Annotated in this window: 23 protein-coding genes (1 of these 23 running past the window's edge); 10 read left to right on the forward strand and 13 right to left on the reverse strand. The window is 70.8% G+C overall.

Features of this window, described 5'->3' with window-relative positions:
- Positions 1–226: 226 nt before the first annotated feature.
- Both L324_RS10590 and L324_RS10595 read right to left on the reverse strand, forming a co-directional pair.
- Entirely contained in the window at positions 227–2,923 is a 2,697-nt protein-coding gene (locus L324_RS10590; RefSeq protein ID WP_037306093.1) for a tetratricopeptide repeat protein, read from the reverse strand.
- A 234-nt stretch (positions 2,924–3,157) separates the two neighbouring features.
- Positions 3,158–3,595, reverse strand: a complete 438-nt coding sequence (locus tag L324_RS10595) for a hypothetical protein (RefSeq protein WP_235783486.1) — start codon at positions 3,593–3,595, stop codon at positions 3,158–3,160.
- Between the two features lie 136 nt (positions 3,596–3,731).
- On the opposite strand from L324_RS10595, the gene L324_RS10600 reads away from it, so the two are divergent.
- Positions 3,732–3,971, forward strand: a complete 240-nt coding sequence (locus L324_RS10600; protein WP_235783487.1) for a VOC family protein — start codon at positions 3,732–3,734, stop codon at positions 3,969–3,971.
- 56 nt (positions 3,972–4,027) lie between these two features.
- On the opposite strand, the gene L324_RS10605 is transcribed toward L324_RS10600, so the two are convergent.
- On the reverse strand, positions 4,028–4,594 hold the full coding sequence (locus L324_RS10605; RefSeq protein WP_152546789.1) for a hypothetical protein: 567 nt from the start codon (positions 4,592–4,594) through the stop codon (positions 4,028–4,030).
- Between the two features lie 783 nt (positions 4,595–5,377).
- Positions 5,378–7,432 carry an AfsR/SARP family transcriptional regulator gene (locus L324_RS10610; protein ID WP_235783488.1) on the reverse strand — a complete coding sequence of 685 codons (2,055 nt, stop codon included), beginning with the start codon at positions 7,430–7,432 and terminating at the stop codon, positions 5,378–5,380.
- A 165-nt stretch (positions 7,433–7,597) separates the two neighbouring features.
- On the opposite strand from L324_RS10610, the gene L324_RS10615 reads away from it, so the two are divergent.
- Entirely contained in the window at positions 7,598–10,894 is a 3,297-nt protein-coding gene (locus tag L324_RS10615; RefSeq protein ID WP_051173832.1) for an NACHT domain-containing protein, read from the forward strand.
- A 20-nt stretch (positions 10,895–10,914) separates the two neighbouring features.
- Here the strand turns inward: L324_RS10615 and L324_RS40900 are convergent, their stop codons facing one another.
- The gene (locus tag L324_RS40900) at positions 10,915–11,340 is read right to left on the reverse strand and encodes an FHA domain-containing protein (RefSeq protein ID WP_051173833.1); all 426 of its coding nucleotides are present in this window, start codon (positions 11,338–11,340) and stop codon (positions 10,915–10,917) included.
- A 91-nt stretch (positions 11,341–11,431) separates the two neighbouring features.
- Entirely contained in the window at positions 11,432–11,614 is a 183-nt protein-coding gene (locus tag L324_RS42250) for a hypothetical protein (protein ID WP_152546790.1), read from the reverse strand.
- An 89-nt stretch (positions 11,615–11,703) separates the two neighbouring features.
- Between L324_RS42250 and L324_RS10625 the strand changes: the two genes are divergently transcribed.
- The 5 genes from L324_RS10625 to L324_RS10645 all read left to right on the forward strand — a co-directional run bounded on the left by L324_RS10625 (position 11,704) and on the right by L324_RS10645 (position 18,688).
- Positions 11,704–13,080 (forward strand): glycoside hydrolase family 10 protein, encoded by a 1,377-nt coding sequence (locus L324_RS10625; RefSeq protein WP_037306095.1) that lies wholly within the window; start codon positions 11,704–11,706, stop codon positions 13,078–13,080.
- A 226-nt stretch (positions 13,081–13,306) separates the two neighbouring features.
- Positions 13,307–13,531, forward strand: a complete 225-nt coding sequence (locus L324_RS10630) for an MbtH family protein (RefSeq protein WP_037306096.1) — start codon at positions 13,307–13,309, stop codon at positions 13,529–13,531.
- Positions 13,528–15,300 carry a fatty acyl-AMP ligase gene (locus L324_RS10635; RefSeq protein ID WP_051173834.1) on the forward strand — a complete coding sequence of 591 codons (1,773 nt, stop codon included), beginning with the start codon at positions 13,528–13,530 and terminating at the stop codon, positions 15,298–15,300. The genes L324_RS10630 and L324_RS10635 overlap by 4 nt, the downstream gene beginning before the upstream one ends.
- Positions 15,297–17,027 carry an acyl-CoA dehydrogenase family protein gene (locus L324_RS10640; RefSeq protein ID WP_051173835.1) on the forward strand — a complete coding sequence of 577 codons (1,731 nt, stop codon included), beginning with the start codon at positions 15,297–15,299 and terminating at the stop codon, positions 17,025–17,027. Before L324_RS10635 ends, L324_RS10640 begins: the two co-directional genes overlap by 4 nt.
- On the forward strand, positions 17,024–18,688 hold the full coding sequence (locus tag L324_RS10645; protein ID WP_051173836.1) for an acyl-CoA dehydrogenase family protein: 1,665 nt from the start codon (positions 17,024–17,026) through the stop codon (positions 18,686–18,688). Before L324_RS10640 ends, L324_RS10645 begins: the two co-directional genes overlap by 4 nt.
- A 415-nt stretch (positions 18,689–19,103) precedes the next feature.
- On the opposite strand, the gene L324_RS10650 is transcribed toward L324_RS10645, so the two are convergent.
- Positions 19,104–21,167, reverse strand: a complete 2,064-nt coding sequence (locus L324_RS10650) for an ArnT family glycosyltransferase (protein ID WP_063624587.1) — start codon at positions 21,165–21,167, stop codon at positions 19,104–19,106.
- Between the two features lie 166 nt (positions 21,168–21,333).
- Between L324_RS10650 and L324_RS10655 the strand changes: the two genes are divergently transcribed.
- From L324_RS10655 to L324_RS10665, 3 genes are all read left to right on the forward strand, one after another.
- Complete coding sequence (locus L324_RS10655; RefSeq protein ID WP_235783489.1) at positions 21,334–21,870, forward strand: metal transporter; 537 nt, start codon at positions 21,334–21,336, stop codon at positions 21,868–21,870.
- A gap of 130 nt (positions 21,871–22,000) precedes the next feature.
- Positions 22,001–23,137 (forward strand): sensor histidine kinase, encoded by a 1,137-nt coding sequence (locus L324_RS10660; protein WP_037306388.1) that lies wholly within the window; start codon positions 22,001–22,003, stop codon positions 23,135–23,137.
- Positions 23,134–23,799, forward strand: coding sequence for a response regulator (locus tag L324_RS10665; protein WP_037306097.1), 666 nt, complete (start codon positions 23,134–23,136; stop codon positions 23,797–23,799). Before L324_RS10660 ends, L324_RS10665 begins: the two co-directional genes overlap by 4 nt.
- 23 nt (positions 23,800–23,822) lie before the next feature.
- Here L324_RS10665 and L324_RS42255 read toward each other — a convergent pair whose 3' ends face one another.
- From L324_RS42255 to L324_RS10690, 6 genes are all read right to left on the reverse strand, one after another.
- Positions 23,823–24,152, reverse strand: coding sequence for a hypothetical protein (locus tag L324_RS42255; protein ID WP_152546792.1), 330 nt, complete (start codon positions 24,150–24,152; stop codon positions 23,823–23,825).
- A 102-nt stretch (positions 24,153–24,254) separates the two neighbouring features.
- Positions 24,255–26,834 carry an amino acid adenylation domain-containing protein gene (locus L324_RS10670; protein WP_081736301.1) on the reverse strand — a complete coding sequence of 860 codons (2,580 nt, stop codon included), beginning with the start codon at positions 26,832–26,834 and terminating at the stop codon, positions 24,255–24,257.
- A gap of 32 nt (positions 26,835–26,866) precedes the next feature.
- Entirely contained in the window at positions 26,867–27,691 is an 825-nt protein-coding gene (locus tag L324_RS10675) for an SDR family oxidoreductase (protein WP_037306099.1), read from the reverse strand.
- A gap of 3 nt (positions 27,692–27,694) precedes the next feature.
- Complete coding sequence (locus L324_RS10680) at positions 27,695–28,405, reverse strand: thioesterase II family protein (protein WP_037306100.1); 711 nt, start codon at positions 28,403–28,405, stop codon at positions 27,695–27,697.
- A 97-nt stretch (positions 28,406–28,502) separates the two neighbouring features.
- Positions 28,503–54,665: a non-ribosomal peptide synthetase gene (locus tag L324_RS10685; protein ID WP_051173837.1), complete on the reverse strand. Its 26,163-nt coding sequence runs from the start codon at positions 54,663–54,665 to the stop codon at positions 28,503–28,505.
- Positions 54,665–57,671, reverse strand: partial view of a non-ribosomal peptide synthetase gene (locus L324_RS10690; protein WP_051173838.1) — the 3' portion only. Its footprint extends 18,011 nt past the window's final position; 3,007 of the gene's 21,018 nt are visible here — the last part of the coding sequence; the start codon falls outside the window, past its right edge; it ends in the stop codon at positions 54,665–54,667. Before L324_RS10690 ends, L324_RS10685 begins: the two co-directional genes overlap by 1 nt.

A 57,671-nucleotide genomic window follows, 5' to 3' on the forward strand; every position in this document is an offset into this window, starting at 1 on the left:
GAGCAGCGCTACGACGTCCCACCGAAGATCCTGATCACACCACGCTTAACTTAGCGGCATTGCCTTGTGGCCTGGGATGGACCTTTCTCGAACCCAACGCCCAAGTTCGCTGATGATCGCCCACTGATTTCTTGACCACTCGAAGAGCGCTGATCGATCCGATCTGCGCTCTTCGCTATTTCGGCGCAATCCAGAACCAGGCCCCCGAGCCGCACCACTCGGATCATCAGGGCTTCGCTTGAACGTCGCTGAGACGCCGACGGACCTCGGCGGCTTTGTGAGAATAGCCGGCGTTGTCATAGACGGCGGCGGCTTCCTGCCAGCAACTGATGGCTTCGTCGGTGCGGCCGAGCCGGCGGAGGCAGGTCGCCAGGACATCCAGCGGGCCAGCGATGGTTTCGTAGCGGTTGAGCGGTGTGCTGTGGCCGAGGGCTATCGCGTCCCGGCACAATGCGATCGCCTTCTCGGGGGCGCCGAGTTGACGCCAAGCACGCGCTAAGTGTGTCAAAGCCGTCGCCTCACCGGTGAGATCTCCGGCTTGGCGGCGCAGGCGCAGACCTCGTTCGGCGTATTCGAGCGCGACCTGGCTGTGACCGAGGCCGAGATGGGCGGTGCTGAGATTGCCTTCCACCACCGCCTCCCAGCGTACGGAGCCGATCTCCTTGCTCAACGGCAACGCCAGTTTGAGCAGCCTTACCGCCTCCTGAAACCGGCCCTGTCGAAGCAATAGCAGGCCGCGACCGTTGAAGTCGGACACCCGAAGACGGGGGTCGTCGAGTTGCCGGACCAATGTGGCCGCATGGTCGAGGTCGGTTTGAGCCTGATCCCACCAGCCCAGATCACTAGCCGTTTCCCCTCGGTCAATCAGGAGAATTGCTTCCTGAGTGCGGTTGCCGACACGTTTGGCGGCGGTGATCCCGGCGTCGTGGGCTCGGATCCATTCTTGCGGGCTGCCCAGGGAACAGAGGAAGCGGCACGCATGAGCGAGAGGGATCGTGTGGTGATCGAGCCGCCGTTCGGCGGCGTGTTGGAGGGCGGCCAAGATGTTGGCACGTTCGGTGCCGAGCCAAGCCCATGCCTCGTCTGGGGTATCGATAAGGTGCGGGTGGCGGGGTACGGCCACGGCCGCCGGCATCTGCACGAACAGGTGATAGATGTAATGGTCGGCAGTGCAGACGGTGTAGGTGTAGAAGGTCAGTAAGGCTTCCAACGCCCGCTCCCGATCTTCGTCGGTGTCCTGGTGACGGGCTTGGTCGGCGGCGTAAGCGCGCAGTAGGTCGTGGAACCGGTACCGACCACCGGCCGTGGGCTCGATCAGATGCGCGCCGGCAAGCGCGGCCAGCAGGGGACGAGTGTCCATCGGCGCCAGTTCGGCGAGCACGGCGGCCGCGGGAAGGGACAGGTCGGGGCCGGGGTGTAGGCCGAGTCGCCGGAACAGCCGAGCCTGCTCGGGCGGGAGCCGGCGATAGGACCAGTCGAAGACCGCTCGGACGGCGGCTCGCTCGTCGGCGAACTCGCTGAGGACGTCCAGCCGGGTGTGGTCGTCGGCCAGTTCGATCACGACGTCGGCGACCGTCAGATGCGGGTGGGCGGCTGCGCGGCTGGCCGCGACCCGCAGTGCCAACGGCAACCGCGCGCACTGCCGGATCAGCGCGGCGACCGCGTCCGGCTCGGCGGCGGCACGCTCGGCGCCGAGGATGCCGGTTACCAGGTCGAGCGCTTCGGGCGGAGTGAGCAAATCAAGGGTGAGGCGGTGAGCGGCGTCGGTGACGACGAGACCGGTGAGACTGTCGCGACTGGTGACCAGCACCATGCAGCCCGCCGTACCGGGCAGGAGGGGCCGGACCTGTTCGGCACTGTGCGCGTTGTCCAGCACGAGGAGCGTGCGCTTGCCCGCGAGCAGGGAGCGCAGCAGGGCCGCTTGGGCGTCGACGTCGGTAGGGATCGCGCGCGCCGCGACCCCCAAGGCCCGCAGGAACCCGCTGAGGGCTTCGCCGGAGGTGACCGGGGTTCCAGGACCGTATCCGCGCAGATTCACATGCAGTGTGCCGTCCGGGAAGCGGTCCTGTATCCGGTGGGCCCAGTGCAACGCGAGGGTGGTCTTACCCATCCCGCCCGCGCCGTCGACCGCGGTGATCACCACCGAACGTGGTCGCTCGTCGTACTGGCCGGGCTCGGGCGGGATCAAGGCGTCGAGCGCGGCCAGATGCTCCGCCCGCCCGGTGAAATCCCGCACCGATCCCGGAAGTTGCCGGGGAACCACTCGTCCCGAAATCACATTCGGATGTCCGGGGTGCGATGCTCGGGTGAGCGCCGTCGTCGGATCCGGCGCGGCGGGGTAGGGATGATCGGGCAGGGTGATCCAGCCGGTTGTGGTGACCTCCTTGACCTCGACCGAAACGGTGCGCCAGGTCGCGGGCGCGGCGCCGGGGGTGTGACGGATGACGTCGTCGAACAGCCAGTCCGACGCGATCACCGCCAGCACGCCGGGTGAGGCGGCGAGCGCGGTCTTCAGCGGAGGCGCGTCGCACAACCGGAACGCCAGAGTCAACGAAGACGACGTCACACCGTGCTCGTCGTAGCCGACTTCCCCGGCGTGGAGCGCGATCCGCAACCGGATCCGCTGCGCTTCCGGATGGGCGTCGTTGTGCACCCGCAAGCGCGTCACCAACGTCGGCAGCGCGGCCTCCACGAACACGGCTTTGTCGACCTCGCCGGGCACTAGGACGAATACCGCGTCTCCGCGGTCCTCGTGGTAGCAGTCTCGCCATACCACTCCGGTTGCGGTGAACGCCGCCTCGATGGCTTCGTAAAGCCCGTCGCGCACCGCCCGTTGGTGTGGCCCTGTCCGGCGCCGGTCCCCGAATCCCTCCACGTCGGCCACCACGATCAAGTGGTGCCGCGAACCGCGTCTCGCCACCATCGCCGCTCCCTCCTCGGCCCCTGGGCCAAGGGTCTCAGGGAAAGCGATGCGGGGATACAGCGCACGTTTCCACAAGAGGCCGTGAGCAGTAAGAAGCGTTCTCTTGAGAAGCCAGCCACCAGTGGTGGACTTGCCTGCCTTGAGGCTTCCGGTGGTTTCGACGGGTCCTCGAAGGTGAAGGTCGAGTTTCCTCGGCTGAACCGAGGGAAGGGGCCTTCACGCCCTGAGTGCGGGCTAGCGCGGAGTTGTCAGCAACGTCGGCGTCGGCGGTATCGAGGCACGGTCGACGGAGAAGACGGCGAGGAAGTAGTTCGCCTGCACACAGTTGACGTTCTCCCCGCCGGTGAGGTCCGCGGTCAGCGTTCCGTGCTCGACGATCAGCTCGGCGCCGTCCTCGGCGCAGCCGGGCACGACGAAGGCGAAGCCGCGCCGATCGGGCGGCGGCGCGAACGACAGAGCGGCACGCACTTTGTCCGGTTTCGAGTTCCCGGCGCGCTCCAGGGTTCGCTGGAACTCCCGAGCTTCGGCCGTGCCCAGTTCCGTGGGCGCCACATTCACCAGCCCGGCGGACGAGCCGAGTGCTGTGAAGGCTTCCAGCCTCGCCTGTCCCGCACCCGCACCGGCCCCACATCCCGCCACCAGCAGCAGAAGACACCCCGCGATCCATCTCATGTGCACAGGACGGAGCAGACCGGTCCTCCGGTTGCACCGCGCGGTGGTCGACGCTACCGCACCCGTCCGGCGGACCGATCTGTCACCATTCCCGTCGTGCTGGCGTGTTCTCGGATTATCACCCGCGACCTCGGTATTGAACATCGAGCCGTATTTCGACCAGCCCTTCTACGTCGGTTACTCGGTCGCGGGTTACGAACTCGCCCTCGATCCCGCCCTCGACCCCGAAATCGGCCCGATCACCTGTTGGGGCGTCGAGGCCGATGAAGAGGCGCTGCTCGCCGCCGGGGCGACTTCACATTCCGGGGTCGAAGAGGTCGGCGGGGACATCAAGGTCGCCGTCGTCCGCACTCCCGACGGAAATCTGGTCGCCTGATTCACAACCCGCATTTCAAGGTCGAATAAGGACGTTCCGCGCCGAGAACCCCGGCCTCAGCACGGCTGCACGTTGGCGACGAAGCTGAAGGTGGTCAGGGCCACGCCCGTCCGGGTGCCCGCTTCCGAGCTGTTGGTGTCCCCGACGAAGGACCATTCACTGACGAAGCTGTCCGTGACCTGACCCGCGAACACGTCGACCGCGTGGTCGGTGTCGCGGTAGCGGATTTCCTCATAGCCTCCCCGGCTGACACTCTGGACACACTGGCCCGCCGGCGCCACGTAGATCAGGAAGTCGGGTGAGGTTCCACGCACGTGCGTGAAGTCCGCCCTCGTTTCGATCGCGTCCATGAAGATCCTGACCCGCAACCGATTCGTCCCCACTCCTTCCAGGGTCGAGTTGGCGAAGACGTCCGGGCCATGCCCGTTGAATTCGTCGTCTCCTCCGACCCGCGGCGGGATGAAGCGGTTGTCCACCGGGATCCGCTTGGCCGGGATGACCACCGACGCGAATGTGCCGGCTTTCCCTTGTCCCACCGAGCCGGGTGACGCACTGGCCGACGGCGCGACGGACAACCCGGCGACGGCCGCCACCGCACCGATACTGATCACTGACTTTCGCATGACATTCTCCCCTGGTCGCTCTTGCCGGGCTTCGTTTTCGTGACCCGCTTCGAGAGGCAGATCGCGCGGGTGACGGTGGTATCGATGTCCGAATCCGGTCACAGCGCGAACTGCCCTGCGCTCACTGTGGCAAGGGCCGTCGACAAGCCGTCGACATCCGGTCGACAGCGCTTCACCGAGGAAGGAAGTCGTGATGACCGTTCCCGCTGCTGGCCGCCGCCGGGGGCCAGGTCGCGCACCGGACGATCCCGTGGCGGTCTTCGCCCCCGGCCCGGACCGCGCCCACCTCTCCGAGGTGACCTGGCCCGCGCCTGCCATGGAGCCTTTCCATCCTGGGGTTCCGAGGTGGGGAGTCGTGAGTGGTAAGTGTCGTTAGAACGACACTTACCACTCACGACCAGGTCCTCAATCCTCCACGCTCGCGCATGCCACGTCGCAGGTCAGAGCCGTTGCCCCCACGACCCCGCTCCCTCGCAACCTGGCGCCGGGTGGGAGGGGCTGAAGGGGCCCTTCGTCTCATCTCACGCGGCGAAGGGCGCTTTCCCCGCATGCGATGCGGGGAAAGCGCCCTTCAGCCCCAAGCCACTGTTCGGCGAGACCCTCTCGGCCGAGGCCGAAGCACTGTCCGCCCGAATGCGCGCGCCTGGACGGCGTTGAGGTCACCACCTACCCGGAAGAAGCCTCCCGGCTGATCTGGCACGACCACACCTTCCCCGCACTGCCGCTGATCGGCCATCGGTGACTGCGGAGACCACGATTCTTTCTCGCCGCGAGCGCAACTCCTCAGCGCCCTGAGCGCAGCAGAGCCGTGGCCTCCGCATAACGCTCTTCGCAGACGGCGACAGCGGGCCAGTGCGCCAAGGCGAGGTTGTGCTGGATCGCGGTGTGCAGATGCCGCACGGCCCGTTCCGGGGCGCCCATGGCCATCGCGGCGACACCCAGGGGATAGTGGGCCGATCCGAAGCAGGCGACGGCGAGGCTGGCCATCACCGGCAGGTCCGCGAACGGACTGAGCAGTTCGTAGACCCGTGCCGCCGTTTCGGCGTCACCCAGCCGGTAGGCGGCTTCCGCGACGCCGTTCATCGAGACCATCCAGGTGCTCGACCGGGGCAGTTCCGCCAGATCGGAGCCGACCAGGCCGGCGAGTGAGCTCGCCGCCTTCCGCCGGTCCCCTGCCACCGCGGCGGCCGCGGCCCGCGCCGCGAAGTACGAATTGTCGACAGTGGACAGCGTCGACGAATGCACGAGCCGGTCGAGCAGTGGCAGCACCTCCTCGAGCCTGCCCTGAAACCACCGGATCGCGACCAGATGCGCGCCGTACCAGCCCATGGCGTCGGCGTCGCCCACGGTCTCCCCGAGTTCCGCACAGACCTGCGCTTGTCTCTCGGCCTCGTCGAACCGGCCCGCCCGGATCGTCAGCATCACCTCGAGGGCGTCCGCCACGAAACGCGCCGCGAGGAAATCGTCCTCGGCGAGGGCTTGACGCAGTTCCCCCAGCCGTCGTTCGGCGTGCGGATGGCCGGCGAGGAACAGGTCGACGGTGTGCCACACCAGGCCCATCAGACGGTCACCGCGACGGCCGGTGCGGGCGCTTTCGCCGATCAGCTCCCTGGCCAGCGTCTGCCTCAGCCGTCCGTGGTCCGGGCCGAGCAGGCAGTGGTGGGCGAGGCTCAGCGCCTCCGCGTGTGCCACCGGATCGTCGGCGAGCCGGGTTTCCTCAAGTACTGCCAGGATTTCCGAATGCCGGGACGCCCGGTAGTCGATCTCTCCCGCGAGCCGGACCCGCAGCCGTAGTGCCAGCGGAGACTCCTTGCCGACCGCGGAAAGCGCGGTTCTCAACCGGGTCTGCATCTGCTGGGTGCCGGTGGCCGTGCGATGTTCGTGCACCCACAGGCCGGACAGTCCCAGCATCGCGCGCGCCAGGCTCTCTCCGTCGCCCGCCTGCTCCGCCAGGTTGTAGGCGGTTTCGAAATGCCGCCTGCTGGTGCGCAGATCGCCTTTGCCGAGAAGGGCGGCTTCACCGTCGGTGAGCGGACCGGAGTCGCCGGTTTCCGGAGCCAGCAATTTCTTGTCTTGAGAGAGGATTCGCCGTTGAATCACGGACAGCTCGGGCGAAGGTTCGACTCCGGACTCCTCGAGCAGCAGCAGCCGCGCCCGCTGGAACGTCCGGAGCGCGTCGGCCTGTCTTCCCGCGCGGTACAGGGCCAGCATCAGATGTCCCCATAACCGTTCGTGCCCAGGATGGGCGAAGGTCAACGCCTCCAGTTCCGCGACCAGTTCCCTTCCTCCCCCGGCGGCGAGATTCGCGGCGATCCGATCTTCCACGGCGTTCTGACGCAGTCGTGCCAATCGGATCGACTCGGCGTCGAGAGCGGCGACGTCGGAGAATTCACCGTAGGCGGGGCCACGCCACAGATTCAGTGCCGCGACAAGCCGCTCGGCCGCGAGGACGGGCTGCCCGGCGTCGAGCGCCCGGCGCCCCGCGGCCGCCAAACCTTCGAACCGCACCGCGTCGATCACTTCGGGATCCAGGCGCAGAAGGTACCCGGGCGCCCGGGTCACGATCGGATCGCCGCCGAGTGCCTCCGCCGCGGGCTGAAGGTATTTGCGCAGCCGGGAAACGTAGGTGCGCACGGTCCGGTCGGCGTCGTGCGGGGCACGCGGACCCCACAATTGCCCGACCAGAGCGGCGACGCTCACCGCGCGGCCGTCCGCGATCCCGAGCAGGACGAGCAGGGCCCGCAGGCGCGGTCCGCCGAGGTCGAGCACCGTGCCGCCGACCGCGACCTCGAACGGACCGAGCACCCGGAAGTCGACGCCGTGCGAAATGCCGCTCACACAGGCCCCCTAGACCAGGACGAATCCTTCATCCGATCTGACAGGAGCGGCGATCCGGGCCTCAGATACGCGATACTCCGCCGGTTCCCCGTGACATCGGCTTCGACCGTTTCGCGGTGAGCAGTCCGCTGGCAGAATCGGCGGCCTGCCGAGGGAGGGTATGGGGTGGCGACGAAGCTGACCTATCGGGACGCCGTCAGGATTCTGGGTACCGGGCACAGTTCGCTGGTTCAGCGGCTTGACAAGCTGTTCGGCGGCTTGCTGCTCGCCGCGACACCGTTCTTGCCGGAACTGCTTTCGATCTTCGACGCGAAGGCCGAGTTGGTGCGGCTGACCGACGAACTGGTCGCGCGAGGCATAGACAAGCGCCGGAAAATGAGTCAGTTCGATCGGATCCAGCGGCTCCACGCGGCACGCGGGGTGCTGATGGTCACCGCCTATTTCGACGCGCTGGAGCGCGAGAAACTTCCCTTCAGGTTCGACGCCTTGAAAGTCTCACGCGCCGATTCACTGGCCCTGGCGGGCGCCGGAACCCCGGCGAACTCACTGGCCGAGGCCGCGGAGGCCCTGGTCCAGACCGAACTTCCCCTGCTGGGACTGACTTCGGACAGCGTCGGTCTCCGGTCGGACCTGGACCGGTTCTATCGCGCCCTGAGCCATCGTCTCGACAATTTCCTGCGAGGGCTGGCCGTCTGGGATTCCTTGAACGAAGCCCAGAAGTCCCACACCAGTGGCGTACTGCAGCTGGCGATCCCCTCGGCGATCTCGAACTTCGACGCTTCGATGCAGCGCCTGGCGGTGGAATCGCCCGAATTCGCCGTCTGGTTGACCCTTTCCGGCCATCGGTCGAGCCGGGACCGCCTGGAGGACGTGCATCGCGCCGTACAGGACCTGCTCACGCGGGCGGAGCCGGTCGACCAGGTCACCCCCGCGCTCCAGGCGATCGTGCGCTGCAATCGCGCCGTTCTGGGCCGCAAGCTCCTCGCTTCGGCGGAACTCCCCCGGGGCCTCGACGCGCCCGAAATCGATCGCGCGTACGTCAACCCGAACTTCCGGATGGCGGACACCGTGTCCGGCACCCCGATCAACGACGAGGATTTCTGGGCAGGGCAACGAGTATGTGAGGACTTCGAAAGATTCCTGCTCGGCTACCTCTCCACTCCGTGGGCTTGGCTCAAACCCATGGTCATCCTGGGACATCCCGGTGCCGGGAAGTCCTTGCTGACCGTGGTGCAGGCCGCCAGGCTTCCTTCGCCGGACTTCATCTCGGTGAGGGTCGCCCTGCGCGATGTACCGGCGGACGTTTCGATTCACGAACAGATCGAACGCGCCATCCGGCTGTCCACCCACGAAACGACGACGTGGCCGGATTTCGCCAGATCGGCGGGCAGCTCACTGCTGGTGCTGTTCCTGGACGGTTTCGACGAGCTGCTTCAGGCGACAGGCGTGAGCAGATCCGACTATCTGCTCCAGGTCAAGCATTTCCAGGAGATCGAAGAAACCCAGGGCAGGCACGTGGCGGTGATCATCACCAGCCGTGTCACGGTCGCGGACCGCATGCGGCTCCCGGCGAGCGTGCTGACGGTGCGCCTGGAACCGTTCGATCTCGCTCAGGTGGGTCAGTGGCTGGAGGTGTGGAACGAAGTCAACCGGGAACACCTGTCGAACGGAGGACACGGCCCGCTCGGTGTGCAGGTCGTCGAACCGTATTTCGACCTGGCCTCCCAGCCCCTGCTGCTGCTCATGCTGGCGGTGTACGACGCCGAGAGCGGCGCGTTGCGCCATACGCGGAGGAAGCTGAGCCAGACCGAACTCTACGAACGCCTGCTGGGTCAGTTCGCCCGGCGCCAGGTCGCCAAGACCGATCGTCACGTCTCCGTCGAGGACGCCACCGTCCGGCAGGAGCTGATGGTGCTGTCGATCGTCGCGCTGGGGATGTTCAACCGGGGCGCGCAGTGGATCACCGACTCACAACTGGCCGAAGACCTGGCAGCGTTGCAGATCGTCGCCCCCGCGGAGAAGACGGTCACCGACGAGCACCAGCTCCTGGCCAGTGAGGCCAAGAACGCACTCGGCCGCTTCTATTTCGTCCATCGGGCACGCACTTCCCTGGACGACCGGGAGCTGGGCACCTACGAGTTCATGCACGCGACGTTCGGCGAGTTTCTCGTCGTACGGCTGGTCTGGCGCTGTCTCTTGGACATGGTGGAAAGACTGAGACACGAGAATTCCCGGCTTTTCACCACCGGGCAGCGTGCCGACGATGTCGAACTCCGGGCCTTTCTCTCGTGGTCGCTGCTGTCGACGCGTTCGACCACGATCGACTATCTGCGGGAACTCGCCGCCGGTGTGTCGGAGAACCAGCGTCCGGCCCTGCGAGCCGCCCTGCTCACCGCCTTCCACGGGCTGCACCGGCCGGAGGTCAACACCGTCTACCGCGGTTACGTGCCCGCCACCATGACGGCCACCGCCCGCTTGGCCACCTACGGCGCCAACCTGCTGCTGTTGCTGATGACGATCGGCGCCAAAGTGACCTCGAAGGAGTTGTATCCCGATTCGCGGGACCACGTCGACGAATGGACGCGCACGCTGTACTTCTGGCGGTCCCAGCTGCGCCCTGGCGAGTGGGACAGCCTGCTGGAACGTTACCGCGCGCTTCGCCTCGGAGAGGCCGAAACATCCGCTGTGCTCCTGGTCTCCCGGTCCGACCGGACCGAAGCGGAACGGTCACCCGGACTCTCGTGGGCGCCCGAGGCCGCACGCGCCGTTCTGCGGATTCCGACCGACATCCTGCGGTCGGCCGAGATCATCTGCGACCGGAATCTGGACCTCGCCGTCAACGCGCTCGGCGATCCGGCCGGTCTGCCCAGCCGGATGATCTCCGTGTACTTCGCGGATTCAGGGAACGTCTGGTCTGTTTCCGGCGAGCTCGCGAGGGCCGCTTCGTTTCATTCTTCGCTGACACCCCGAAAAGAACGGATGGCGGTCTTCGAACGGCTGGCCACCGTCGGCAGACTCGCACTGGCGACGAACGAGGACTGGGGACAGCAGTTCGCGTCCCAGGTGTCACAGCTGCTGGTCAACGATGACGTGGTGCCCGTTTCGTTCATTCTGCGCCACCTCGAAGTGTTGCGTGAACACGCGGGGCCGGTCTACCGGGACCACAATCTCAAGCTGATCCTGCGCCTGTTCCCGAGGATCTCGGACATCCACGCCTTCGTGCCCATGCTGGACGAGCTGCTGCGCGGACATCGCCTCGGGGCCGACCTGGCGGCCGAGTTCTGGTGCGCGCTCGCCGAAAAGGGCGTTCCCGCGGGCCGGTTCCCGTACGAGGTCCGCGAACACGCCGCCGCGTTCCGGTCACGAAACCGGGACGTGCTGCTGGCCCGTCGCCCCGACCTGTCGAAGCGCCTGTCCGCGCTCGGTGTCCCGATCCAGGACGACGACTCGGCCGAGTCATGACTCATCCGGTGGCGCCACCGTCAACCGGATTCCCGCTCGCCGGACCGGAACAGCAACCGGTACCGGCCGACCCACACCATGTCCCCGTCGGCGAGGACACGACGATCCATCGGGATCCGGTTGACATAGGTGCCGTTGAGCGAGCCGAGATCGGCGATGACGACCTCGCCACCGGACCTGCGTAGTTCGATGTGGTGGCGGGAAACGGTCGGATCGTTCAGCACGACGTCGCTGGAAGGATGCCGGCCGACGACCGTGGTGTCCTTCGTGAGTTCGATCGTGACCGGTTCCTGGATCCCCGGGCCGCGGACGATGTTCAGGGTCGCGCCGGAACGCGGGATCACCGGCGCGGCCCGAGTTTCCTCGGACGGCCGGGGAACCGGTGCCGAGACGGTGCGGCTGGTGTGGGCGAGCGGGTCCGGGTCGCTCCGGCCTTCGTCGCTCATGGTGACACCTCCCCTTTCCTGTCCGGCCAGGGTGCTCCGGAAAGAGCCGTCTCCGGGTCGACGCCCGCTTTCGACTACCCCGTGAAGAATCCTATGAACCGATCGTGGGCCGGGCAAGAAGCGGATCTCGAGATCGTCCATTGTGGATCATGACATCCGGCTCGACCCCGAGGCGGACGAGCACCGAAAGTTCCTCGAAACTCTTTGCCCGGTGACGCCGCGCCGTGTTCTGCTGCTCGCGGTAGGTGAACATCATCGATTTCGTCCAGGTCACCGAAGACTTGGTTCCCGGAGCCGGCCTCGCCGGCGGGGACATGTCCCGAGGTGGGCATCCCCTGGGCGGCGCCCGGGAGGAGACCACGGATGGCAAGAAGTTCGTCGGACCTGCACGGCAGGCGGTGGTGGCGGTCATCGGCCGCACGGATACTGGCGGGAGTGGCCAGCGTGGCCGCCACGGCCGCCGTGCTGGTGACTGCTCCGGGCGCTGACGCCGCGGCCGGTACCTTGGGGGCCGCGGCCGCGCAATCCGGCCGGTACTTCGGCACCGCGATCGCCGGCGGGAGGCTCGGCGACTCCGCCTACACCACGATCGCGGCACGCGAGTTCAACATGGTGACGGCCGAGAACGAGATGAAACCCGACGCAACCGAGCCCAACCAGAACCAGTTCAACTTCTCGGCGGGCGACCAGATCTACAACTGGGCGGTCAGCCGGGGGCTGCGGGTCCGCGGTCACACGCTCGCCTGGCACGCGCAGCAGCCAGGGTGGATGCAGAACATGAACGGCAGCGCCCTCCGCAGTGCGATGATCAACCACATCCAGAAGGTCATGGCGCATTACCAGGGCAAACTCGCGCACTGGGACGTGGTCAACGAAGCCTTCAACGAAGACGGCAGCCGCCGTTCGTCGAACCTGCAGGGCACGGGCAACGACTGGATCGAGGTCGCGTTCCGGACGGCGCGCGCGGCCGACCCGTCGGTCAAGCTCTGCTACAACGACTACAACATCGACAACTGGAACTACGGCAAGACGCAGGGCGTGTACAACATGGTGCGGGACTTCAAGGCCCGCGGCGTGCCGATCGACTGTGTGGGCCTGCAGGCGCATTTCACCGGCGGCAGTTCGGTCCCGAGCAACTTCCAGACCACGATCTCCAGCTTCGCGGCGCTCGGCGTCGACGTGGCGCTCACCGAGGTCGACGTCACGAACGCTTCCACCTCGCAGTACACGGCGCTGACTCAGGCTTGCCTGAACGTCGCGCGCTGCGTCGGCATCACGGTGTGGGGCGTGCGTGACAGCGACTCCTGGCGTTCCAGCGAGAGTCCCCTCCTGTTCGACGGCAACGGCAACAAGAAGGCCGCGTACAACTCGGTACTGAACGCCCTCAACGCCGGAAGCCCGACCACGACACCCACCACCCCGACGAATCCCACCACACCCACCACTCCGACCACACCCACGACTCCGGGCGGGGGTGGTTGCACCGCCACGCTTTCGGCGGGGCAGGCCTGGAGCGACCGGTACAACCTGAACGTTTCGGTCAGCGGCTCCTCGACCTGGACGGTCACCATGACCGTTCCGAGTCCGGCGAGGATCAGTGCCACCTGGAACATCAACGGCACTTGGCCCAGCAGTCAGGTCCTCGTCGCCAAACCCAACGGCAACGGCTCCAACTGGGGTGTCACCATCCAGCACAACGGAAACTGGAACTGGCCCAGCGTCAGCTGCAGCACTTCCTGATCCCACTGAGCCTTGAGTAGCAGTCGTGAGTGGTAATGACGGTTAGAACCGTCATTACCACTCACGAGGGTCTCGGGGCTCGGGTGCGGTGTGACGTCGTCCAACTGAGGGCCGGGCAGCGGTTGGACGTCTCCGGCGCCGGACGGCATTGCCGGTCAGCCGATCGCGGAGGCATAGTGAGCCGCCTGCCGGACTCACCGCACTTCGCCGAGAGAGGGGCAATTCCGTGCCAAATCCTTTCGAGGACCCGGACGCCAAGTATCTCGTCCTGGTCAATGACGAGGGTCAGCATTCCCTTTGGCCCGTTTTCGCCGATGTCCCCGCCGGATGGAAATCCGTTTTCGGGGAATCCGGACGACAGGAATGCCTCGACTACATCGAAAAGAATTGGACCGACATGCGTCCGAAGAGCCTCATCGAGGCGATGGAGAAAACCGCACCGGCGTCATGACGGCCGACCTCACCGGATACCGGAGCCTGGGTGAGGCCTTCGCCGCGCGTGCCGCCGAGTTCCCCGATCGCACCGCGCTGACCCTTTACCGGGGCTCGGCCGAACCGGACCACGAGAGCGTCGGCTACCGGGAACTGATGCGGCGGGCCCAGGTGCGCGCGACGGAGCTGGCCCGGCGGCTGGAACCCGGCGAACGGGTGCTCATCGCCCTGCCGACGGGCCTGGAGTTCGTGGAGATCTACCTCGCCTGTCTCTTCGCCGGGCTGATCGCCGTGCCTTCACCGGTGCCGGGTCCCTCGTCGAGCGCCAACGAACGGGTCGCCGCCATCACCGCCGACTGCGCGCCGGGGCTGACCATCACCACCGACGCCGCGCTCGCGGAGATCACCGCGCGCCGGCGCGAGCACGGTTTCGCGGGACTGCCCGTCGAAGCGGTGCGCCCCGCGAGCGCGGAGCCGGTGTCCTGGCAAGCGGCCGGGCGCCCGGTCGGCCGCGACACGGACGCGGTGCTGCAGTACAGCTCCGGCTCCACCGGCTCGCCGAACGGCGTGATCCTCACCCACGGCACCGTACTCACCAACCTCGCGGCGCTGTGCACGCATCTGCGCCTCGGCCCGGGGGACCGATTCGGCGGCTGGTTGCCGCTGCACCACGACATGGGCCTGTTCGCCCAGCTCACCGCGGCGCTGCTGTGCGGCGCCCCCGTCGTCCTGATGCCGCCGACAACGTTCGTCCGGCGGCCGATCGAGTGGCTCCGCATGCTCGACCGGTTCAAGGTCACCTACACCGGCGGCCCCAACTTCGCCTACGACCTCTGCGTACGCGCGATCACCGACGAGATGACGGACGGTCTCGACCTCTCGGCGGTGCGCTACTGCCTGAACGGATCCGAGCCCATCCACGTGCCCACGATCCAGGCGTTCACGGAACGGTTCGCCCGGATCGGGCTCGACCCCCTCACCCACTCCCCCGGCTACGGCCTGGCCGAGACCACGGCGTACGTGGCCTGCATCCCCGACGACGTCCGGCCGACCTTGCTCACGGTGGACACCCGGCGCCTGGAAACGGCCGAGCGGCCCGAGCTGCGCCCGGTGCCCGGTGGCACCGGCAGGCAGGTGACCGGGGTGGGGCGGCCGCACGCCTTCGACGCGCTGATCGTCGACCCGCGGACCCGCGAGCCGGTGCCCGCGAGCCGGGTCGGCGAGATCTGGTTGCGCGGGGCCAGTATCGGCCGCGGCTACTGGGGCAAGCCGGAGCTGTCCGCACGCGTCTTCGACGCCACCCTGGCCGGCGTCGAGGACGACGGTGGCTGGCTGCGCACCGGCGACCTGGGTGCCTTCGCCGACGGCGAGCTTTTCGTCACCGGCCGCCTCAAGGAGATGCTGATCGTCCACGGCCGCAACCTGTACCCGCAGGACGTGGAACACGAGGCCCGTGCCGCGCATCAGGCCCTCGGCGGTCAGCTCGGGGCCGCGTTCGGTGTCGGGGCGCCGGACGAGCGCGTCGTGCTGGTCCACGAGGTCCGTCCCAACACCCCGAGAACCGAGCTGCCCGCGGTGATCACGGCCGTCACCCGCAGGCTCAACCGGTCGTTCGGCTTCCCCGTCCGCAACGTCGTGCTCGTCCGGCACGGCACCGTCCGCCGCACCACCAGCGGGAAGATCAGGCGCACCGCCATGCGGGACCGGTTCCTCGCCGGCGAGATGAAGGTGCTGCACGCCGAACTGGAGCCGGGCCTGCGTCCCGCGCCATCGGGAGCGGAGCCGTGACGTCCACCCGTTCCGGCGTCGAGATCGAGGTCGCGCTGGACACGGCTCTGGCGGACGACCCCGCCACCGGCCGCCGGACCGCCGAACTGGACGCCGCCGAAGCCTTCCCAGAGCCCTTCGTCGACCGGCTGGACGCCTTCGGCCTGCCCGCGTACTACGTCCCCACCGGTTGGGGCGGCGCCGTCGAGGACCACGAACTGCTGCTGCGGCTCTGGCGCACCGTGGCCCGGCGCGATCTGAGCGCCGTGGTGGCGCACGGCAAGACCTACCTCGGGGCCGCCTCCGTATGGATCGCGGGCGACGCCGGGCAGGCCGCCACCACCGCGGCCCGGATACTGGAGGGCGGCCGGATCGCCTGGGCACTGTCCGAACCGGACCACGGCGCCGATCTGCTCAACGGCGAGTCGACGGCGACCGCCTACCGCGACGGATATCGGCTCGAGGGTGTGAAATGGCCGGTCAACAACGCCACCCGCGCCCGGTACCTGACCGTCCTCGCCCGCACCGGCAAGGCGGGCACCGGGCGCGGTCAGAGCCTTTTCCTCGTCGACAAGGCCGCGCTCGCTCCCGGCACCTGGCGAACGCTGCCCAAGGAGCCGACGCACGGGATCCGCGGTGTCGACATCTCCGGTATCGCGTTCCAGGACGCGCAGCTGCCCGCCAACGCGCTCCTCGGCGCCGAAGGCACCGGTGTCGAGACCGTCTTGCGTGCACTGCAGCTCACCCGGACCCTGTGCGCGGCCTTGTCCCTCGGCTCGGGCGAGCACGCGCTCCGGCTCGCCGCGGCCTTCGCCGCCGGACGGATCATCCAGCGCCGTCCGCTGCTGGGCCGCGCCTATCCGCGCGCCATCGTCGGCCGCTGCGCGGCGCTGCTGGCCGCCGTCGAGGCCACGGCCTTGGTGAGCGCTCGGTCGATCCACTCCCTCACCGGGGAGATGAGCGTGATCTCTGCCGTGGTCAAGGCTTTGGCGCCCACACTGACCGACGCGATGCTCGGTGAGCTCGCCGAACTGCTCGGTGCGCGCTCGTTTCTCACGGACGTGTACGCGCACGGCGCGTTCCAGAAGATCGGGCGGGATCACCAGATCGTCGCCGTCTTCGACGGCAGCACCCCGGTGAACCGCAGCGCGCTGGTCCAGCAGTTTCCCCGCCTGGTCAAGGAATTCGCCGCCGGCACGGTGGACGTCGGCGGACTCGCGAAGGCGGTGTCGCCCGGGAGCCCGCCGGGTCCGGTGGACCGCGGCGCTCTCGCGCTGCTGTCGCGGCGGGGATGCTCACTGGTGCAATCCCTTCCCGCGCTGGCCGCGTCGATCACCGCCGGGGCGGCACCGGACGGGCTCGCGGCGCACGCGACCGCCCTGGCCGTCACCACTGGGAAGGTCCACGAACTGATGGCAGGTGTCGCTCCGGCCGCCCGCCCGGCGATGGCCGCCTACGAACTCGCCGCCGCCTACGAACTCTGTTACGCGGGCGCGGCGTGCCTGCATACGTGGTCGGCCGAGCGGCATCGGGACGAACCGTTGTGGGACAACGGTCTCTGGGTCCGGGCCGCGCTCCGCGCGCTGCGGGCCAGGCTCGCCGCCACGCTGCGGCTCCCCGCGCCCGGCCCCGAGGCGGGAGACGACCGGATCGACGACGCGCTCGCGGCCCACGTGGCCGAGGCCGCCCGCACCGGCGCCGCGGTCACGCCGTTCGGCACCCCGATGCTCCCGGCGGACCGGTCATGAGCGCCGCCGAACTGGACGCGCTCCTCGGCGATGCCTGGGACGACCGGAACCCGGTGGGATATCAGGCGATCCTCGCCGCCGACGAACGGCGGGAGATGCTCGCCGCGGGTGAACGGGTGCTGGACGAGTACGGTCTGAACGCCGAGTTCGTCCCCGTGGCCTACGGCGGCCGCTGGGACCGCGCCGACCGGCTCGCCGAGGTGCTGCGCACGGTGTGGCGGCGGGACCCGTGTCTCGGTCTCGGTTACGGCTTCAGCTCTCTCATCGCCTCCGTGAACATCTGGACCACCGGCGACGAGGAGCAGCGCCGCCGCACGGCCGGGCTGCTGCTGGACAACCGCCGGATCGCCGCCGCCTTCCACGAATTGGCGCACGGCAACGATTTCGCGAACGCCGAATGCGTCGCCCGGCCGGACGGCGGGGGCTGGCTGCTGTCCGGTCGCAAGGAGATCGTGACGAACCTCCGGCGGGCCGAGGCCATGGTGCTGTTCGCCCGGACCGGCGCGGCGGGCAGCCGCGGCCACAGCCAGTTCCTCGTCCAGCGGGACGACCTGCCCGCCGCGGGAATGCGGGATCTGCCGCGATTCCACAGTTCCGGTATGCGGGGGGTGCAGCTGGGCGGCGTCGAGTTCGACGGCTGTCCCATTCCCGGCACCGCCCTGATCGGCGACCCCGGTCAGGGCGTCGAAGTGGCGCTCCGCTCCTACCAGGTCACGCGGTCGGTGGGTGCCGCGATGTTCGCCGGTCCGCTGGAAACCGCGCTGCGGCTGGCGATCCGCTGCTCGCTCGACCGGCGGCTCTACGGTGGCGCGGCGGCCGACCTGCCGTACGTGCGCGCGATGATCGCCCGCGCCTACGCCGATCTGCTGGCCATCGAGGCGTTCTCGGCGGTGGTCCTGCGCGCGCTGCATCTGGCGCCGGAGTCGATGGCCGTCTACGCCCCGGCGGCGAAGTACCTGACCGCGCGGATCCTGCTCGACGCGTTCGGGGACCTGCGCGCGGTACTGGGTGCGCGTTCTTACCTCCGGCGGGGTCCGTACGGGATGTTCCAGAAACTGGCCAGGGACATCGCGCCCGCCACCTTCGCCCACATCTCCCTCACCGCCGCGCTGGTGACGCTGCTGCCGCAACTTCCCCGGCTGGCCAGGCGATCGTGGCTGTCCGGCCCGGCCGCGACGCCTTCGCTGTTCGCCCTCGGTGGCGATCTGCCCGCGCTCTCGCTGGACCGGTTGAGCGCGGGGATGCCGCGCCAGGACGGGATCATCGGCGCCCTCGCCGAGATCGCGGACGAGAGTGCCGACGATCCCGTACGCCGGTTCACCGCTCGCTACGCGGAGGAATTGCGTGCGCTGCGGGGCGGATGCGCCGCGCTCGGGCCCGCGGACCTCGCCATCGACGCGTCGCCCGCGGCGTTAGCGCTGGCCGACCGGTACACCGTGGTCCTCGCCGCCGCCTCCCTGCTGGCGGTGTGGCGGCACGGCGGCGCGCGCCGCGACGAGGCGATGCTGCTGGGCGCGCTGGACCGGCTGACCGAACGGCTGGGCGGTCCGCCGGTGCTCGCCCCCGCCGAACGCGACGAGACGGAGCGGCGGCTGTTCGAGCAGGCCGTCGCGCACCACCTCGACGGACACCCTCTCGGCCTTTTCCCGCTCCCCGCGTAAAGTCCCGGCCTCGCATTTAGCGGGCTAAACGCGACAGCAAGGCCACTCGCGACCTCGGGAGTGGCGCAATGAAAGGTCCTTTCCTCGCAAATTTTGCGAGGAAAGGACCTTTCATTGCGCCGGTTCGTCCTGGGGTTCCGAGGGAGCGGGGGGCAGTGCTTCGCAGTTAGTCGGCTAAATGCGAAGCGAGCGTCGCGTCACGGGGGAGCAGGCACCCGAGGTGCAGCGGAAGAATGGGACGTTGAGCCTGGATCCACCGGTGATCGTGGGTGAGGTTGGTCGTGAGTGTTGAGTGTCGTTAGAACGACACTCAACACTCACGACCAGCTGGCCAGGGAGCGCGGGTGGCCCATGCGCCTCGCCGGGGACGGTCAGCGTCTCAAGCGTGGCGCTCGCGAAGCGGGCGTCACGGGGGTCAGGCACTTGAGGTGCAGCGGAAGACGAAGAGGGCGGGGTCACCGCCGTGCTCGGCGGGCGGGACGAGCGGGCAGGAGGCCGCCGCCCAGGCCACGATCCGGTACAGCTCCGAATCGGCCGTGAGGAGGCCGCCCGCGCCGCCCAGCACCACGTACCGCAGTTCCCCCGCCGCCACCATCTGCCGCACCTGCGCGAGCGTCGGCCGCGGTACCTGCCCGGAGAAGCCGCCCATCGGCAGGAAGCGCTCTCCGGTCGGCACGATGAACTGACCGGCGGTCTGCCAGGACGTCGTCGCCGCGAGGTAGCGAGCGCCTTCGCGATTCGCCCGCAGATAGTCGTACAGCCTCCGCTGCTCGTCGGTCAGGGTGTCCCTCGTGCCGCTGTCCAGATCCACTCCGACTGGCCCGCTCGGCCCCGCACCGGCCTCGAAGGCGGTGCCCGCGTACTTGTGGTCGAACGCCGACAACCCCCACGCGCACGGAAGCATCAGCACCGCGGCGAGGCCGGCGACGGCCGCGGGGGCGACCGTCGTGCGCTGCAGGGCGCCGACGGCCAGCACAGCGGTCGCCACCGCCGCACCGCCGAGGGAAAGCCAGGCCAGCCAAGGCAGGAAGTCCGCGTACCGCGTGGCCAGATACCCCACCCACGCGAGCTGCGCGACGAGCACCGAAGGCAGCATCCAGGCCGTCCGGCGTTCGCGGTGGAGCCGCAGGCCCAGCACGGCCCCCGCCGCGGCCAGGGCGGCCAGCGGGGGCGCGAGGGCGACGAGGTACGCGCTGTGCAGGACGGTCATCCGGCTGAGGACCACGGCGAAGGTCAGCAGCCACAGCCCCCACAGCAGGAATCCGCCCCACACCGGGTCGTCGCGCCGGGTCCGGCGGTACCGGACGAGACCGGCCGCCAGCCCCGCCAGGGCGAGCGGGTACAGCCAGCCGACCTGGGTCGCGTAGCGGTCGCCGAACAGCTTGTGCCAGGCCTGGGGCGGCTCTTCGGCCTTGGGCACAGGCGCAGGCGCAGGCTCAGGCGCAGGTTCCGGGACGGGTTCCGCGCCGGGCTCCGGAACGGGCTGCGGCTCCGGGACTCCGGGCGGCGGGGCGGCCAGGCGCTCGAGTTCGGGCGGCAGCACCAGCTCCCCGGTGCGCGAAGGATCCGTGAAGTCGGTCCGGGCGGCGCCGGGAACATGGAGTCCGAACCGGTCCACGCCGTTGTACCCGAAGACCATCGAGAACGCGTTGTCGTTGGTGGTCGCGTCCACGTAGGGCCGCTCCCCCGCGGGAGTCACCGTGTAGAGCAGGATCCAGCTCAACGAGACCGCGGCCAGGACGACACCGGCGATCGCGACCTGCCCGGCCCGCCGCCACCACGACGCGGGAGCGACGAGCAGATACGTCACGGCGAACGCGGGCACCACCATCCAGGCCTCGAGCATCTTCATCTGGAAGCCGACGCCCACCCAGACCGCGGCGAGGATCAGCCAGCGCGTCCGTGCCCCCGCCACCGCGATCATGAACGCGTCCGCGGCGAGCAGCAGGCACAGCGTCAGCGCCCCGTCTTCCATGGCGTGCCCGAACACCGAGGCCACGATCGGCGTGAGCGCGAACAGGCCCGCCGCCAGCAGACCCGCGGCGGCACCCAGCCAGCGCCGGACCAGCCGGTAGAGCACGAGCACCGAAAGCATGCCCCAAACGACCTGCGGCAGCGTCAGCGACCACTCGTGATAGCCGAAGATCCGCGCGGACAACGCCTGCGGCAGAAAAGCCCCGGCGAGTTTGTCGAGGGTGATCGAAGCGCCCGGATCGAAGGCGCCGTAGAAGAACGCCTTCCAGCTCACCGACATGCTCTTCACGGCGACCGCGTAATAGTCCGCGTATCCGCTCCGCCCGATGTTCCACGAATACAACGCGCCCGCGAGAACGACGATGCCGAGCAACACCGGACGCGCCCAGTGCGGCTGATCCGGTGGCGAGCGCCAGAACCGCAGCCGCGTCCGGCCACGTTCGGGTGTCCCGGCGAATTCCGTGGTTCCGGGCTGCGTCAACGGGGAAAGAGTCTCTTCGGCCACGGCGAGTCCCTCGACACGTAGGTGAAGTTACTGCGGTGAAGAGCACTTTAGGCGCCAGGAGCCGGACCACAGCAGTGTCAATATCGGCCTAAAGCACGGCCTTTCCCGCCCCCTCCTGTACTTTTGACCGGTTACCCGGGCGACGCCGCTTCCTATTCTTGGCCGCATGACTTCAGCGGAACGACCAGCGGGCATCATGGTCAACGTCGGGCTCGGCATCGTGTTCGCCGCGGGGATCGTGTTCACGGCAGTCATGCTCATGAACAGCTGGGGCGGCACGTCCTGGGTGTTCGGCTCGACCGTCGCGGTGGTGCTGTCCGGCCTCGCGCTGCTGCGCGAACGGCAGAAGACCCTCATCGCGGGCGCGGGTGTCGCCGTCGCGGCCCTCGCCGTCGTGGTGTCGCTGATCGCCGGTGATTCCCTGCCGAAGGAGCCCTCTCCCATCACGGGACTGGCCTTGGCCGTCCTCGTCGGCTCCGCGATCCGGACCCTGCCGAGCGGGGCTGCCATGGCCATCGCCGCGGGCGGTATCGCGGTGACCGTGGGCGCCTGGGTCGACGGGCGGACCACGGTGCCGTACCTGGCCACCGCGGTCATGGTCATCGCGCTGGTGGTGGGACCGTCGCTGCGGGCCCGCGACCACCACCTCCGGGTGACCGGTGCCCCGCCGCGGTCGTACTGGTCCGACTCGCCCCAGCGCTGACATGCGCGAAGACGCTCCCATCGCCCCGCCCGTCGGCCAGGACGAAACCCCCAGGTCCGACCGCTTCGGGCTGCCCGAGTCGCCGCCGTACGGCCCCTCCGTGCGGCGGCGATTCGGTAATCTGACCGGCGTGACCACTCCGGAGCGCTGGGTCAAGGTCGCTTCCGACACCGGGCTCGGCGTCCTGTTCCTCGCCGCGATCGCGCTCCAGGTCTTCGCCCTCGCGTCCAGCTGGGGCGGCGTGTCCTGGGTTCCGGGCGCCCTCGCCGCCGTCGTGGTGTGCGGGCTCGCCCTGGCACGACGCCGCGAGCGCACCTGGACCGCGGTCGTCGGGCTCATCGTCGTGGCGCTCACGATCCTGCTCGGCCTGCTGCCCGCCATCCACCTTCCCGCCGAACCGGGGCCGGCCATGGCGCTGGGCCTCGCGGTGCTCATCGGATCCGCGGTCCGGGCACTGGCGCCGGTGCGGGCCGGTGCCATCGGGGGCACCGGACTGCTGCTGATCGCCGTCCAGCTCATCGCCGGGCCGGTGTCGGCCGTACCCGCCATCGCCGCCGCGGCCTGCCTGGCGGGGGTCACGGCCGGACTGGGGCTGCGGCTGCACGACGGCAGGACGCGGGCCGCCGCCGACAGGGTGCGCCGGGACGAACGGCTGGAACTCGCCAGGGAACTGCACGACATCGTGGCCCATCACCTCACCGGGATGCTGCTCCAGTCGCAGGCCGCCCAGGTCATCGCGCGGCGGAATCCCGAAAAGGTCTCGGAGACGCTGGCCGAGATCGAGGCCGCGGGCACCGACGCCATGATCGCGATGCGCCGCGTCGTCGAGTTGTTGCGCGACACCGACGACACGGCTCCCGCCTCACCGGAGCCGGAGGGGCTGGGCGAGCTGGTCCGGCGATTCGGCAAACAGCACGCGAACGTCCGGCTCAGCACTCCCGGCGACGAGTCGGACTGGCCGCCCGAGGTGACCAGCACGGTGTACCGGATCGTCCAGGAGGCGCTGACGAACGTGCTGCGGCACGCGCCGCACGCCCGTTCGGTCGACGTGACCGTCGGCCGGGACACCGACGGCGTCACCGTCGAAGTCGCCGACGACGCCCCGCCGAGTCCGGCCCGCCCCCACTACCGCGGGGGTTACGGTCTGATCGGGATGCGCGAACGGGTCGAGACCCTCGGTGGGTCGCTGTCGGCCGGTCCGCGGCCCTCCGGCGCGGGCTGGTCCGTGCGGACGACCCTGCCCATCCCGACCAGGGAGCCCCGATGACCATCAAGATCCTGCTCGCCGACGACCAGGCGATGGTCCGCGCCGGCCTGCGGTTGATCCTGGAGGACCAGCCCGACATCGAGGTCATCGGCGAGGCCGAGGACGGCGCGGAAGCGATCAGCATGGCCAGACGGCTGCGGCCCGACGTCTGCCTGGTGGACATCAGGATGCCCAAACTCGACGGCATCCAGGTCGCCCGCGCGCTGGCGGGTCCCGGGGTGGCCGATCCGATGCGGATCGTCGTGGTCACCACCTTCGATCTCGACGAGTACGTCTACGGGGCCCTGCGCGGCGGCGCGGTCGGCTTCGTGCTCAAGGACGCCGGGCCGACGCTGCTCATCGAAGCGGTGCGGGCCGCGCACAACGGCGAGGCCCTGGTCTCACCGTCGATCACCTTGCGGCTGCTCAAGCATCTGAACAGCACCGGTGAGGTGTCGCAGACCGATCCGGCGCGGGCGGCGGCGCTGTCCGGCCGCGAGATGGAGGTCGTGCGGACCATCGCCCGGGGGCTGTCCAACCGGGAGATCGCCGCCGAACTGTTCATCTCCCTCAGCACGGTCAAAAGCCATGTCGCCGGGATCCAGACCAAGCTCGGGGCGCGCAACCGGGTCGGGATCGCGGCGTGGGCCTGGGAGAACCGGCTCGTGCAGGGCACCACCTGACGACGTGCCTGAGCGCTGGAATGTCACGAGCGCTTGTAGCTTTGGAAGTTGGCTATGCCGCCCTTGGCTTCACCGGGTGCCAGATGCACCCGATTTGTTCCACCACAGTTCTTGTCCCAGTACACGTAGTGGCCGTGGTCGGAACGGTTCAACGCGTAGGTGACCCAACCGCCGATATCGATGTTGATGCACTCCGACCCTTCGGCCGGGGGCCGATTGGCACACACGGCCCCCGTATTACAGAACCTCAGGTATCCGGACGGAACAGCCGCCGAGGACACCGCGGGCGAAAAGCTCAGCACAGCCGCCATTGCTGTCATCGTCACCACGGACCTGCGCATGATTCGCATCATTACCACTTCCTTTTCGTTTTACGAACACTTCCACCCTTTTATGTTCTCGTACAAAGCCTCGACCACACCAGTGCCGACCAATAGACGTATCCGGACAGGCCGTCAGGACCGCAGCGCATCGGCCAGCGCGCGCACCGTGGGGTTGAGATAGAGCGCACGCGGGTGCAGTGGCGGCAGCCCGCGCTCGCGCATCGCCGCCGCGATCCGCATGGCCAGCAGTGAATTCCCGCCTATTTCCCAGAAACTGTCGGACGCGCCGACGGCGAAACCGAGCACCTGCCGCCACACCGCCAGCAGCTCACTGGCGAGGTCGTCCCCCGCCGCAGGTTCATCCTCCACATCGGACTCCGGAAGAGACCCGGCCGCAGCGGGTGCGGCGGGTTCCGGCAGCGCGGCGAGGTCGACTTTCCCGTTGGCGGTCACCGGAAGCGCGGGCAGCGCGGTGATGGTCGCCGGGACCATGTGGTCCGGCAGGACACGGCCGATCCGCTCCCGCACCGCCGCCGTGGTCCCCTCCGAAAGCACCACGTACGCGTCGAGCCGTCCGGTGGCCGCGTCCGCCGCGTCGGTCCGGCGCAGCGTGACCGCGGCCGCGGTCACCCCGGCGCATTCCGCCAGCACCGACCTGATCTCCCCCAGTTCGATGCGGAACCCGCGCAGCTTGACCTGGTCGTCCAGCCGTCCGAGGTGTTCCAGCACGCCGTCCGGCCGTAGCCGTCCCCGGTCGCCGGTGCGGTACATCCGCCCGCCGCCGAACGGGTCGGCCGGGAAGCGTGCGGCGGTCAGCCCCGGCCGCCGCAGGTAGCCGAGCGCGATGCCGCGGCCGGCGACGTGGATCTCGCCCGCGACACCCGGCGGCGCGAGCCGCCCCGACTCGTCCAGCACGGACACCCGCCAGCCGGGAATCGGCCTGCCGACGGATCTCGACCCGGTGAGGGCGTGCCACCGGGTGATGGTCTCGGCGGTGACATGCACGGTGGTCTCGGTGATGCCGAACATGTTCACCAGACGGCAGCGGGTCTCGGGATACCGGTCCAGCCACGGCAGCAGGCTCGCGGCGTGCAGGGGTTCGCCGCCGAAGATCACCAGCCGGACCGCCAGCCGTTCGTGGTGCGCGCGGTCCACCTCCGCGAGCGGGGCGAACGCCGACGGGGTCTGGCTCAGCACGGTGACCCCGTGCCCCGCCAGCAGTTCGCGCACCTGCTCCGGCGACCGAGAGACCCAGTACGGGACGACGACGAGATGCCCGCCGGTGAGCAGGCAGCCCCAGATCTCCCAGACCGAGAAGTCGAACGCGACGGAGTGGAAGAACGTCCAGACGTCGGTGGCGCCGAGGGCGAAGTCGTCCCGGGTGGCGTCCACCAGCGCGACGACGTTGGCGTGCGGGACGAGCACGCCTTTGGGTCTGCCGGTGGAACCCGACGTGTAGATCACGTACGCCGCGTCGTCCGGGCCACCGCCGGCGGTGGCGGGCGGGCCGTCGCCGCACAGGGCCTCGACGGTCTCCGGCGTCAGCACCCGAAGTCCCGGGGACACGGGAAATCCGGTGAGCGTGGTGATGACGACGGAGAGCCGGGCGTCCTCGACCGTGTAGGCGAGCCGTTCCGCCGGATAGGCCGGATCGAGGGGAACGTAGGCGGCGCCCGCCTTGAGCACGGCGAGCAGGACCGCCACCAGTTCCGCCGACCGGTCGAGGCAGACACCGACGAGGTCTCCCGGGTTCACCCCGGCGCCGCGCAGGCCGTCGGCGAGCCGGCCGGACCACCGGTCGAGTTCGCGGTAGGAGACCTGACCGTCCTCATCGGACAGTGCGATCGCGTCGGGCCGTTCGGAGGCGCGCTCCGCGAACACTTCCGGGATGCGGCGCGGCCCGCCGTCCGGGGCCGGTGCCGGACGGCCGAGCGCCACCACGTGTTCACGCTCGGCCTCGTCGAAAATCTCTTTCCCCGCCGTGCGATGGGCTTCGGCGAGATGCCGGACGAACTGGGCGGCGATCGGCGGGCTCACCCAGGCGGGCCGGTAATGGCATCGCAGCTCGGCCGGGCCGACCGTGACGGTCAGCGGGAACGGGGGCGCCAGGCAGGACACGTACTCCCCTGCGCTGTCGAGAGCGAACAGTAATCCCGCGCCGGGAGCCCGCCCTGATCGGTCTCCCGGCTCGTACCGCGCGAGGACGGCTGCGAGCGCCGACGTCCACCGCTCGGGGTCCGGATCGGTGCCGGACGGCAAGGAGACCCGGAATTCGGCCGACTCGTCGTCCCCGAAAGCGCGGTCACCCAGTCCCCACTCCGGTACGTGCTCCGCGCCGGACCGGCGGCCCGGTGCCCGCGACCGCGCGGGAGCCGGGCCGCCCTCCAGCACCGCGGTGGCGAGCAGGCGTAACGCCGGGCCGTCGAACGCGGCCCGGTGCGCGACCACCACCAGCTCCGCCCGGCCGTCGGAGTACTCGATCAGCGCGGCCCGCGCCCCGCGCCGGGCATCGACGGGCCTGGCCAGTTCGCGCGCCCGGCGCCGGGCACCCGCCGGATCCTCGGCGGTGAACGGGACCCGCTCGGCCCAGAGCGCTCCCGGCGCCGCGATGCGCGCGAAGCGCCCGGCGACCACGTCGGCGTCGACAGGGCCGTCGAGCCGGAGGCACAGCGCGTGGCAGTGCCTGGCGTTCCTGGTCTCTTGCGAGGGCATGACCACATCCATCCAGGGTTCGGCGGCCGGGGTCAGCGGGCGGTGAACCCGCCGTCGACGGTGACGACCGATCCGGTGACCTGCCGGGATCCGTCGGAGGCGAGCCAGACGGCGGCCTCGGCGACGTCGGCCGGTTCGATCAGGGCGTTCATGGGCTGCGACTGGACGAACGCCGCTTCGTGCTCGCCGTCCGGCACCCGCAGCGATCTGGCGATCTCCGCCAGCATCCGGCCCTCCACCGCGGGGTCGTCCCGGACCGAGCCCGGGCAGAGGGCGTTGACCCGGACCTTCACCGGGGCGAAGTCGAGCGCCGCGGCCTTGGTCAGCCCGATGACGCCGTGTTTGGCCGCGACGTAGCCCGCGAAGTGGCGATACCCGACCAGCCCGGCCGTCGAGGCGACGTTGATGATGCTGCCGCTCCGCTGGGCGGTCATGATCTTGCCGACCGCCGCCGTCGCCCGCCAGGCGCCGGAGAGGTCCACGTCGATCATCAGCTGCCACTCGTCCTCGGTGATCTCGTCGGTGGGGGTACCCGACGGCGTGGCGATCCCGGCGTTGTTGACCAGGACGTCGATCCGCCCGCTCCAGCCATGGGCGGCGTCGACGGCCTGCCGCAGCGCGGGAAGGTCCCGCACATCCGCCTGCCGGGTCAGCACGGCGGCGCCTCGCTCGCGGCACAGGTCGGCGGTGTGCTCGAGCTGGCTCGCGCTGCCGAGCGGGTACGACACACCGGGCAGGTCCGCGCAGACGTCGAGGAGGACCAGATCGGCACCCTCGCGGGCGAAGGCGACCGCGCAGGCCCGGCCGAGGCCGCGGGCCGCGCCGGTGATGATCGCGGTCTTGCCGTCGAGTCGCATGGCTCAGCGCTCCCGGTGGGCGAGTTCGTCGTTCACCAGGCGCAGCAGGGCACCGGGATTCTCCGCGAGGTACATATGCCCGCCCTCGATCTCCTCCTGCGCGAACTCGGCACTGGTCGCCTGCAGCCACTCGGCCGTCTGCGCGGCCGTCACCAGGTCGTCGTCGGTCCCGCGCACGGCGGTGATCGGCCGCGGCAACGGCCGGGCGAGCGCGGGCACGTAGTCCTCGTGCATCTCGACGTCCGCGCGCAGGGTCGGCAGGATCAGCTCCCGCATGTCCGGGTCGGCGAGCGCCTCGTGGTCGTATTTGGCGAACTCCTTGACCCTGGCCAGGAACTCGTCGTCGGGGAGGCCGGTCGCGCGCCGGGTCCGCCGCGTCCAGGGGCCGGGCGAGCCGCTCACGAACAACCGCACCAGGTCGGCGTCGCTGCGCGCGACCAGCAGGTGGGCCAGTTCGTAGGCCAGTACCGCGCCGAGGCTGTGGCCGAAGACCGCGATCCGTTCCCCGGGCGCGAGTTCGGCGGTGACGGCGGGCAGCAGCCCGGCCGCCGCCTCCGCGACGTCCCGGTACGGGTCTTCGGAAAGCCGCCATTCCCGCCCGGGCAGCTGCAGCGCGATGATCCGCGGGTCCCCGTCGGTCAGTGCCGCCCAGGAGTGGAAGAACGAGGCGCCCGCCCCCGCGAAGGGGACACACACCAGGGATGTCCGTCGCATGTCCGCTCTCTCCGTTCCGTCCGCCGATGCTGTTGGCGGGATCCACCTCGGGGCGCTCCCGCGTTTAGTCCTCTGAATGCGGCCACGGCGTCGTCTGTCATCGCGCTTCCAGCCAAGCCTCGATCGCCTGCCAGACCAGGGCCATCATGTCGGGGCGGACCATGTCCGCGTGCTCACAGGGAATGGACGTCTCGGTCAGCTCGCCGGAGACGTAAGGCGCCCACCGGTCCCGGAGCGGCCCGTCCTCCGACGCGTTGTCGGTGGCTGTGAGGATCAGCGTGTCGCCGTCGAACCGGCCGGTGGAGTGCGCGCCGCGGATCCGGGTGTTGTTCTCGAAGATCCGCGCGAACACGGCGATCTCCTCGTCGGAGAACCCGCCGAGCAGGTGACCGAACTCGGTCCGGATCACCTCCTCCCACGGCTCGTGTTCCTCCGCCGCGTCACCCGCTTCCTTCATGCTCTCGTCGAGCGGGAAGGAGTCCATGATGATCAGCGCGACCTCCTCGCCCTGCGCCCGCAGCCGGACGGCGATCTCGTGCGCGGGCGTGGCACCGAAGGAGTACCCGACGAGGTAGTACGGGCCGGACGGCCGCACCGCGCGCAGTTGCCTGATGTAGTCGGCCGCCATCTCCGCCACCGAACCCGCGAGCGGGGTCCGGCCGTCGATGCCCCGTGCCTGCAGGCCGAAGACGGGCACTTCCCGCGGCGCGTGCCGCGCGAAAGGTGTGTAGCACCAGCTCAATCCGCCCGCCGGATGCACGCAGAACAGCGGTGGCCGGTCGCCGGTGCCGCGGATGGTCAGCAGTACGCCGAGCGAGCCCCGCACCGACGACAGGCTGAGTGTGTTCAGCAGCGCGGTCACGGTCGGGGCGGCCATCACGTCCTGGACCGAGGTGGTGATGCCCTTGCGCTTCAGCCGCTGCACCAGGCTGACCGCCATCAGCGAATGCCCGCCGAGCGCGAAGAAGTCGTCGTTCACCCCGACTTCGGGAAGTCCGAGCACTTCGGCGAACGTCTCGCAGACGGCCTGTTCCAGGACCGCGAGGGGTCCGTTCGCTCCGCCGGTGCCCGCTCCGGGCTCGTACTGGGGCGCGGGCAACGCCTTCCGGTCGAGTTTGCCCTGCCCCGTCAGCGGCAAGGCTCCCAAGTGGACGAACGCGGACGGGACCAGGTAGTCCGGAAGCCGTTCTGCGACATGGCCTCGCAGCGCGGTGTCGTCGAGGGTGGCGTTCTCCTGCGGGACGACATACGCGACGAGACGTTTGTCCCCGGGAACGTCCTCACGCACGACGACCGCGGCGTGGGCGACACCCGCGTAGCCGCCGAGCACGGCTTCGACCTCGCCGGGCTCGACCCGGTATCCGCGGATCTTCACCTGGTCGTCCGCGCGCCCGACGAAGACCAGCGTCCCCTCCCGCGACCACTTGACCAGGTCCCCAGTGCGGTACATCCGCGTTCCGGGCGCCCCGTGGGGGCAGGCCACGAACCGCTCAGCGGTCAGCCGCGGCTGGTTGGCATAGCCACGCGCGACACCGGCGCCGGCCACGTACAGCTCCCCGGCGACACCGTCGGGCACCGGGTTCAGCGCCCCGTCGAGGACGTAGACCCGGGTGTTGTCCATCGGCCGCCCGATCGGTGCCACGCCCACGACCTCGCCGGGGTCGCGGACCTCGTGCTGGGTGGCGCACAACGTCACCTCGGTCGGCCCGTACAACTGCCGCACCACCACCCCGGGATTCGACTCCAGTACCCGCCGCACGGCTTCGGCCGGGACCACGTCCCCGCCCGTGAGCACCTCACGCACCCCGGCGAAACAGGCCGGATCCTGCTCGGCCAGTACCCGCAGCAACCCCGCGGTGACATGCACGTGGGACACCGCGTGCGCGGAGATCCACCGCCGGAGCACGTCCGCGTCCACCCGCTCGTCCGGCGCGATCACCACGGTCCCGCCCGAAAGCAGGGGCACCCACAGTTCGTACGACGACGCGTCGAAAGCGTGCGGCGCGTGGAACAGCACCCGCGCGGGCGCTCCCCAGCACCGGTCCTTCGCGAGGGCGACCACGTCCCGGTGGGTCGCCACCACCCCCTTCGGCACCCCAGTCGACCCCGACGTGTACATCACGTACGCCGCACTGGCCGGGGACACCGGCGGCACCACGGCCCGGCCGTCCGTCTCCGCGCTGGGCCCGGCCGAGATCCGGCGAAGCCCCGCCGTGCGAACGAATTCGTGGCCGCTCGTGGTCTCGTGCACCACCACGCACCGGGCGCCCGCGTCCCGGACGACCGCGCGCATCCGGGCGACCGGCCACGACGGGTCCAGCGGCAGGTAGACCCCGCCCGCCTTCAGCACCGCGAGGAACGTCACGACCACATCGGCCGTTCTGTCCAGCAGTACGGCGACGGTCCGTTCCGGCCCGTCCACCGCCAGCGTCCGCGCCAGTCGTTCGGAACGGGCGTCCAGTTCGGCGTAGGTGAGGGTGAAACCCTTGTCCACCACCGCGGTCGCGTCCGGATCGGCGGCGACGCGTTCGGCGAAGGCCTGGGGAACCGAAACATCCGCCGTCGCGACCCAGGTGTCGTTGCGCCTCTCGACCAGTTCGGCCGACTCGGCTTCGCCCAGTACGTCCACCGCGAACAGTGGCGTGGCGGGTGCCTCCGCCAAGGCGGTGACCAGGTTGTCCAGGCAGGTGTGCAGAAGCGCGCAGACCTGGTCGGGATCGGCGGGGGCCACCGCGTCCACGGCGATCGTGAAGCCGGTCCCGTCGACGTCGATGGCGACGCCGAGCGGATAGTCGGTCAGGTCCCGGACGGACAGCAGCCCGATGCCGTCCATCGTCTCCGCCTCGTCCCTGGACACCTCCTGGTTGTGCCGGTAGTTGAACAGCGAGGTGAACAGCGGGCTGCCGGACAGGCCGCTGGCCGCCTGCGCCAAGGCCAGCGGCGCGTGCTCGTGGACCATCAGGTCGGCGAGCTGGTTCCGCAGTCCGGTCAGCGCCTCACCGACGGACAGCCCGGCGAGCCGCACCCGCACCGGCAGGGTGTTCATGTACAGGCCGGGGACCCGGTCCGCGCCCGCCCCCGAGTTCATCCGGCCGAACACGATCGTGCCGAACACCACGTCGTCACGGCCCGACAAGGCCGCCAGCACCCGGGACCACGCCAGGTGGAACACCGTCGCCGGGCTCACCGCCAGCGAACGCGCGATCTCCTTCAGCCGACCGGAAAGCGCCTCGTCCACGCGGAGGCCGGCTTGACCCGTCGTCGTGCCGTCGCCGTGGACCTCGGTCAGCCCGTACGGCGCGGTCGGCTCGGTGACGTCGCCGAGGACCTCGCCGAAGTAGCGCTCGTGTTCCTCCCGCGAGACCCCGAACCGTGCCTGCGCGACGAACTCCCGGAACGGCAGCGGCGGCGGCAGTTCGTCGGTCCGGCCCGCCAGATGCGCCCGCAGCTCGGTGAGCATCACCTGCATCGCGGTGTGGTCCTGGAGCAGGTGGTGGACCCGGAGCAGGCAGAGCCACCGGTCCTCCCGCGGATCGGCGGCGATATGCGTGGTCAGCAGCGGAGCCCGGTCCAGCGGCATCCAGTCGCGGACGGCGGCGGTCAGCGCCTCGGCGGGATCCGCCTCCCCCGGCGGGAGCACGACCTCCGAGATCGGCAGCGCCGCGTGGCGCACCACGACCTGCACCGGCTCGGGGAGCCCGTCGGAGAGGACCGCGGTGCGGTAGATGTCGTGCCGGTCCACCACCCATTGCAGGGCCGTGAGGAACTCGTCCAGCCGCTGCCGCGACCCGAACTCCATCACCGCGGGCGTGACGTACACGTCCGTGCCCTCGTGGCCGACCATCAGGTTGTGGAAGAAGATCCCTTCCTGCAACGGCGCCAGCGGGTACACGTCCGCCACGTTCGCCGCACCGCCGGGGACCTGCTCCACCAGCCTTTCGACCTCGGCCTCGGTCAGTTCGACCATCGGCAGCATCTCCGGCGTGATCCTCTTCGCCCCGGCCGGGATGAGGTTCGGCGGGACGACCACCGGTTCCGGACCGGAGGCGGTGGCCAGGCCCGCGGGCGTCGGCGTCACGAACAACGCCCGCACCGAAACCGACACCCCGCGCTGCCTCAGCCACTCCACCAGCGACACCGCCAGCAGGGAATGCCCGCCCAGCGCGAAGAAATCGTCGTCCACCCCGACCGAGGGCAGCCCCAGCACCTCGGCGAACGCCTGGCACAGAAGCTCTTCCTCGGTCGTGGCGGGGACGCGTCCCGAACCGGTCGTGTAGGTGGGAGCCGGCAGCGCCCGCCGGTCCAGCTTGCCGTTGACGGTCAGCGGCAACGCCTCCAGTTCCACCACCGCCGACGGCACCAGGTACGACGGCAACCGCTCCGAAGCGAAGGTCAGCAGCCCGCCGGTTTCCGCGGGCTCGCCGGGCACCACGTACGCCACCAGCCGCGGGTCGCCGGGCGAGTCCTCCCTCGCGATCACCGCGACCTGGGACACCCCGGGATACGCCGCCAGTACGGCCTCGACCTCACCGGGTTCGATCCGGAACCCGCGGATCTTGACCTGATCGTCCGCGCGGCCCGCGAAGACGAGCTGCCCGTCGGCGTCCCAGCGCACCCGGTCGCCCGTCCGGTACATCCGCTGCCCCGGCTCGAACGGGCAGGCCACGAACCGCTCGGCGGTCAGCACCGGGAGCCCGAGATAGCCGCGCACCAGGCTCGCGCCCGACAGGTACAGCTCGGCGACCACGCCCGCCGGCACGGGACGCAGCGCGGCGTCCAGCACGTACACGCGGGTGTTGGCGATGGGACGGCCGATCGGCACCGCCTGCCCCGCTTCGAGACCGGGACGGCACCGCCACACCGTGGCGTCGACGGTCGCCTCGCTCGGCCCATAGGTGTTGAACATCGTGCGGCCGTCCGAAGTCCACCGTTCCACCAGCTCCGGCGGGCACGCCTCACCTCCGACGTCCAGCACGAACGCCGGGTCCAGCACGCCGTCGGGCATCGTCGCCGCCACCGCGGGCGGCAGCGTCGCGTGTGTCACCCCTTGTTCGACCAGGAACCCGGCCAGTTCACGCCCCAGCCGCCGCTCCTGCGGCACGATCACCAGCGCCGCCCCCGACAGCAACGCCAGCAACCATTCCTCACAGAACATGTCGAAACCCACCGACGCGAACTGCGCGACCCTGCTGCCGGGTCCGGCCCCGTACCGCTCATGGCTCACCGAGAGGCTCACGCACGCCTCGTGCGTGACGACCACGCCCTTCGGCCGTCCCGTCGACCCCGACGTGTAGATCACGTACGCCGGATGGGACGGCGACAAGGGCGCGAGCCGGTCGAGGTCGGTCACCGGGCCGGACGCGTAGTCCGTGGCCTCGTCCTCGAAGCCCGGCGTGTCCAGCACCAGTGCCGGGGCGGCGTCCTCGATCATGAACCGGACGCGCTCCGCGGGCAGCTCGCGGTCGATCGGCAGGTAGGCGCCTCCTGCCTTCAGCACCGCCAGCACCGCGATCACCAGCTCCGGCGAGCGCTCCAGGTTCAGGCCCACCACCGATTCCGGTCCGACCCCGTGTGCGATCAGCCGTCGCGCCAGCCGGTTCGCCCGCGCTTCGACGTCGCCGTAGGACAGCTCGACGCCGTCACCGGCGAGTGCCGTCGCCTCCGGTGCCCGCGCCGCCTGCTCGGCGAACAGCTCGGGCACCAGCCGCTCCGGCACCGGGCGGGCGGTGTCGTTCCACTCCTCGACGATCCGGTGGTATTCGGCCGGATCGAGGACCTCCACCGCGCTCACGCGGACTTCGACGTCGGTCGAAACCGCCGTGAGGACACGGATCAGGTACCCGACGAGCCGCCCGGTCGTGTATTCGTCGAACAGATCGGAGGCCGCGGTGAGGGAGCCGGACATCCCGGCCGGGGCACCGGTTTCGTCGAAGGTCTCGCCCAGGCTGAGGTCGAGGTCGAACTTGGCCGACACCCCCGCGCCCAGCACCAGCGGAGCCGTCCGCAGACCCGGCAGCCCGGCGGCCGGTCCGCCGCCCGCCCCGGTGGTGTTCTGCACCGTGAGCATGACCTGGAACAGTGGATGCCGGGCCAGTGACCGCGTCGGCGCCAGCTCCTCGACCAGTTTCTCGAACGGCACGTCCTGGTTCTCGTACGCCGACAGGCTGGCGGCCCGCACCCGCGCGAGCAGTTCCCGGAACGTCGGGTCGCCGGACAGGTCGCTCCGGATCACCAGGGTGTTCACGAAGAAGCCGACCAGCTCGTCCAGCGCCTGGTCCATCCGCCCGGCGACGGCGGCCCCGATGGGGACGTCGGTCCCCGCGCCGAGGCGGTGCAGCAACGTCGCGAGCGCCGCCTGCAGCACCATGAAGACCGTCGCGCCCTCGGCCCTCGCCAGCTCCAGCAGCCGCGCGTGGACGTCGGCGGGCACCAGGATCGGCAGCTCGTGGCCGCGGTGGGACGCCTCGGCCGGCCGGGGCCGGTCCGCGGGCAGGTCCAGTTCGTCCGGCGCCCCGGCGAGCGCGTCCCGCCAGTACGAGACCTGCCCGGCCAGCACCGTTCCCTCGGCCTGCTCGTCACCGAGCAGGTCCCGCTGCCAGAGCGTGTAGTCGACATACTGCACCGGCAACGGCTCCCACGCGGGTGCGTGTCCTTCGAGACGGGCCGTGTAGGCCGCCGCGAGGTCGCGGGTGAGCGGTTCCATCGACCAGCCGTCACCCGCGATGTGGTGCACCACCAGGACGAGCGCGTGCTCCGCCGCGCCGAGGGCGAACAACCAGGCGCGCACCGGGATCTCCGCGGCGAGGTCGAACTCGTATCCCGCCGCCGCGGCCGCCGCCTCGCCGAGGTCCTTTTCGGACACTTCCGCGAACCGCAGTTCGAATCCGGTCTCGGTGATCGGCAGGATCCGTTGGCACGGCTCCCCTTCGGTGGTCTGGACCACAGTGCGCAGCACCTCGTGGCGTTCGATCACGTCGCGGAACGCGGCCTCCAGCGCCTCCCGGTCCAGCTCGCCGGACAGCCGGAGGCCCAGCGGGATGTTGTACGCGGCGTTCGGCCCGTCCAGCCGCCCCAGGAACCACAACCGCCGCTGCGCGAACGACAACGGCACCCGGTCGGGCCGTTCCCGCACCACCAGCGCGGCCCGCCCCGGCCTGGCCTCGACGAGCCTGGGGACGAGGGCGGCCGGGGTCGGCGTCTCGAACAGCGCCCGGACCGGCAGCTCGACACCCAGCACCGCGCGGATCCGGCTCACCAGCCGGATCGCGAGCAGGGAATGGCCGCCCAGCGCGAAGAAGTCGTCGTCCATCCCGACCGACGGCAGGCCCAGGACCTGAGCGAAAGCACCGCACAGCAGTTCTTCCCGGGCGCCGGACGGCGCGCGGCCGTCACCGGCGGTGTGGCCGGGGGCGGGCAGCGCGGCGCGGTCGAGCTTCCCGCTGACCGTCAGCGGGAACGAGTCCAGCTCGACGACCGCCGACGGGACCAGATGCGCGGGCAGGCGCTCCGCCACGAAGGCGCGCACCGTGTCCACCGGCTCGCCGGGGTCCTCGGCCGGCACCACGTACGCCACCAGACGCGGATCGCCGGGGACGTCCTCACGGACGACGACCGCCGCCCGGCGCACCGCCGGATGCGCGGCCACCACGGCCTCGACCTCACCCGGTTCGATCCGGAATCCGCGGATCTTGACCTGATCGTCCGCGCGGCCGAGGAACACCAGCTGCCCGCCGGTGTCCCAGCGCGCGCGGTCGCCCGTCCGGTACATCCGCCGTCCCGGCTCGAACGGGCAGGCCACGAACCGCTCGGCGGTCAGCCCCGCCCGGCCCACGTAACCGCGGGCCACACCGGGACCCGCGACGTACAGCTCGCCCGGCACGCCGGCCGGGACAGGCGCCAGCCTGTCGTCGAGCAGGCAGATCCGGACGCCGCCGATCGGACGGCCGATGGGCGGGACCTCGCCGGGACGCAGGGCGTCGCTCAGCGTGCACAGCACGGTGATCTCGGTCGGGCCGTAGGCGTTCACCATCCGCCGCCCCGGGGTCCAGCGCCCGACCAGCTCCGGCGGGCACGCTTCGGCGCCCACCACGAGCGTGACCAGCGCGTCGCCCGCGTCTTCGGGCACGGTGGCCAGCACACTCGGCGGGATCAGCGTGTGGGTGATCCGCTCCGACCGCAGCACCGCGGCGAGTTCGTCCCCCGCCAGCGGTCCTGCCGCATCCGGGACGACCAGCGTCGCCCCGCACGACAACGCCATGACCATTTCCATGACCGACGCGTCGAAGCTGAGCGAAGCCAGTTGCAACACCCGGGACGCGGCCTCCAGCGCGAACGATTCGACCTGGGCCCGCGCCAGCTCGGCGAGGCCACGATGGGGGACCACCACACCCTTCGGCCGTCCCGTCGAGCCGGACGTGTAGATCACGTACGCCGGATGATCCGGCAGCAGCGGCGTGATCCTGTCGGCGTCGGTGACGGCACCGTCGTCCAGATCCGCCAGCTCCGCCTCCATCTCCGGAGCCCCCAGTACGACCACGGGCATGCCGTCCGGCACCACTGCCACGCTGCCGGTGTTCGTCACCGCCAGCACCGGACCGGCGTCGGCGAACATGAGCCCGACGCGGTCGGCGGGCAGGGCCGGATCGACCATCAGGCAGGCCGCACCGGCCCGCGCGATCGCCAGGAAGGCGATGACCGGTTCCAGCGAACGCTCCAGCACCACCGCGACCACCGATTCCGGCCCGGCGCCTCGCGCGATCAGCAGTCGCGCCAAGCGGTTCGTGACGGCGTCCAGCTCCCGGTACGACAGTGCGACGTCCCCGCGCGACAGCGCCACGGCGTCCGGCGTTTCGGCCACCCACTCCGCGAACAGCTCCCCGAAGGGCACCGGCGGCACCTCCCGGACCGGCCCGGTCCCCGCCTCCAGTACCCGGCGTCGTTCGGCGACGTCCACCACTTCGACCGCCGAAAGCGCCGTACCCGGTTCTTGTTCGAGCACGGAGGCCAGGCTGTCCAGACAGGCGTGCAACAGCGCGCAGACCTGCTCCGGATCGCCTGGGGCGAGCGCGTCCACGGTGACCAGGAACCGGTCCGCCACGTCGTCGACGGACACCGTCAGCGGGTAGTTGCTCTGTTCGCGGTACTCCAGCAGCTCGATGCCGTCGCTCGCGTCGCGCTCGTCGGGCTCCCCGCCCTCGGCCGGGGCCGCCGTGAACCGGTAGTTGAACAGCGACGTGAACAGCGGGAGGCCGCCCGGCACGCCGCTGGCCGACTGCGCGAGGGTGAGCGGCGCGTGTTCGTGCACCATCAGCCCGGCGAGCTGACCCCGCATGGCCGAGAGCGCCGCGCCCGCCCCGGTGCCGTCGAGACGGACCCGCACCGGCAACGTGTTGATGAACGGCCCCGCCGCCCGCCGCACGTCGGCCGTGGCGTTCATCCGTCCGAAAAGGACGGTGCCGAACACCACGTCGTCACGACCGGCCAGTGTGCCGAGGACCCGGGCCCAGGCCAGGTGGAAGACGGTCGCGGGACTGACCCCGCGCGCACGGGCCAGCGCCCGCACCCGCCGGGCGAGCGTGTCGTCGATCCACCGGTCGGCACGCGTCATCGCGTCGCCGCCACCGTGCACGTCGAGCAGGCCGTACGGCGCGGTCGGCTCGGTCAGATCGCCGAGCAGCCCGGCGAAGTAGGCCTCGTGCTCCTCCCGCGCGACACCGAACCGCGCCCGCGCCACGTATTCGCGGAACGGCACGGGCTCGGGCAGTTCCGCGGCGCGGCCGTCGAGTATCGCCCGCACCTCGTCGAGCAGCACCTCGAGCGCGGTGTGGTCCTGCACCAGGTGATGGATGAGCAGCAACGCGACCCAGCGCCCGGTGCCGGGTTCGCGGGCGACCCGGACCCGCATCAGCGGCGCCCGGTCCACCGCGATCCCGGCACCGGCCATCAGCTGCCCGGTGAGGTCACCAGAGCCGTCGGAGCCGTCGAGGACGACTTCGTCCACCGGCAATTCGGCGGTACGGCACACGACCTGCACCGGTTCGCGCAGTCCTTTCCAGACGATCGCCGTCCGGTACGTGTCGGTCCGGTCCACGATCCGCCGCAGGGCGCCGAGGAAACCGTCGAGGAGGTCCCGCGAGCCGAAGCGCAGCACGGTCGGCAGCAGGTAGACGTCCGCGTCCTCCCCCTTGGCCATCAGGTGGTGGAAGAACATGCCCTCCTGCAACGGGGCCAGCGGGTACACGTCGGCGATTGCGGCCGCGCCGCCCGGCACGGCCTCGACGACCGTGGCGATCTCGGCCTCGGTCAGGTCGGCCAGGGTGAGCATCTCCGGGGTGATCGCGGTGGCACCGGGCGGGATCAGGTTCGGGGGCACCACCACCCGGTCCGGACCGGCCGCGGTGGCCATCCCGGCCGGGGTGGCGTACTCGAACACCGCCCGCACCGACACCTCGGCCCCGTGTTCGCGGAGATACTCCACAAGGGACACCGCGAGCAGCGAATGCCCGCCCAGTGCGAAGAAATCGTCGTCGGCACCGACCGCGTCGAGGCCGAGAACGTGGGCGAAGGCCGCGCAGAACAGCTCCTCCCTCGGCCCGGCGGGGAGCCTGCCCGTGCCCGCGAGCGTCGCGGGGCCGGGCGCGGGCAAGGCCTTCCGGTCCAGCTTCCCGTTCGGGGTCAGCGGCAACGCGTCGAGCGGGACGATCACGGACGGCACCATGTACGACGGCAGCCGTTCGGACGCGTACGCGCGCACCGCGCCCGCCGGGTCGTCACCGGTGGCCACCAAGTAGGCGACGAGCCGCTTGTCCCCCGGTGTGTCCTCGCGGACGACCGCCGCGACCCGGTCCACCACCGGGCAGGCACCCAGCACCGTTTCGACCTCGCCCAGCTCGATCCGGAACCCGCGGATCTTCACCTGGTCGTCCGTGCGCCCCAGGAACTCCAGCTCACCGTCGGCGCGCCACCGCGCCAGGTCACCGGTGCGGTACAGCCGCTCCCCCGCGTCGCCGAACGGAGAGGCCACGAACCGTTCCGCCGTGGCCCCCGGACGTCCGAGGTAGCCCCGCGCGAGCTGGACACCGGCCAGGTACAGCTCCCCCACGGCGCCGGGCGGGACCGGCCGCAGCGTGCCGTCGAGCACGTACGCCCTCGTGTTGGCGATGGGCCTGCCGATCGGCACCCGGCCGGGGCCTTCGCCGTCGAGGACGGCCGCGGTCGCCCACACCGTCACCTCGGTCGGGCCGTACAGGTTGGTCACCGGGCCCTCCGACGCTGCGGCCAGGCGGCCGGCCAGCGGACCGGGCAGCGCCTCGCCGCCGACGAGAGCGCTCAGCCCGCGCGCGGCGTCGGCGTGCGCGGTCAGCAATGCCTGCCACAGCGCGGGAGTCGCCTGCAGGGTCGTGACACCGAACCGGTCGATCAGCCCGGCCACCGCCGCCGGATCCCGGACGGCCGCGTCCTCCGCCAGGACCACCCCGGCGCCCGCGAGCAGCGGTACGTACAGCTCCAGGACGTGGATGTCGAAGGACACCGTAGTGACGGCCAGCAGGCGGTCCTCGGTCCCCATCGGGAATCGGTCGCCCATCGCCGCCACGAAGTTCGCCATGGCGCCGTGCGGGACGACGACCCCCTTGGGCCGCCCGGTGGAGCCCGACGTGTAGATCACGTAGGCCGGGTTGCCGGGCGACAGCGGCGCATGCCGTTCGGCGGTGGTCAGGTCGCCGTCGTCCAGTGCCGCGAGTTCGGCCACGACCCGGGGATCGTCGAGCACGATCCGGTCCGGTCCGTGGACGGCGATCCCGGTGCCCAGCTCGGTGAGCATGAGCTTGGGGCGGGCGTCGTCGAGCTGGTAGCCGACGCGCTCGGCCGGATGCGCGGGGTCCACCGGCAGGTAGGCGCCGCCCGTCTTGAGCACCGCGAGCAGCGACACCACCAGCTCGGCGGAGCGGCCGAGGCATACCGCGACGGACGACTCCGGTCCGGCGCCGTGCCGGACGAGCAGCCGGGCGAGCCGGTTGGCCCGCGCGTTCAGCTCGGCGTAGGTCAGCCGGGTGCCGTCGCCGTGCAGCACCGCGACCGCGTCCGGCGTTCTCGCCACCTGCGCCTCGAAAGCCTCCGGCACGAGCATGGCCGGCCGCGGGGCGTCCGTGCGGTTCCACTCCTCCACCACCAGGCGGCGCTCGGCGGGGTCGAGCAGGTCCACCTCGCTCAGCCGCGTGCCGGTGTCGTCGGCGAGCAGGCTCAGGACCCGGATCAGGCAGCTCGCGAGGCGGTCGGCGGTGTGCTGGTCGAACAGATCGGCGGCCGCGATGAGCATGCCCTCCATCCCGGCGGGCGCGCCGGTCGCGTCGAAGGATTCGCCCATCGACACGTCGAGGTCGAACTTGGCCGCCACGCCGTCGGTGGGCAGCGCGCCGATCCGCAGGCCGGGCAGCGTCACCGCGGCCCCGCCGCCCGGGCCGCCCGCGTTCTGGAGGGTCAGCATGACCTGGAACAGCGGATGCCGGGACAGCGACCGGCTGGGCGCCAGCTCCTCGACGAGCTTCTCGAATGGGACGTCCTGGTGGCCGAAGGCGGCCAGGGACGTGTCCCTCACCCGGCCGAGGATCTCCGCGACCGTCGGGTCGCCGGACAGCTCGGTCCGCAGTACGAGCGTGTTGACGAAGAAGCCGACGAGGTCGTCCTGCGCCTGGTCGGTGCGCCCCGCGACGGCGACCCCGATGGGGATGTCCGTCCCGGCGCCGAGCCGCGACAGCACCGCGGCCAGCGCGGTCTGCACCGTCATGAACAGGGTGACTCCCCTGTCCTTCGCGACCGCGCGGAGTCGCCGGTGCAGCCCGGCCGGGATCTCGATCGGGGCGACCAGGCCGCGATAGGACGCGGTGGCAGGTCGTGGCCGGTCGGCGGGGAGGTCCAGCTCTTCCGGCGCCCCGTCGAGGGCTTCGCGCCAGTAGGCGACCTGCTGGGAGAGCAGGCTTTCCGGATCGTTCTCGTCGCCGAGGAGGTCACGCTGCCAGAGCGCGTGGTCCGCGTACTGGACGGGCAGCGGTGCCCACGCGGGTTCCGTACCGCGCAGCCGCGCCGTGTAGGCCGCGGCGACGTCGCGCGACAGCGGCTCCATCGACCAGGCGTCCGCCGCGATGTGGTGCACCACCAAGACCAGGACGTGGTCCTCCGGCGACAGCGCGAACAACGACGCCCGCACCGGGGGTTCGGTGGTCAGGTCGAACGCGTGTCCCACCGCTCCGGCGATCGCGTCGTCGAGTTCCCCGGCGGTCACCTCGGCGACGTCCAGGGAGAAGGCGGCCTCGTCGACCGAAAGCACGCGCTGGTACGGCTCGCCGTCGGCCAGCGCGAACACGGTACGCAACACCTCGTGCCGCCCGACCACGTCCTGGAGCGCGGCCGCGAAAGCCGTCCGGTCCAAGGAACCGGTCAGGCGCAGCGTCAGCGGGATGTTGTACGTCGGGCTCGGGCCCTCCAAGCGGCTCAAGAACCACAACCGCCGCTGCGCGAAGGACAACGGCACCCGCTCCGGCCGTTCCCGCGCCACCAGCGGCGTCCGGTCGGGGACGCCCAGTGCCGGCGACGCCGCCAGCTCCGCCGGGGTCCGGGCCTCGAACAGCGCGTGCAGCGGCACCTCCACCGACAGCACCACCCGCACCCGGCTGGCCAGCTGGATCGCCAGCAGCGAATGCCCGCCCAGTTCGAAGAAATCGTCGTCGACGCCGACCCGGTCCAGGCCCAGCACGTCGGCGAACGCCTGGCACAGCAGCTCTTCCGTGACGTTCGCCGGGGCCCGGCCCGCACCGGCCGAGTACTCCGGCACCGGCAGCGCGGCGCGATCCACCTTCCCGTTGACCGTCAGCGGAAGGGTTCCCAGCTCCACGAACGCCGCCGGGACCAGGTACTCCGGCAGGCGTTCGGTGGCATAGGCGTGTGCCGTGACGCCGACGGCCGTTCCCGGTTCGGCGGGCACCAGATAGGCGACCAGCCGTTTGTCGCCGGGCACGTCTTCGCGGACCAGCACGGCGGCCTGCGCGACCGCCGGATGCCCGGCGAGCACGGTCTCCACTTCGCCGGGTTCCACCCGGAACCCGAGGATCTTGGCCTGCTCGTCCGCGCGCCCGACGAACACCAGACGGCCGTCCGGAGTCCACCGGGCCAGATCGCCCGTCCGGTACATGCGGTCACCCGGACCACCGAACGGGCACGCGACGAACCGCTCGGCCGTCCACAAAGGACGATTGAGGTAGCCGCGCGCGACACCGGCACCGGCCACGTAAAGCTCACCGGCCACCCCGGCGGGCACCACGTCGAGCCGGTCGTCCAGGACGTAGACGCGCGTGTTGTCCAACGACCGCCCGATCGGCAGCACCCCCGCCACCGCGCCGGGATCCCCGACCTCGTACTGGGTGGCGCACAACGTCACCTCGGTCGGCCCGTACAACTGCCGCACCACCACACCCGGGTTCGACTCCAGGACCCGGCGCACGGCGTCCGGCGGGACCACGTCGCCGCCGGTCAGCACCTCACGGACATCGGCGAGACAGGACGGATCCTCGTCCACGAGCACCCGGAGCAGACCGGCCGTCAGATGGACATGCGACAGCTCGTGTCCCGCGATCAGCCGCCGCAGCGCGGTCGCGTCGACGCGTTCGGGCGGCGCGACCACCACGGTCCCGCCCGACAGCAACGGCACCCACAGTTCGTACGACGACGCGTCGAAGGCGTGCGGTGCGTGGAAAAGCACCCGCGACGGCTCGCCCCAGGACCGGTCCTTCGCCAGGCGCACCACGTCCCGGTGCGTGGTCACCACCCCCTTCGGCACCCCGGTCGAACCGGAGGTGTACATGACGTAGGCGGCTTGTCCCGGCGGGCATGCCCGGGGCAGTACAGCGTCTGCGGCGGTGTCGGTGGTGTCGGTGGTGTCGGCGGAGATCGTCCGGATATCCAGCCCGGTCAGGAATTCGTGGCCCGCCGTCGGTTCGTGCACGACCAGCGTGGCGGCGCCGGAATCCTCGGCCACCGCCCGCATCCGCGCGACCGGCCAGCCCGCGTCCAGCGGCACGAACACCCCGCCCGCCTTGAGGATCGCCAGCAGCGCCACCACCAGCTCGGCCGAACGCTCCATCAGCACCGCGACCGGCGACTCCGCACCCACCCCCGAAGCCACCAGCGCCCGCGCGAGCCGGTCCGAGCGGGCGTCCAGCTCGGCGTACCCGAGCGTCAGCTCACCGGCGACCAGCGCGGTGGCGTCCGGCGTGCGGGCCACGTGCGCCGCGAACGCCTCCGGCACCGAAACGTCCGGAACGGCCACTGTCGTGTCGTTCCATTCCTCCCGCAACCGTCGCCGGGTCGGGGCGTCGAGGACGTCCACTCCGGTGAACGGCGTCTCCGGGGCCGCCGCGAGCGCGGTGACGAGGTTGCCGAGGCAGGTGTGCAGCAGGGCGCAGACCTGGTCGGGATCGGCTGGTGCCACGGCGTTCACGGTGATCGCGAAAGCCGGGCCGTCGTTGTCGATGGACACGTGGAGCGGATAGTTCGTGTGCTCCCGGGTGAAGACGGTCCGGATGCCGTCGATGCCCTCGCCGGTTTCCGGCTCCTCCTGGTTGTGCCGGTAGTTGAACAGCGACGTGACCAGTGGGCTGCCACCGGGCAGTTCGGCCGCGGCCTGCGCCGAAGCCAGCGGCGCGTGCTCGTGGACCATCAGATCGGCGAGCTGGCCCCGCATCGTGGCCAGTGCCTCGCCCACACTCGCCCCCGCGAAGCGCACCCGCACCGGAAGCGTGTTGAGGAACAGGCCCGGCGCGCGGTCGGCACCCGCGCCCGCGTTCATCCGGCCGAACAGGAGCGTGCCGAACACGACGTCGTCCCGGCCCGAAACCGCGCCGAGGACACGGGCCCACGCCAGATGGAACAGCGTCGCCGGGCTCACGCCGAGCGTCCGCGCCACCTCGCGTGTCCGCGCGGCCAGGGTGTCGTCCACCCGCCGGTGGGCGAGCGCGGCCGCCGCTCCGTCTCCGTAGGTGTTCAGAAGTCCGTACGGTGTGGTGGTTTCGGTGACGCCGTCGAGCACTTCGGTGAAATAGCGTTCGTGGTCGTCCTGGGACACCCCGCGCCGGGCCTGCGCGACGAACTCGCGGAACCGCGACGGTGGCGGCAGTTCACCGGCCCGACCGGAGAGGAACGCCCGCAGGTCCTCGATGATCACGTCGAAGGTGGTGTGGTCCTGGATCAGGTGGTGGATGCGCAGCAGCACCAGCCAGCCGCCCGCCGGATCGGCGGCGACGTACACCCGGATGAGCGGGGCGGCGGTGAGTTCCATCCGGCCGTCGCCCGCGGCCAGGAGCTGGTCGACGGGTGCGGGGCCGTGGGGGTCGAGGGTGATCTCCTCGACCGGCAGCGGGGCGTGCCGGGTGACCACCTGCACGGGCCGCGGGAGCCCTTCGGACACGATCGCCGTGCGGTAGATGTCGTGCCTGTCGACCAGCCAGCGCAACGCCACGAGGAAGCCGTCGAGGCGTTCGCGGGTGTCGACGGACAGCACGGTCGGCGTGGCGTACACGTCGATGCCGTCACGACCGGCCAGCAGGTGGTGGAAATAAATCCCTTCCTGCAACGGCGCCAGCGGGTAGACGTCCTGCGTGTTGGCCGCGCCGCCGGGGACGGCCGCCACCACCGTGTCCAGTTCCTCCGGGGTCAGGTCGACCAGCGTCAGCATCTCCGGCGTCAGCGCGGTGGCACCGTCCGGGATCAGGTTCGGCGGCACCTCCACCGCCTCCGGGGCCGCCACCGAGGCGAGCCCGGCCGGGGTCGGGGTCGTGAACAGCGCCCGTACCGACACCGCCATCCCGCGCCGGCGCAACCATTCCACCAGCGACACCGCCAGCAGGGAATGCCCGCCCAGTACGAAGAAGTCGTCGTCGACACCGACCCGTTCGAGGCCGAGTACCTCGGCGAACGCCTGGCACAGCAGCTCTTCCTCGATACTGGCCGGAGCACGTCCGCCCCCGGCGGTGTACGAAGGCGCGGGCAGGGCCTTCCGGTCCAGTTTCCCGTTGGCGGTCAACGGCAGTGCCTCCAGCACCACCACCGCCGACGGCACCAGGTACGACGGCAGCCGTCCCGCGGCGAACCCGCGCACGGCCTCCGCCAGACCGTCGGCATCGATCCCGGCGGCGGGCACGACGTACCCCACCAGCCGGACGTCACCGCCGACGTCCTCCCGCGCGATCACCGCGGCCCGCGTCACGTCGGGGTGTTCCGCCAGCGCGGCCTCGACCTCACCCGGCTCCACCCGGAACCCGCGAACCTGCACCTGGTCGTCCACGCGGCCCGCGAACACCAGCAGGCCGTCGGCGGTCCAGCGGGCCCGGTCCCCGGTCCGGTACATCCGGGCGCCCGGAGCTCCGGAGGGGCAGGCCACGAAACGCTCGCTCGTCAGGCCCGGTCGGCGCGCGTATCCCCGCGCCACTTGCGGACCGGCCACATACAGCTCACCCACGATTCCCGCGGGGACCGGGCGCAGCCATTCGTCCAGCACGGACACCGAGAACCCCGGAAGGCCGCGGCCGATCACGCTCCCGTCCGTCTCCGGGGCGAGGTCGTACCGGGTGACGTGCACCGTGGTCTCGGTGATGCCGTACATGTTCACCAAGCGGGGACCGGAATTCCCGGATCGCGCCCACCACTCGGCCAAGCGCGCGGGTTCCAGCGCTTCCCCGCCGAACACCACGGTCCGCACGTGCTCCAGCGCGGCTCCGGAGTCGACGGCCAGCAGCTGGTAGAACGCCGATGGCGTCTGGCTCAGCATCGTGACCCGTTCGCGCTCCAGCAACTCCGCGAACTCCCGCGGCGACCGCGACACCTCGAACGGCACCACCACGACGCGTCCGCCATGCAGCAACGCGCCCCAGATCTCCCACACCGAGAAGTCGAACGCGAACGAATGGAACCACGACCACACCTCACCGGAACCGAACAGTTCCCGGGTGGCGGCGAACAACGCAACCACATTCCGATGTGGAACCACCACGCCTTTCGGCGTCCCCGTCGAACCCGACGTGTAGATCACGTACGCCGGATGCTCGGGGTGGGTGAGGCTCGGCGGGGCGGACACGAGGTCGTGCCCGGATTCGTCCACCACGACGACCGGAACACCTTCCGGTATCAAGGAAATACAGTCCGCCGTCGTCACCACACACGCCGCGGCCGCGTCCGTCAGCACGAACGTCCTCCGCTCCGCAGGAGCGTCCGGATCCACCGGCACATACGCAGCCCCGGCCTTGATCACCGCCAGCAGTGACACCACCAACTCGGCCGACCGCCGCGCCACCACACCCACCACGGACTCCGGGCCGATGCCCCGGCCGACCAATCGATGGGCCAAGGCATTCGCCCGAGCGTCCAGTTCCGCATACGACAACCCGACATCGCCCACCGTCACAGCGATCGCGTCCGGCGTCCTCGCCACCTGCGCCTCGAACAACTGGGGCAGCGTCGCCTCGGGGACCGGCGGCCCCGGCTCGGTCCATCTCTCCAAAGTGGACAGTTCTTCGGCGCCCAGCAGGTCGATCGCGCCGAGTCGCAGCTCCGGGCGCCGGGTCACCTCGTCGAGCACACGCGTGAACCAGGCGACGATCCGGTCCGCGGTGTCCCGGTCGAACAGGTCGGCGGCCACGACGAGCGTTCCGCGCAACCCGGCGGGCGCGCCCTCCTCGTCGAAACCCTCCTCGAAGGCGAAGTCCAGATCGAATTTGGCGGGCACCGCCCCCGTGGGCTCCATCGAGGTCCGCAGCCCGGGCAGCTCGGTGTCGGGCCCGGCGGTGTTCTGCACGGTCAGCATCACCTGGAACAGCGGATGCCGGGTCAGCGACCGGGCCGGGGCCAGCTCCTCGACCAGCCGCTCGAACGGGACGTCCTGGTTGGCCAGCGCCGCGAGGAGGTTTTCCCGCGCCCGCCCCAGCGTTTCGGTGAAGGTCGGATTCCCGGATAGGTCGGTGCGCAGCACGAGGGTGTTGACGAAGAACCCGGCCAGCTCATCGAGGGCCTGGTCGGTGCGCCCCGCGACGGCCGTGCCGATCGGGATGTCCCGGCCCCCGCCCAGCCGCGCGAGCGTCACCGCCAAAGCGGCCTGCAGCACCATGAACACGGTCACGCCCTCGGTCCTCGCCAGCTCCAGGAGCCGCCGATGCAGCCCGGCCGGTAGCTCGGCCTCGGCGACGTGGCCCCGGTGGGACAGTTCCGCCGGCCGTGGCCGGTCGGACGGCAGGTCCAGCTCTTCCGGCGCGCCCGCGAGCGCGGCCTTCCAGTAGCCCACCTGCTGCGCGATCACACTGCCCGGATCGTCGTCGTCGCCGAGCAGTTCTCGTTGCCAGAGCGCGTAATCGGCGTACTGCACCGGCAGCGGCGCCCAGCGGGGAGCCGCACCGTCCAGCCGGGCCTCGTACGCCAGCGAGAGGTCGCGCGCCAAGGGCGCCATCGACCAGGCGTCGCCCGCGATGTGGTGCACCACCAGGACGAGCACGTGCTCGTCCTGCGCCACCGCGAACAGCGAGGCGCGCACCGGGATCTCCGCCGCCAGATCGAAGGGATACGCCGCGGCCCGTGCCACCGCGTCCGTCAGCCCGTCGCGCGGCACTTCCACCACGGGCGGCGTGAACGCGGCCTCGTCGGCCGAGAGCACGCGCTGGTACGGCTCGCCGTCGGCCAGCGCGAACACGGTACGCAACACCTCGTGCCGCCCGACCACGTCCTGGAGCGCGGCCGCGAAAGCCGTCCGGTCCAAGGAACCGGTCAGGCGCAGCGCCAAGGGGATGTTGTAGGTAGGGCTCGGACCCTCCAAGCGGCTCAAGAACCACAACCGCCGCTGCGCGAACGACAACGGCACCCGCTCCGGCCGCTCCCGCGCCGCCAGCGCCGCCCGTCCCGGCGCGGCGACCTCGGCGAGCCTCACCGCCAGCCGGGCGGGGGTGCGGGCCTCGAACACGGTCCGGATCGGGAGTTCGACGGCCAGGGTCGCGCGGACCCGGCTCACCAGCTGCATCACCAGGAGCGAATGCCCGCCGAGGGCGAAGAAGTCGTCGTCCATCCCGGCCGACGGCAGCCCCAGGACGTCGGCGAAGGCCTGGCACAGCAGCTCTTCCGTGGCGTTCGCCGGAGCCCTGCCTGCCCCGATCGCGTACTCGGGCGCGGGCAACGCCGCCCGGTCCACCTTCCCGTTGACCGTCAGCGGAAGCGCGCCCAGTTCCACGAACGCCGCCGGGATCAGGTATTCGGGCAGGCGTGCGGCCAGGTGGTCGCGTACGGCGTCGGTGATCCCCGCGCCCCCGTCCACGGGCACCACGTAGGCGATCAGCCGCTTGTCCCCCGGGACGTCCTCCCGCACGGCGACGGTGGCCTGCGCGACCGCCGGATGCCCGGCGAGCACGGCCTCGACCTCACCCGGTTCCACCCGGAACCCGCGGATCTTCACCTGGTCGTCCGCGCGCCCGGCGAACACCAGCCGTCCGTCCGGCGTCCACCGGGCCAGGTCCCCGGTGCGGTACATCCGCCCGCCCGGCCCGTACGGGCAGGCGACGAACCGTTCCGCCGTGGTCTGCGCGCGGTTGACGTAGCCGCGTGCGATACCCGCCCCTGCCACGTAAAGCTCACCGGCGACCCCCACCGGGACCACGTTGAGCCCGTCGTCGAGGACGTAGACGCGGGTGTTGTCCAGTGGCCGCCCGATGGGCAGCGCGCCGGCGGTCCCGGCGGCGTCGGTGATCTCGTGCTGGGTGGCGCACAGCGTGACCTCGGTCGGCCCGTAGAGATGCCGCACGACCACCCGCGAACCGGCCGCCAAGACCCGGCGCACGGCGTCGGCCGTCACCACGTCCCCGCCCGTCAGCACCTCGCGCGCCCCGGCGAAGCAGCCTGGGTCGTCCTCGGCCAGTGCCCGCAGCAGACCGGCGGTCACGTGGACGTGCGTCACGTCGTGCGCGGCGATCAACCGCCGGATCAGGGCCGCGTCGACGCGCTCGTCGGGGGCGATCACCACGGTGCCGCCCGACAGCAACGGCACCCACAGTTCGTACGACGACGCGTCGAACGCCTGGGGAGCGTGGAACAGCACCCGGGTCGCGGCACCCCAGCACCGGTCCATCGCCAGGCGCACCACGTCCCCGTGGGTGGCCACCACGCCCTTCGGCTCCCCTGTCGAGCCCGACGTGTACATCACGTAGGCGGCACAACCCGGCGGCACCGGGTCCGGCAGCTCGACCGCGGTGCCCGCCTCGGCCTCGACCGTCAACGCCGCGACCCCGAGTTCGAGCCCGGCGGTCGCCTCGTGCGCCAGCAGCAGGCAGGCGCCCGCGTCCGCGGCCACCGCGCGCAGCCGGGCCTCCGGCCATCCGGTGTCCAGCGGGACGAACACGCCGCCCGCCTTCAGCACCGCCAGTAGCGCCACCACCAGGTCGATCGACCGCTCCATCGCGACCGCCACGGCCGACTCCGGCCGCACGCCCGCGGCGACCAGCGCCCGCGCCAGCCGGTCCGCCCGCGCGTCCAGTTCGCCGTAGGACAGCTCCATCTCGCCGGAGACGACCGCGACGGCGCCGGGATCGGCCGTGACCCTGGCCGCGAACGCGTCCGGTACCGACACGTCCGGTACCGGGACCGCGGTGTCGTTCCAGCCGTCGAGCAGGGCCGACAGCTCGGTCTGGTCCAGCACGTCCACCGTGCGCAGCGGGGTGGCGGGCTCGTCGGCCAGTGCGGTGGTGAGCGCCTCCAGGCAGGTGATCAGCAGCGCGCCGACCCGCGCCGGGTCGGCGGGCGCCACCGCGTCCAGGGTGATCGCGAAACCGGACTCGTGGGCGTCGACCGCGACCGCGAGCGGGTAGTTCGTGAGGTCGCGGGCCGACAGGACCTTCATCCCGTCCAGCGCCGGGCTGTCTTCCTCCGAGGTGGCCGGGTTGTGCCGGTAGTTGAAGATCGAGCTGAACAGCGGGCCGCCGCCGGAAAGTCCGCTGGCCGCTTGGGCGAGCGCCAGCGGCGCGTGCTCGTAGGCCAGCAGGTCCGCGAGCTGATGCCGCAGTCCGGTCAGCGCTTCGCCGACGCCCTGCCGATCGAGGCGGACCCGGACCGGCAGCGTGTTGATGAACAGCCCCGGCACGCGGTCCGCGCCGGTGCCGGCGTTCATCCGTCCGAAGAGGACGGTGCCGAACACGACGTCGTCGCGTCCCGACACCGCGCCCAGCACGCGGGCCCACGCCAGGTGGAACACCGTCGCCGGGCTCGCTCCCCACGATCGCGCCACCTCGCGGACGCGGTCGCCCAGCGCGTCGTCCACCCACAGGTGGGCCTGTTCGGATCCGGTGCCGTCGCCGTGCAGGTCGACCAGCCCGTATGGGGCGGTCGTTTCCGTGACGTCGCCGAGGAGGGCGGTGAAGTACCGCTCGTAGTCTTCCCGGGGTACCCCGAGCCGTGCCTGCGCCACGAATTCGCGGAACGGCACCGGCGAGGGCAGTTCCCCGGTCCGGCCGGACAGGAACGCCCGCAGGTCGTCGAGCAGCACTTCCAGCGTGGTGTGGTCCTGCAGCAGATGGTGGACGCGCAGCAGGCCGAGCCATCGGCCGCCGCCCGGATCGGCGGCGAAGTGCACGTCCATCAGCGGCGCCCGGCCCAGGTCCAGCCGTCCGCCCACCGCGTGCAGGAGCTGCTCGACGGCGTCGGGGCCGCCGGGATCGAGGACGACCTCCTCGACCGGCACCTCGGCGTGGCGCACCACGACCTGCACGGGTTCCCGCAGTCCCGCCGAGACGACGGCGGTGCGGTAGATGTCGTGCCGGTCCACCATCCAGCGCAACCCGGCGAGGAAGACGTCGAGGCGGTCACGCGTGTCGAACTCGATGACGGTGGGCGTCACGTAGACGTCGGTTCCGTCCTGACCGGACATCAGGTGGTGGAAGAAGATGCCTTCCTGCAGCGGTGCCAGCGGGTACACGTCCTGGATGTTCGGCGCCCCACCGGGAACCGCCTCGACCACGTGGGCGATCTCGGTTTCGGTCAGGTCGGCCAGCGGCACCATTTCCGGCGTGATCTCGTCGGCGTCCGGCGGGATGAGGTTCGGTGGGACCGCCACCGGTTCCGGACCCGCCACCGCGGCCAGCCCGGCCGGGGTCGGCGTCAGGAACAGGGCCCGCACCGACACCGAAACGCCACGCTGCCTCAGCCATTCCACCAGCGACACCACGAGCAGGGAATGCCCGCCGAGGGCGAAGAAGTCGTCGTCGACGCCGACCCGTTCCAGGCCCAGCACGTCCGCGAACGCGGCGCAGAGGATTTCCTCTCGCGCTGTCTCGGGTGCGCGCCCCGTGCCCGCGAGGGCCGCGAAGTCCGGGGCCGGTAGTGCTTTGCGGTCGAGTTTCGCGTTGGCCGTCAAGGGAAAGGCGTCGAGGGCGATGATCGCCGACGGCACGAGGTACGCGGGCAGCCGCTCGGCCAGGAAGGATCTTAAGTCCTCAATGGACACTGTGTCGGCCGGAATCACATAGCCGACCAGCCGGAGGTCGTTCGGAGTGTCTTCCCGGGCTATGACCACGGCCTGCTCGACGTCCGGATGCGTCAGCAGCGCGCTTTCGATCTCACCCGGTTCAACCCGGAAACCGCGGATCTTCACCTGGTCATCGGTACGGCCCAGGAACACCAGCTCGCCGTCGGCGTTCCAGCGCACCCGGTCGCCGGTGCGGTACATCCGCTGGCCGGGTTCGAACGGGCACGCCACGAATCGCTCGCCGGTCAGTCCCGCGCGGCCCGCATAGCCCCGCGCCAGACCAGTTCCGGCCACGTACAGCTCGCCGCTCACACCGGCCGGTACCGGCTCCAGCGCGTCGTCGAGGACGTACACCCGGGTGTTCGGGATCGGCCGTCCAATCGGGACGGTGGCCACTCCGTCGGCCCGGCACCGCCACACCGCCGCGTTCACGGTGGTTTCGGCCGGGCCGTAACTGTTGAACATCACATGATCGGTGGCCCACCGGGAAACCAGCTCGCCCGGCAAGGCTTCCCCGCCCACATCGAGTACGAACCCTTCGGGCAGACCGTCTTGCGGCAGGCTGGCCACCGCGGCGGGCGGCAACGTCGCATGCGTCACCCCGAACTCGGCCAAGAACCCCGCCAACTCGGCACCCAAACGCCGCTCCGGCGGCACGATCACCAACGCCGCCCCCGACAGCAACGCCAGCAACCATTCTTCGCAGAACATGTCGAACCCCGACGACGCGAACTGCGCCACCCGAGACCCCGCACCCACCCCAAACCGACCATGACTCACCGACAAATTCACAAAACCCCGATGAGAAACCACCACACCCTTCGGCACCCCAGTCGACCCCGACGTATACACCACATACGCCGGATTCTCTGGCCTCAACGACGCCACTCGGTCGATGTCGGTCACCGGGGCGACCGGAGAGCTGAAGGACGCTTTCACCTCATCCCACGCCACGAAAGCGCCCCTCACCGCATGCGATGCGACGAAAGGCCCCTTCAGCCCACCACCCACCACCACACCCGCCGCCGAATCCTCCACCAGAAACCGAACCCGCTCCTCCGGCAGACCCGGATCGATGGCGAGATACGCGCCACCGGCTTTTAGCACCGCCAGAATCGCGACCACCAAATCCGGCGAACGCTCCAACACCACAGCCACCACCGACTCCGGCCCCACCCCCACCGCAATCAGCTCACGCGCCAAACAATTCGCCCTAGCGTCCACCTCCGCATAACTCAACTCGACACCGTCACCCACCAACGCCGTCGAATCCGGAGAACGCATCACCTGTGCGGCGAACAAATCCGGCACCAGCCCACTCGGCGCGGCGACCGCCGTGTCGTTCCATTCCCGCAGTACCCGGCGCCGTTCACCGTGGTCGAGAATCCGCAAGGACCGGACGGGGACGGACGGTTCGGCCGCGACGGTCTCCAGGACGCGGCCCAGCCACGTCACGATCCGTTCGACGGTCTCGACGTCGAACAGGTCCGCCGCGCCGATGAGGGCACCCTGCAGCCCCGTCGGGTTTCCCTCGGTGTCGAGGGTCTCCCGCACCACGAGATCGAGGTCGAGATCGTCGGACCGCCGGTCGTCGGGGATCAGGTCGATCCGCAGGCCGGGCAGCTCCAGCGCCGGCCCGCCGCCGCGTCCGGCGGAGACCAGATCCGCGGTTTCCACCGCGGCCATCACCTGGAACAGGGGATGACGGGACAGCGATCGGGTCGGCGACAGCTCCTCGACCAGCTTCTCGAACGGCACGTCCTGGTTTTCGTAGGCGTTCAGCGCGGCTTTCCGTACCCGACCGAGGACTTCGGCGAAGGTCGGATCGCCCGACAGGTCGGCCCGGATCACCAGGTTGTTGACGAAGCAGCCGACGAGGTCGTCGAGCCCCTCGTCGGTCCGGCCCGCGACCAGGGTCCCGATCGGGAGATCCACGCCGGCTCCCAGCCGGGACAGCAGCACCGCCAGCGCGGAATGCACCACCATGAACAGGGTGGCCCCGTGCGCCCGCGCCAGCTCCAGCAGCCGCCGATGCGTGTCCGCGCCCAGTTCCAGCTCGGCGGTGTGACCACGGGGGCTCAGCTGTGCCGGACGCGGCCGGTCACCCGGCAGGTCCAGTTCTTCCGGTGCCCCGGCGAGGGCTCGCCGCCAGAACGACACCTGCTCGGTCAGGGTGCTCTCCGGATCGTCCTCCGCACCGAGGAGTTCACGCTGCCACAACGTGTAATCGGCGTACTGCACCGGAAGCGGCGTCCACTCCGGCGCGCCGCCCGCCAGCCGTGCCGCGTACGCGGTGGAGAGATCGCGCAGCAGCGGGCCCATCGACCAGCCGTCGGCGGCGATGTGGTGCACCACCAGTACCAGCACGTGCTCACGCGGGCCCACCGGGAACAGCCGGGCCCGGACCGGGATCTCGTTCGCCAGGTCGAAGGCGTACGCGCTCGCACGCGCCACCGCGTCCTCCGGTACCGCTCCCTCGACGACCTCGAGTTCGAAGCCCGTCTCGTCGGCCCGGAGCACTCGCTGACAGGGTTCGCCGTCCTGGGCGGGGAACACGGTCCGCAGTACCTCGTGGCGGCCGAGTACGTCCAGCAGGGCGGCGGCGAGCGCGGCGCGGTCCAGCTCCCCGGTCAACCGCAGCGCCAGCGGGATGGTGAAGGTGTCGCTGGGGCCGTCCAGCCGCCAGAGGAACCACAGCCGGCGCTGCGCGAACGACAACGGAATCATCAGAACTCCTTTTCGTGCTCACGCATGGGCCGGAGTACCGGCCTCGTTTTCTTGCCGGTACCGGCGTTCGCCACGATCCACGCGGCCACCTCGGCGGCGGTCGGGTTCTCGAACAGCACCCGGAGCGGCACCTCGGCACCCGCGACCGCCCTGATCCGGCTGAGCAAGCGGGTGCCCAGCAGGGAATGCCCGCCGAGGGCGAAGAAATGGTCGTCGGGGCCGACCCGGGGCAACTCGAGGATCTCGGCGAACGCCTCGCAGACGAGTTCTTCCTCCCGCGTGGCGGGCGCCCGTCCCGCCCCAGCGGTGCCGTGTCCGGGCGCGGGAAGCGCCTTGCGGTCGAGTTTCCCGTTGACGGTCAACGGAAGCGCGTCGAGTTCGACGAACGCGACGGGCACCATGTACGCGGGCAACCTGCTCAGGGTGTACTCCCGGAGCACTTCGCCGAGGTCGTCGGTCCCCGGCTCCGCGCGGACCAGGTAGGCGACCAAGCGCCGGTCGCCCGCCCGGTACTCCCTGGCCACGACCGCCGCGTCGGCGACCGCCGGATGCTCCGCCAGCACCCGCGCGATCTCGTCCGGCTCGATGCGGAAGCCGCGGATCTTCAGCTGGTCGTCGACCCGGCCCTCGAAGAGCAGCCGTCCGCCGGTGGTCCAGCGGGCGCGGTCGCCGGTGCGGTACATCCGCTGCCCTGACCCGAACGGGCAGGCGACGAAGCGTTCGGCGGTCATCGCCGTCCGTCCGAGGTAGCCGCGGGCCAGGCCGGCCCCGGCCACGTACAGCTCCCCCCGCACTCCGGGCGGCGCCGGGGCCAGGGCGTCGTCGAGGACGTAGACGCGGGTGTCGAGGACCGCGGCCCCGATGTCGGGCGGGCCGCTGGGCGAAAGCGGCTCCGACATCGACGAGCAGACGGTGGTCTCGCTCGGTCCGTAGGCGTTCACGAACCGGCGTCCGGATGCCCAGCGCCGCACGACGTCGGCGGTGAGCGCCTCGCCCGCCGACACCAGGGTGGTGACCGGCGCCAGATCCTCCGGCGCGGACGCGGCGAGCAAGGCGGGCGGCAGGGTCGCGTGGGTCACCCCGTGCCTGGCGACGACTTCGGAGAGCCCGGCGCCCGAAAGCAGGTCCTCGGTCACCACCAGGCGGGCGCCGGTGCACAGCGCCATCACCAGTTCCCAGACCGACGCGTCGAACCCCGGGGACGCGAACTGCAGCACCCGGCTCTCATCGGTGACGGCGAGCCGTTCGACCTGGGAGGCCACGAGGGCGGCGATGCCGCGGTGCGGGACCACCACGCCCTTCGGCCGCCCCGTCGAGCCCGAGGTGTAGATGAGGTAGGCCGGATGATCCGGCAGCGGCGGGACGACGGGCGCGGTCTTCCGCTCCTCGGCCGCGTCGAGGACGACGACCGGCGGCGCCGTGCCCTCCGGGATCGACACCCTGCGCTCGATGGTCGTCAGCACGCAGACCGGCCGCGCGTCGCCGAGCACGTACTCGATCCGTTCCGGCGGGAGCACCGGGTCGACCGGGAAATAGGCGGCGCCCGCCTTGAGCACGGCGAGGAACGCGATCACCAGATCGACCGAACGGTCCAGCACCACGGCCACCGCCGACTCGGGGCCCGCGCCGTGCCCGGCGAGGACGGCGGCCAGCCGGTCGGAGCGCGCGTCCAGTTCCGCGTACCCGAGGACGGTGTCCCCGGTCTCCAGCGCGACCGCTTCCCCCCGCCGCGCGACCTGCGCGGCGAAGAGCCCGGGCACCGTCGCTTCGGACACTCCGGCACCTGACGGATTCCCCTCGCCGAGCACCTGACGGCGTTCGGCTCCGGTCAGGAGGTCGATCCGGCTCAGCGGGCGGGCGGGTTCGGCCACGGCGGCTTCCAGCAGCCGCACCAGCCGTGCGACGAGTGCCTCCGCCGTCGACCGGTCGAACACGTCGGCACCGAACTCCAGCGCACCCGACATGCCGTCCGGTGCGCCCTCCTCGTCGCGTCGCTCGGCGAGGCTGAGCATGAGGTCGTACCGGGCGACGCCGTGGGCGACCGGTTCGCCGCTCACCTCCAGCCCGGGGAGCCGGAGCTCCGCCTCGGGCGCGTTCCGCACGTCCAGCGCCACCTGGAACAGCGGCTGCCGCGACAGGGAACGCTCCGGGACGAACTCCTCCACGACCCGGTCGAACGGCAGGTCCTGATGCGCGTACGCCGCCAGGTCGGTCTCCCGCACCCGCCGCAGCAGCTCGGCGAAGGCCGGGTCGCCCGAGACGTCGGTGCGCAGCACCAGCATGTTGACGAAGAACCCGACCAGGTCGTCCAGCGCGTCGTCGGTGCGGCCGGCCACCGCGGTGCCGATCGGGACGTCGGCGCCCGCGCCCAGTCTGCTCAGCAGGGCCGCGAAACCCGCTTGGAGCACCATGAAAACGGTGACCTGTTCGGCCGAGGCGAGGTCCACGATCCGCCGGTGCAGAGCCGAGGACAGCTCCACCATGACCTCGCCGCCCCGGTGCGTCGCCACCGCGGGACGAGGCCGGTCCACCGGCAGCGGGATCTCTTCGGGGACACCGGCGAGGGTTTCGCGCCAGAACGCCAGCTGCCGGGACAGCACGCTCTCCGGGGCGTCGGCGTCGCCGAGCAGATCCCGTTGCCAGAGCGCGAAATCCGCGTATTGGACGGGCAGCGGCGCCCACTCCGGCGCCTGCCCCGCCGCGCGTGCCGGGTACGCGACCGACAGATCCCGTGCCAGCGCCGCGGTCGACCAGCCGTCGGTCGCGATGTGGTGCACCGCCAGCACGAGGACGTGGTCGTCCGGTGCCACGCGGAGCAGCCGTGCCCGGATCGGGATCTCCGTGGCGAAGTCGAAGGCGTAACCCGCCGCACGGTCGATCTCGTCCGCGACCTCCCCGGCCGCGACCCCGACCACCGGCAGCCGGAAATCGATCTCCTCGATCGGCAGGATCCGCTGGTACGGCTCGCCGTCCTCGACCGGGAGCACCGTCCGCAGCACCTCGTGG

Source organism: Amycolatopsis orientalis DSM 40040 = KCTC 9412, assembly GCF_000478275.1.
Taxonomy (GTDB): Bacteria; Actinomycetota; Actinomycetes; order Mycobacteriales; family Pseudonocardiaceae; genus Amycolatopsis; species Amycolatopsis orientalis.

Bases quoted from the DNA above. Each gene is read 5' to 3' on its own strand.
- L324_RS10590 (WP_037306093.1), bottom strand. From the start codon at position 2,923: ATGGTGGCGAGACGCGGTTCGCGGCACCACTTGATCGTGGTGGCCGAC.
- L324_RS10595 (WP_235783486.1), bottom strand. From the start codon at position 3,595: ATGAGATGGATCGCGGGGTGTCTTCTGCTGCTGGTGGCGGGATGTGGG.
- L324_RS10605 (WP_152546789.1), bottom strand. From the start codon at position 4,594: ATGCGAAAGTCAGTGATCAGTATCGGTGCGGTGGCGGCCGTCGCCGGG.
- L324_RS40900 (WP_051173833.1), bottom strand. From the start codon at position 11,340: ATGAGCGACGAAGGCCGGAGCGACCCGGACCCGCTCGCCCACACCAGC.
- L324_RS10625 (WP_037306095.1), top strand. From the start codon at position 11,704: ATGGCAAGAAGTTCGTCGGACCTGCACGGCAGGCGGTGGTGGCGGTCA.
- L324_RS10635 (WP_051173834.1), top strand. From the start codon at position 13,528: ATGACGGCCGACCTCACCGGATACCGGAGCCTGGGTGAGGCCTTCGCC.
- L324_RS10645 (WP_051173836.1), top strand. From the start codon at position 17,024: ATGAGCGCCGCCGAACTGGACGCGCTCCTCGGCGATGCCTGGGACGAC.
- L324_RS10655 (WP_235783489.1), top strand. From the start codon at position 21,334: ATGACTTCAGCGGAACGACCAGCGGGCATCATGGTCAACGTCGGGCTC.
- L324_RS10665 (WP_037306097.1), top strand. From the start codon at position 23,134: ATGACCATCAAGATCCTGCTCGCCGACGACCAGGCGATGGTCCGCGCC.
- L324_RS42255 (WP_152546792.1), bottom strand. From the start codon at position 24,152: ATGATGCGAATCATGCGCAGGTCCGTGGTGACGATGACAGCAATGGCG.
- L324_RS10670 (WP_081736301.1), bottom strand. From the start codon at position 26,834: ATGCCCTCGCAAGAGACCAGGAACGCCAGGCACTGCCACGCGCTGTGC.
- L324_RS10675 (WP_037306099.1), bottom strand. From the start codon at position 27,691: ATGCGACTCGACGGCAAGACCGCGATCATCACCGGCGCGGCCCGCGGC.
- L324_RS10680 (WP_037306100.1), bottom strand. From the start codon at position 28,405: ATGCGACGGACATCCCTGGTGTGTGTCCCCTTCGCGGGGGCGGGCGCC.
- L324_RS10685 (WP_051173837.1), bottom strand. From the start codon at position 54,665: ATGATTCCGTTGTCGTTCGCGCAGCGCCGGCTGTGGTTCCTCTGGCGG.